Below are 47,501 nucleotides of genomic sequence, written 5' to 3' on the forward strand. Positions count from 1 at the left end.
GCAGCGGTAGTTCAGTTGGTTAGAATACCGGCCTGTCACGCCGGGGGTCGCGGGTTCGAGTCCCGTCCGCTGCGCCATATTTAAAACGAATTTAGACTTTCGAGTTTAAGCAAGTTTCGCCTCAAACATTAGATTGTTTGAGGTTTTTTTGTGTCTAAATATTCTGAACTACTACTTAATTTAAAAATCAGAATCTATTACATTTCATATAGATCTATGTATTAGACATCATTCATTAAGCACCTGCAACTTAGCCCTCCATCGTCTTTCCCACCTCTATTTATCACTATCCTTCCTATCAATCACGTTTAATCTTGTCTCAGACGACACCGTCTTTCGCTATTTATCAGACAGCACAGCTATTTATATACTCATTTTTCCTTACAAAATTAATTTTCTTGACCATTTGGTCAGTTATGTTAATTAAATCAAAAACTTATCCAATATCAAAAACTTAGAATGCCCTGTTATGCCTAATCCTTAAAGGATTTTGTATTGTCAGTGCTTATAAAAAATGCTTAACTGTTTCAGAGTGTTAAAAAATGTTGCAATAAAATCACAGTGATTATAGGAATTTTTGCAACATAGGAGACGCTTATATTTGGCGTATTCATCTTCGTTATGGTTCATTTCTACTAAAAGTTAACTGAGTTTTCTCCTTAGCAAGGTAGATACCTGTTGATAGAAAATCAAAGCTATTTCCTACCTTGATATCTAGCCTGCTAAGACCAACGATTGTATATAAAGGAGTATTATTACTGTGCATCATAAGTTATCTGCAAACCTACCCCTGACGCTTCAAACATCTAAACGTAACTTTAAGAAAAATCTATTCTCTATTAAACCACTGGCTACAGCTTTAATAGCTATTGTCGCTTTGGGTGCGATGAGCAACAGCCATGCAGAGATGCTCTTTACCGATACCAGTCTGTCTGTACTCTATGGTGAGGATTATGAGCTGGTAGAAGATGGTGAATTAACCACCATCACACTGGAGCATGCTTCTAACCACACTTGGGGCGGCGTATTTTTCTTTGTCGATCGACATCAAGGGGCTAGCGATAGTGAAAATAATAAATATAAAGAAACTTATGGTGAGTTCGCGCCTAAATTTAAGCTGCAAATCTTTAATGACAGTTTTATTAAGCAGGTAAACCTAGCAGGTCAGTATGAGTTTGGCTCAAACAGTACAGGCTTTAGCCAAGATAACTATCTAGTCGGTATTGGTGCAGATTTAAATGTGCCTATTCCAGGTATGAAATATGCCTCAGCGTCTTTGTATCATGCCTTCAATGACAATACAGATGACGACCAGCAAATCACGTTGACGTATGGCTGGGAGCAAAATAACATCGTCGTAGATGGATATGTTGATTACTCCTTTAATAACGATGATCTAAAAGACCAATTACATATCAATCCGCAAATAAAATATAACTTACAGGATGTACTAGGCATTGATAATCGCTTAGAAGTAGGTATGGAATACAGCTATTGGAAAAATAAATATGGTAGTGATAAGACCCAAAATGCACCTAGCGCATTGGTTAAACTGCACTTCTAAATAACTGTATGTCTAAAAAATTCTCATGCTAACGTTAAATGTTGCATGGGGATTTTTGGTTTATGGTCAGCTTTTTAAACTCATATATTTTAATACAGCCAGCCATGAATATGATTTACACTTATCACTCATCTCTTTCATTATAAAATGGATAAAATATGGAATATAGTCACATCGCTAGAGAGTCTTTGGGGTTCTTCCCAACACCTTTAGTAGCGCTTAGCAAGTTGAGCAAAAAGCTTGATGGGCCTACCATTTTTATGAAAAGAGACGACAATACTGGGCTCGCATTGGGTGGTAATAAAACGCGTAAGCTTGAGTTTATTATCGGTGATGCACTGGCTAAAGGTGCTGATACGATTATTACTGCGGGTGCTGCGCAATCGAACCATTGCCGCCAGACTGCCGCGGCGGCTGCAAGTTTGGGATTAGAGTGTCATTTAGTATTAGGTGGCAAAGAGCCTGAACAAGCCAGTGGCAATCTATTGCTAGATAAGATATTTAGTTGTCATATCCACTGGGCAGGTGTCAATCGTAAGGGAGAGGACATTCCTGATATTGTCGAACAGTTAATGACTCAAGGCAAAAAACCTTATGTTGTGCCTTATGGCGGCTCAAACGAGCTGGGTGCTTTAGCATTTGTAGAAGCCTATAAGGAGCTAGAGTCGCAACGCAAAAGTATGAATCTATCCTTTACTCATATCATTTTTGCTTCGAGCTCTGGAGGAACACAAGCGGGCTTAATGCTTGGCAAAAAAGTGTTTAACTCACCTTGTCAAATAGTAGGCATCAATATTGATAAGGGTGAGATGGACAAAGTTCCGTTTGATCAATACACCCTTTCCCTCGCCAATCGTACGGCAAAGTTAATCGGTGCAGATTATGAGTTTTCAGAGTCAGATTTAATACTGAATTCTGATTATGTCGGAGAAGGTTATGGTGTGGTTGGTGCATTAGAAAATGAAGCGATTGCCTTGACTGCCCAAACTGAAGGCATACTGTTAGATCCTGTTTATACAGGCAGAGCGATGGGCGGGCTAATAGATATGATTCGCACAGGGGTAATTAAAAAAACTGACAGCGTTTTGTTTTGGCATACAGGCGGCGCACCCGCTCTATTTGCATATTCAAATGATTTGGATATTACTCAGAAGCCTTAACTGCCTCAAAAGTTGCTTGCGCCCTGATACCATTTACAAAAATTAGAGTAGCAAGGAACTAGGGCGTGTCCTCAATTCAATCGATAGTTATCTAAATGGGTTAAAAATGGCTAAATCTTGCCAAACGGTGTCAAATAGCTGACTAATATCTCGATATTATCTGCGCTATTTTCCTTGTTTGTCTGCGATTTATCTCATTTTTATTACCATTTTTAAAATGAGGACACGCCCTAATGAAAAATGAGGGCGCACTAGTTGCTTTCATTTTTATAGTTACTCTTATTTTTATAGTTGCTTTGACTTTTATGAACGCTGGTTCATTCGGCTCAGACTAGCAATCAAGACCACCATGAATACACCGATAATAATAAGGAAGCCTGACATCATGTGTGCTGCCTCATAATTAAGGGCTTCGACTTGCTCATATATCGCAATCGATATCACCTTAGTCTCACCAGAGATACTGCCTCCTATCATCAGCACGACACCGAACTCACCAATCGTATGGGCAAAGCTGATCAAGCTACCTAGCACGATACCAATGCGCGCTTGTGGTAACGCGATGGTTATAAAACGCCTGAGACGGCTCGGCTCTAATAAGCTTGCGACTTCCATTACGCTTTGCGGGATACGCAAGAACTGCGCATAGACAGGTTGGATATAAAAAGGTAATGAGTAAATAATAGAACCAATCACCAAGCCTTCGAAGGTAAATATCAATGGGCTGATATTATGCTCGCTTAACCATTTACCGATACCCACACTAGGGCTAAGCAGCAATAATAAATAAAAACCAATCACAGTAGGCGGTAAAACGAGTGGCATAGCGATAATCCCTATAAGCAAGACTTTAAATCGTGCTATATATTTATTATTGCTAGGCTTTGCAAGCCAATAGGCTACAGGCGTAGCAAATAATAATAAGCATAAGGTAGTGACACCCGCAAGCTTAATACTCACCCACAATGGACTTAGCATATCTGACATAAGCGACTGATCTATCATAATGTCACTGCTCGTCCCTACTGGTCATGAAGATAAAATTGGTGTTGTATGTAATTACTGCACAGACAGATAGCCAGCTTGTAAGAAATGCTGTTGCCCTGCTGTTGAGCGTAAATAGTCAGTGAAATCTACTGCCATAGCTGAGTCACTGATTACGATGCCATCTTGCAATATAGCAGGATAGGTGTCTGAGTTTAGCGTCATAAACTGCTCAGGCTTGGCTTTAATCGCGATGAGCTGAGACTGCGCAACAAAGCCATAATCGACACTAGCAGTATGCGCATACTGAAAGGCTTGGCTGATGTTTTCTGCCTGTATGATTCGTTTTTGCTTACTTAAAGACTCATAGAGATTTTGTGATTCTAAGAACGCTTTAGCTGACGTACCATAAGGGGCAAGCTCAGGATTGGCGATGGTTATTTTAGCGGTTGCATCATTTGTAAAGGCATCAGCCAGTGATTTTATATTGAGCTCACTGAATGATTTAGTCACGCTATATAGCGCCAATTGACCTTGTGCATAAGTAAACGGAGGATGTGTTATCTCGTTTGAATGACTACCCTCTTTCTCTTTCGCAAGCTTAGCAGGAAATTCTTGATTGGCTGATAAAAATATATCATAAGGCGCGCCAGCAATTATTTGCGCATATAGCTTACCTGATGAGCTATACGTGACTTCAATATCAGATTCAGTTAAATTGTTATCTGCTTGATACGCATCAATAATACTAGGTAATACATCAGACAAATTGGCAGCCGCAGCGATACGTAGCGTCTGGGTAGACTCAGATGTGTTGGTAGCAGACTCTATATCAGTACTACTCTCTTGCGTACAGGCGCTTAATAATACTAGCAAACCAGTAGATGCTGATAACGCTAACTTACCCATTATTGCTTAGCCATTTAGATGAGTCATCCTCGTAATACTCTTGCTTCCATACAGGAATATCTGCTTTTACCGTGTCTAATATCCAGCGACAGGCATCAAAAGCGGGGTAACGGTGGGCAGACACGACGCCCACCCATATGGCAACATCACCCACTTCTAGCGCGCCAATACGATGTATCGCAATAGCATGTGTAATCTCAAAACGCTTTTTGGCTTCTTCTATAATGGCTCGGCCCTGATTGATCGCCAAATCCTCATAGCCATAATAGGTCAAACGATCAACGCTAGTGGCATTATTATGGTTACGTACTCGACCTTCAAAACATACAAATGCGCCGCAGCTATCGTCATCAAGCGTTTTTTTGAGTCGGTCTTCATCAATCGCTACATCTAATAAAGCAAAACCATCACGCTCAGCGACTGCATATACTTCATCCACATTACGCTTGATCGTCATCGAATGGCTATGAACATTATCTGTCATGTATTTTCTCTGTTTATTCTACTGTCTGTTAAATACTTATGAACACCTATATGCCTATCTATCCATTTATTTAGCCACCAGCGACTGGCGTGATAAACACCACACTATCACCATCATAAATAGGGTCTGTCCACTTAGCGAAATAATCGTTTATTGCCACTCGCAGCTCTGATTGTGGACGACTGAAGCGATGTGTTTGACTCAACTGTGTATATAAATCAATAAGTGACATTGATGAGTCAATGCTCACCTTTTCCTCATGACAGCCCGCTTCATCAGCTAAACTGGCGAAGTATAGAATATTAATAGTCATCAACGATTCACTGTTTTTTTCTACCTCAACATTATCCATAACATCAGTATTACTCATAAAACCTTCCATTTATTACAAGCTATCGAGCTTCATATTTATTATATCGCTAAGTGTTCAAACAAAATCTGATGATGCTATTTGTGCTGATAATCGGATTTACCACCTGTCTTTTTAACCAAATGAACACCATCAATGACAATGTCATGTGACAGTGCTTTGGTCATGTCATAAATGGTCAAACAAGCTACACTGACTGCTGTTAGCGCTTCCATCTCAACCCCTGTTTTGTGGGTAACTTTGACAGTCGCGCTCACACTAATACTGTGGCTGGCATCGTCATACTCAAAGCTCAAGCCGATCTTATCTAACGGTAATGGATGACACAGTGGAATGAGGTCATGCGTACGCTTGGCCGCCATGATACCTGCGATATGTGCCGTCTGCGTGATACTACCCTTTTTGGTCATGCCATCAGCGGCTTTAATTTGGGTATAAATCTCGCTTGGGAAACGCACTTGCCCAACAGCATGAGCCTCACGTGTCGTGGCGGTCTTACCACTGACATCAACCATAGTGATATCACCGTCACTGTCTAAATGAGACAAAGTCGACTGGTTGTTTTCTTGGCTACTGATATTCATTTATGATTTCTCTCGATAGACTTTTTATAAATTATTTAAAGCCGTACATGCCTGTGCAAAATCTTCAGGCGTATTAAAATTGGTCAAGTGTTGCCAACTCTTTGCAAAGGGTACGGACTGCACCATAGGCTTGATAAACGGCATCACTCGGCGCTGTCCACTATCAATATAGGCTTTTAGATCAGGCTCAATACTCAACTGATAAAGTCCTAATAGTGGGTATAAGTGACTGTCATCTGTTAAGCAAACTATTCTTTTATCAGCGGCTTGAACACTTGCCAGTTGCAATTCATTCCACAAGTCAGTCGCCGGTATCAAACTATCGCAGCTAATGACCATTAGCCATGATGACTGGCTCTTATCTATGGTCACTGAATCAGCCGTTGAACCATTTACCTTCAACAACGTTTGCATGGCAGATTCAATAGCGGCCAATGCACCAGCCGTATCAATCTGCTCAGCACTCTCATTAGAAGTATAATCAGGGATATGAGAAACAGCCGAATGCGGTCGGTTCTGCATTAAATCTGCATCAATGACAAAACCGCGCCCATTGTCTGCAATCATAATAGGCAGATTGGGACCAGCCACATTTAGCTCAAGCGCATGACGGACATGATAGTCGAGCAAGCGTTCCCCTGTCGGCAAAGTAAGCGCCGCTTTGGGCGTACCCATGCGTTTAGATGCCCCGCCCGCCAAAATAACAATGCCTGCCAAGCCAGTTGCCAGATTTGAATTATTCATCGTTGATAATATCAGTCGTGACTTGGGTTTTGTGCCAAAAAATGCGGCACAAAGTTACATGGACGTGTACGACTATCAAACTGATCCTTCAAGATATTTTCCCAACCTGTACGACACGCACCTGATGAACCAGGTAAACAAAAGATACCCGTGCCATTCGCCATGCCAGCCACAGCTCGCGACTGTACCGTTGACATGCCAATCTCATCTTTTGAGATGAGACGGAACATTTCACCAAAGCCATCGATAGACTTATCAAACAAGACTTTTACTGCCTCTGGCATACTGTCTCTAATGAAAAAACCTGTGCCGCCAGTCGTGACCACTGCATGGACTTTCGGATCCGCAATCCAACCACTAATCACAGCTCTAATCTTATAGATATCGTCAGTGATAAGTTGACGGTCTGCCAGATGGTGGCCTGCTTCTTCTATACTATCGGCTAAATACTGCCCTGATGTGTCTTGTGCTAGCGTACGACTGTCCGATACGGTCAAGATAGCAATGTTAAGTGGGATAAATTCCGCAGCAGGCTTGCTCATAAAAATTCCTTTATACATATGATTTTATAGTATGTTCAAAAATGTCGTTGGCACTCTAGCTATTCAATGTCGTCTGTCATGCTTAATGGTTGTACACCTTAACCACCAATGATTGATAGATTGTGCATGATGCCACTGTTAGAGTCGTGCAGATGATGGTGCTCAGGCTTGATCGGCATAAACTCATGTAATGTATTTACCAGTCCTTGCACATTGTTTTGCTGCAGATGCGGACGAATATCATAATTGCCTTCATCGAACAAACATAAATGCACTTTACCCTGACTGCTGACTCGCAGACGGTTACAAGTATCACAAAAATGCGCGGCATAAGGCGCGATCATACCGATACGGCCTACATAGTCAGGATGACTGTACTCTACCGCTGGGCCATCGCTACTCCCACGCTCATGTGGTTGCCAGCCGTGCTCCAATAGATAGTCAGTGATGATATCAGACTGCGCATGCTGGGCAAAAAACAAGTCACTATTATCACTGGTTTGCATAAACTCGATAAAACGATACGTGACTTTTCTGTCTTTTACGTAGCCAATGGCATCCATGAGGTTTTCAAAGGCCGTCTCTGCCATCAAAACACCGTTTATTTTGAGCTTAATATCGGTTGTTTCTAGTAGCGTATCCATATCGATGAGCAGCTGCGGCAAACTATTGAAGCCCGTCATCTTATGAAAGGTCGCGGCATCAAAGCTATCCATACTGATATTAAGCTGATCCAGTCCTGCGGCTTGCCAACTGGCTAAATGCTTGCCGAGCTTATAACCATTACTGGTCATAGCAACCGTTTCAATACCTTTGGTTTGCTTAATTGTTTTTATAATCTCAACAACATCGCGGCGAATAGAAGGCTCACCACCAGTAATTCTGACTTTTTTAGTCCCTACTTGAGCAAAGCCGCGTGTCAATGTGGCAATCTCAGGCACACTCAATTCATCATCAGGACGCTTGCCTTGATAGCCATTTGGTAAACAGTATTCACAGCTAAAATTACAAAAATCAGTGATAGATAGACGCAGATAAGTCAGACGACGTGAAAATCCATCCGTCAGGGGTTCATAGTTTTCCAGTGGCGAGTACTGTTGAGCACTGCCTATGTTACCGTTATTATCACTCATATTTTACTACCATCAGTATTGCTTACTATCTATAAGCATTACTTTATTATTTGCGTTTAGCATACCATTGTAAAAGTCATTATCGGTTGTTTGATACTCACCTTATAGTAAGTTAACACATGGTGAATTAATGATATAACCAAGAAAAAGGCTGTACCGTAACCGTACTATTTGCAGAAACATTGCCGCTATCTTTATCCAATACGATAAAACAATTGGCTTGACTTAGCTGTTTAATTCTATGAGATTGCTGACGTGAGAAACACTCAACCTGATAACGGCCTGTCTCATCTTGTGACAACACACCGCGCTGGAAGTCTTTACGACCTGCTGATTTTCTGATGTCATTGATGAGCGTGGCTTGAATACTCAGCTGCATAGGCTGCTCTAACACGTCCGCGCCTGACATCTGCCACAATGCTGGTATCACAAACTGTAGCGCGCCAACGACTGTGGATAATGGATTACCCGGTAGACCAAAGTACAGCACTGGCTTATCAATATCTTTGTTCAATTCACCAAACACAAAAGGCTTGCCTGGCTTCATCGCCACTTTATAGTGGTTAATCTGTCCAAGCTTCTCAATGACCGTGGTCAAAAAGTCATAATCACCAACAGATACACCTGCCGTTGAGATAATGACATCACAGTCTTGCATGGCATCATGGACAGCAGCGGTCGTCTGCTCTAAGTTATCAGGAACAATGCCATAATCATGAATGGTAATCGGTAAATCTGATAAGAGGCTTTTAAGCGTTGGGGTATTGGAGTTATATATTTGCGCTAAGCTGGTCAGCTCATTGCCAATCGCCACGAGCTCATCGCCAGTGGCTAAAACACCTACCGTCAGTGGCTCAAATATACGGACTTGGCTAATACCTAAGTTTGCTAGCAAGCTAATATCGGCAGGGTTAATACGCTTACCTATTTTCAGCACCGCCTCACCCGATTCAATTTCTTCGCCCTGTTTACGGATATGTTTATCAACCTGAGCCATTTGCGTCAGCGTTATGGCATAAGGTTGTGATTTATCGAGCGTATCTTTTATGTCTAAAAAATCGGTGTTTTCTTGCATGATGACCGTATCGCAACAGTCTGGCACTACTGCACCCGTAAAGATACGGACACCTTGCCCTGCTATCAACTCACCTACATAAGCGCAGCCAGCCTGAGACTCTCCGATAATGTCGATAGTGCTGTCTTTTGATAACTCGCCACCTTTAGCTATCGCATAGCCATCCATCGCAGATAGATTCTGTCTGGGCACATCAAATGTCGAGGTGATGTCTTGCGCCAAGATATGGTTGCGACTGTCTAATAAGTCACACGTCTGCAGATCTCTATTTTGTAGTGGAAAGTCGGTATCGTTGTAGTTATTTATACGCTGCTTTATCGCCGCTTGTAGTTCTTCCATGGTAATCATAAAATCACACTCTTTGAGTTATTCTATTTATTTATTATTTGAAAACTGTTATTCGAAAACTATTATTTGAAAATTATCATTTAAAAACTGCTGTTAAAAAACGTGGTTTGAAAAATCCATTTTCTAGGGCGTTTCCTCATTTTAAAAATGGTGATAAAAATGAGATAAACTGCAATCAAACAAGGAAAATAGCGCAGATAATATCGAGATATTAGTCAGCTATTTGACGCCGTTTGGCAAGATTTAGCCATTTTTGACCCATTTAGATATAGTTGATCCGATTTAGAAGTGGTACAAGGCAACCGAGTGCAGATGTATGTGTAATACTTCAAGCGAGGTTAACGCTGTAACTCTTTTATAGTGGATTGACTATAACTATCGATTGAGTTGAGGACACGCCTTAGAGTCTAGCACTCACAATCGTAATTTTCTTGTATTAACCTTGTCCTGATAAGTTTTGACAAAAGCGCAGTATATTCAGCTTGAGTACTCCATACTTATTGTCTCGATAGCTATCAGCAAAATCACCCATAGACTGAGGCAAAAAAAGCACCTTGGCAAGGTGCTTTTTGTAGAACAAAGTAACGTCATCATTGACACATTAGCGGTCAAAAACAAGGGTGCTTATATTCCGTACCAACAGCAATAGCTTATCTCACCATGATGCCAATGAAGACGCACTACGCTGGGTAATAAAGCCATCTGGAGTCTGACCATTATCTCCCTGCCAGCGTTGGAATGCCATACGAGTATTAGTACCAACGATGCCATCTGCGCCTTTTGTGTCATAACCTGCACTGGTCAAGCGCTGTTGTAAATTGCGTACCTGAGTAGTCGATAACGGACGCTCATAGCGCGGCCATGACTTTTGCAAGCCACCTTGACCCGTGATTGCTTTACCCAATAAGCTCACCCCTAGCGCATAGCTTGATGAGTTGTTATAGACTTTGATTACATCAAAGTTTGGACTTAGCAATAGCACTGGGCCATCCTTGCCAGCTGGTAGCCATAGCTCCATTTCTGTATTAGCATCTAACGACACATCCGCTATTGTATTAATGCCCATTGCAGCCCATCTAGCCGCAGATTGCTTAGTGCCAACGGTTGAATAATCGAATGAGGTCGGAACCGTCGCTTCATAAAACGGTGCCAACCCACGAACCCAACCTGAGTTGCTTAGATAATTGGCTGTAGAAGCCAAAGCATCGCCAGTGGCCCATGGATTGCGATGACCATCACCATCACCATCGACGCCATGTTTAAGCCACGTAGCAGGGATGAATTGAGTCTGACCCATGCCACCAGCCCAAGAGCCTTCAAGCTGTGACCATGACACATCACCACGCTGTAATAGCGTCGCTAATGACAGTAGCTGAGTTTCTGCAAACTCTTGGCGGCGACCGTCATAAGCCAAACTACCTAATGAGCTTGGCAAACTGCTATTACCAGTCACAACGCCATATGAAGACTCCATACCCCAGATAGCAGCGACAGTTTCTGCACTCACTCCATACTGTGATTCTAACTGCGACAGATACGCACGTTGCTCGGCAAACTTACGCTTACCCGTACTCACGCGCCCATCAGATACAGCAGAATCTACGTATTCCCACGGCATTTTAGAGAACTCTGGCTGTCCTGAATCTAGTGAGATCACTTGTTGATTTAAATAAGCTGAGTCAAGCAAACGACGGACGGTTGCCGCATCATTGCCTGATGCAATCGCACGCATGGAGAAGTCCGACTTCCAATCATAGAAGCTGTTATAGCTTGGCTTTGCTACTGGCTGCGGCTTGACTACTGGCTGCGGTGTTGGTTTCACTTGTATTGTTTGGGTCTGAGTAATCTCAACATTGCCTTGTCGCACAGGTTTGTTAGGTTCTTGCATGGTCTGTTGGCTCGTACACCCAACTATTACTAGGGCTGGGAAAAAAGCAATGTACTGTTTTTTTAACATCATAAAAATTCTCAGGTATGAATAAGTAAAGTGACTCAAACAACACAACTTTATTAAAATCAAGTTTATAAAGCAATGTCAGTAGCGCCACTAGATTTGCCAAGCAATTAAAAACACGGTGTCAAACTTAACGTCCCAATACCGCACGTGGGTCGATAGGATTGCCATTTAAACGTACTTGAAACTCCAATCCCACTTGGTTGGTTGTACCACTGTTGCCCATATTTGCAATACGTTGACCCAGCTGTACCGTATCACCTTCTTTGACAAGTAGTTCACTATTGTGTGCATAAGCAGTGATGTAGTTATCACTATGACGAATCATAATAAGGTTGCCATATTCTGTCAGACCATTACCTGAATAAAGCACTGTTCCTGCTTGGCTGGCAAGCACTGGATCACCAACATTACCAGCAAACCACATACCCATCGTGCCAGCTGCTGCATCGAAGTTACGAGTGACTTGATTGCGACTTGGATATTCATAACCTGACGTTGCGTTTGCCGTCACTGCATAGACAGGGTTTTGCGCGTTATTCTGAGGCGCGCTGGTTACAGGAGGTGTATAGGTTTGCTTAGGCTGTGTATACCTGTTATTCGCTGTCGTCTCTTGGCTGCCTTGCCATAGCTTGAGCCACTGACCACTATAAATCGTATACTTACTGTCTAAGTTATTAAGTGCGCCGATTTGACGGTAACTGACACGATAGCGCTCGGCGATTTGACTGACCGTATCACCGCGTTGCACGCGATGATAGTTAGGAATGCCTTGTGCATTGGTGATAATCGTAGGACCAGCTTGGGTAGCTGACTGGTAAGTAGGTTTGGTCGCACAACCCACCATCGTTAAGGTTGCGACTGTTAGAGTGCCAATCAATGCCGCTGTTGCAAAGCGTGATCCAGCAATAAGCTTCTTCATACAAGGTTTCCTATTTTTTACGTTATTCACAAACGTCTTGTGTGACTCACAAGCATGTTGCTAACTTTTATACTACTTAAATTTTCGACAATGACCATTATCCATCATTTGATAATCAATGCATTCTTTTGCCTTTCACCACTTACCTAGCGCCATTCATCGTTTTATACAGCGTATTTATAAGACTAACGCAGATAAACTGTCTAGCGCTGCTGCTGGCGTATGATGGAGTCGCACTGGTGATAGGCTAATATAACCCGCTGCCACTGCTTGGTCATCTGTTAATTGTATGGCAGATGACGGCATATCTTCCATTTTTTCTGGCAACTCATGTTTACATTTGCGTAGCGACAGCCAATAGGCATCTCGCCCGCGTGGATCAACCACATGGTGCACAGGACGGGCAACCTGACGATGCCCCAACGAGGTTATCTTGCGACCTTTAATCTCATCGGCGTGATTAACATCCGGAATATTAACGTTTAATACGTGATAGGGCAAATTTTTGCAGGCATCTAGTAGTGACGTTTCGGCTAATAGCTTAACTATCTCATTTGCCGCCAGCTGATAATCACTGACTTGCTCTTGCACATCCCTTTTGGCACCGCCGCCTACTAAAGAAGTTGCGATAGCTGGCACACCAAAAAGCTGCGCTGTTAAGGCTGCCCCAAAGGTGCCAGAGAACATAACATCCTGCCCTAAATTAGCACCTGAATTAATACCTGTAATCACAAAATCAAAGCGCGTATGACGATACAACTCATGTAATGCTAGATAAATACAATCCGCAGGCGAGCCATTTACAGCGATAAAGCCAGATGGCAGTTCATGAGTATGCAATGGTGTGGTCACACTCAATGCACTCGCGTACCCACTCTGCTCACTATTTGGCGCAACCACCACCACGTCACCAATGGTAGACAATGCCTGATACAGTGCCAACAACCCTGGCGCATAAACCCCATCATCATTACTAATCAAAAATTTCATTGCTACTCAATATATTTATAAATGACCGCCTGTCCACTTATGAACTTTATCGGCATAAAATTGCTATAATTAGAACCGAAAACAGCACAGCCATGAAAAAATTTCACGATATTAGTTCAGTATATCAAGGCTATGGTGCAATCATAATAATGAAAGATTATACCCTACATAGTATCCTGACACGAACCCTGTCTTTGCTTAGAATCTAGCTGATTTGTTATTTTACTAACGACTTTATCCGTATAGTCGCTGAATCGGCAGAGGCAAAAACATTGCTTTCCACGTTACAATAGGCAACAACAGACAACAATATAAACTTATATTTTTATGCTGACGTAACTTACAAGTATATGCTGCTGATATGTTGCTAAGAAATGCCTTTGGCTCACAAGACATCTACACATAAGTCAATATTTTATGTGACTTTTGTTTTTTTAGCCATTAACATATGACCATCAAATAAAGATAAGCGAGTGTAATGCTAAATGAAAAATCAATCGATATTATCTATAGCTTCTGTCATAGCGAAAACTGCACCAAAATTTGGTCTTGCAGGACTAATCACGTCTGCTGCTATGCTATCTCAAGCATCTTTTGCGGCGAATAACCCTGATACAACCATACCTTTAGATATGGCTGGCGTAAACATAACCAAGCATGAAATTGCGGTAATGCAAGTGTTGTCAGAGATATGTCCACCGATGCTGAATGGCAACCAAAAACAGCGTTTTTATAAATCCTATGGTGTACAGCTGCACGAACTGATGCCATCTCTAGAAGATCCAAAAGCGGCTATTCAATATCTATCAACTCAACAAGACTACCGTCAAATCCTACAAGGTATTCGTAGTTGGACAATGGGCTTCTCAAAGCAAGAAAATAAAGCACTATGTGAAGATTTAGCGAATGCTGAATATTAATCGCTAGATGTTAATAACTGGCTTATTAAACTGTCGCTTGATAAAACCCGCTACCATTAACGATAATAAAACAGCGGTATCAACTATATAGAATAGATTATGTCATCTCTATATAGAAATAGACTTAAAAACTGTGTGATTTACTTTGTAAAATTAAAAGCTTGCTGTAGCCCCGCTCAAATAGATGGTGCAGCAGGCTTTTTTGTGGCTATAACCTTCCCTACATATTCTTCTTTGTTTTTAGTCGCGCCTTATTTTTTGTATTTATCGATTCCCCATCGGTTGTCATTTTGCTAAGATAAGGCGTTAATTTTATGTCTATTGCGCAGTCATTCATATTTTCGTCGATACATTATTTTAAACACTGCATTTAAGACATGCTGCTTAAAATAATGTATGAAAATTAGTACAGGATACAAGCAATAGATACATTTGGTTCCATGATGCGGTGTAACGATATATGACAGTAAAGCGTGTAAAAAATCAGCTTGTACAGCTGGTAGTTGGTGTAAGTATCTCAATGAGTGCAGTGATGGCCGGTGCTGCCATACAGCCGCCTGAGATGGACAATACCGCCTATGTATTAATGGACTACAACACTGGTGAAATCTTGGCTCAAAAAAATGCCAACGAGTCACTACCACCAGCATCTCTGACAAAAATGATGACCAGCTATATCATTGAGCAGCGCTTAGCATCGGGTGACCTCAAAGAAGATGATCAAGTGTTGATGAGCCCAAACGCTTGGTGCCGTGGCAGTAGCAGCCAGTCTTGTATGTATGTGCCAGTGAATAAGACAGCCAGCGTGATCGACATGCTACGCGGTATTATCATTCAATCAGGTAACGATGCGTCAAAAGCAATGGCTGAGCACATTGCCGGTAGCGAAGCATCATTTGCTATCTTGATGAATGAGCAAGCAGAAAAAATTGGCATGGAGAACTCTAATTTTGTCAATGCGACTGGTATGCCTGATGAAGGTCACTTAGCATCGGCTTTAGATTTATCTAAACTTGCGCGTGCTATCATTAAAAACAGCGGCGACTACTACGGTATTTATTCAGAAAAAGAGTTTACCTATAATGGTATTACTCAAGGTAACCGTAATGCTTTGCTCATTACTGACCCAACCGTTGATGGCCTAAAAACTGGCCACACTGATGCTGCGGGCTATTGCTTGGTTGCTTCAAGTAATCGCGATGGTATGCGTCTGATTTCTGTCATCATGGGTACCAAGAGCCAACAAGCGCGTGCTGATCAATCACGTGAATTGTTGAACTGGGGCTTTGGCCACTTCACTACCGTTACCAAAGCACCTGCTGGACAATTCGTCAGCAAAGTCCCTGTATGGTTTGGTGAAGCGGATGAGGTTGAGCTAGCCACTGCTGACAACTTACAAATTCTAACCAGCAAAACGCAAAAAAATAAAATCACCACTGTGGTTGATATCCCTGAAAGCATAGAAGCACCTATCAAAAAAGGTCAAGAAATTGGTAAAATGATGGCTGTTATTGATGGTAAAGCCGTAGCCTCAGTGCCTATCATTGCGACTAGTGATATTGAAGAGTCAGGCTTTATGAGCCGTACTTGGCAACGTCTCGCACGTTGGGTACAGAACCTCTTTTAAGCATAATATTAGATATGAACAACATGCCTGATAAGCATGTTGTACAATAAAAAAGACGCCTTGATATAGGGCGTCTTTTTTATTGATTGTGATAAGGGATAAAGGATAAAGGATAAGAGATAAGAGATAAGAGATAAGAGATAAGAGATAAGGGCAGCTTAGCTTATTTCCATATCAACCAACGTTGCAGCAGATCACTCAAAGCCTTACCTTTATAAGTAGTACTACGACAGTAATCGATACCTGCAACCTTCAAACCATGTTCAAAACTGTCTAAATACTGGGTTCGATGCGGTGAGTACCAATACACTAATAATGCACGATGCTCGCTTTCAGATCGACGGATGAGATCAGCTAAGGATTCGGCTTTATTTACCACGATATCCTCTGCAAACATGACCATATTTATTTTTTTGACGCTCATCTCATCCATCACCAACTGTTCATGCTGATGGTAGATGACTGTCGCGCCCAAACGCTCCAACTCATTCCCTAAAAAACCCACTTCATGATAGTAATAATAAATGACCGTCAACCCAGCCAATAGCTGTTGCTGCTGAGACTGATGCTGGTTAGGCATTATGACCGTCAGCGTAAACTCTGTACCTAGTCCTAGCGTACTATCCACTTCGATAGTAGCACCCATAAGCTGCGCTATTTGCTTAACGACAGGCAACCCAACACCTGACCCTTCATACTGCCGAGTTTGTGATGAATCTACCTGAAAAAACGGATTAAAAATATCCTCTATATGATTGCGATCGATACCAATACCGGTATCTTTCACACTGATTTGCCAACGATTACTTTTATCAAAATGGGTTAATTGCGACGTAATAATCACTTGTCCAGCAGGCGTAAACTTGATTGCATTACTAAGTAACATCGATAGAATTTGTTGTATCTTTTCAGCATCGCCCGTAAGACTATAGTCGATATGATGAATACGGCTGGTTAATGCTAGGCCTTTTTTCTGAGCAACTGGTTCAAACTCTGCCAAGATATCTGCAATCAACTGTAATGGATTGAATTCGCTACAATTGATGATCACCTGACCTTTTTGTATTTGATTCAATTGGATAATTTGCTCAAGCGACGACACCAATTTATCACTACCATTACTGATAATTTCAACGGCGTCTTTTTGCTCTCTATTGAGTAAATCATGATCTAATAACTGCAAGCCACCCACGATAGCATTTAGTGAAGTTTTCAGCTCATGGGTTATCATACTTTGAAAGTTATGTAACTGCACATCGAGAGACAAATCTTTGCTATGCAACTGCTGTTCAAAAGTAGCAAGCGATTCGTAATCTAGCCTAACTTTTTGCAAACGATCAAATAAGGCTATAAAGGCCTCTTTAATCAACATCAGCTCTTGAAAATTAAAATGTTGCGGAATAACCGGCAACTGCTCAAGCTCTGTATTCTTCAACACGATGTCACAGGCTTCAGTCAAAGATTCAATATCTCTGACCGGCCATTTGAGTTTACGCAGAATATATAATGCCCAAAGCACTGCCAATATTGTAGTGAAAAGCCACAACAACAAGTTGCTACGATACCAATGGGACCGAAGCGCTTGCACATCTATAGTAATATTAATATAGCCAACCAGTGCGCTGTCTTTATCGACTTTAATGGCCGCTGATGGCTCATGTACATTACCAAGTAAAGTGGCAGCGGATTGCTGATTAGGAGTTAACGCATTTACTTCGTTATCAGTGTCAATGAAATTGCTGGTTACTGGATAATTAAAGCTGATGGTATCTGCAAATAATGCATTCCTCCAATCGTCCCTTGATTGATTAGCATCACCAATTGGTTGGAGTGTTGAATAAAACAAGATACTTTTGATACTTGGTTCATTCTCTAATAAAAACTTTACTTGCTTAGCCACAATATCGGCGCTATCAGCCGTCGATGCACTGGTCGTCAGTAACGTGGCGAGCTGTTGCACATGACGATACTTTTCTTGGTAGTGATATAACAAACCATAAATAAAGGACAATAAGAAGCCTACTAACACAGCCAGTATGATGGCCTGTGCGACCGAGCGCCGGATAAGCATAGAGATGGTTTGCGGTGAACGGCTGTTCATATCACTCAACTAAGTTAAGATAACATTGATTTATACTACAGCTACTAGGAAGGTGTGATAGGTGAAACTGATAGATACTCACTCTTCATGACAGCTAAAGCAACCACAGATACAGTAGCATACAGCTTACTTTATCGTGCTCTATGGCACGATAAAGTAGTAGTGAATGAGTCAACTGTCTTATCTATTTACGAGGTTTTTTATCTTTAGTGGTGAATTTTTGTGCCCGGTTGCGCTCACGTTGACGCAACTGCTGTTCTTTCGCTTTGGTAGGCGTATCGCTCTTGTTCGCATATGGGTTGTCATTTTGTTTAAGAATGACATTAAGCGGCGTACCTTCTAGCTTGAATACCTGACGGAACTGGTTTTCAAGATAGCGCTGATAGCTCTTAGGTAATGAGCTGGTCTGGTTACCATGAATAACAATAACTGGTGGGTTGTGACCACCAATATGTGCATAGCGTAATTTAATGCGACGACCAGACACAGTTGGTGGTGGGTTCGCAGTCACAGCATCCTGCAAAATCTGAGTCAAACGGTTGGTTGATACTTCAAACATAGATGATTTATAAGCGCGTAAGATAGACGGATATAAATTACCCACACCAGTACCATGCAGCGCCGATATCAAATGAATTTTCACATAAGGGATAAAGTTGAAACGACGATCCATCTCAATTTTAATGTAGTCTCTTTGATCTTGAGTCAGACCATCCCATTTATTAATCGCCACTACCAATGCACGACCCGCATCCAGTGCATAGCCAATCATATGCAAATCTTGGTCGACGATACCTTCGTGAGCATCAATAACAATAACGGTCACGTTAGAATCTTCGATTGCTTGCAAGGTTTTGATAACAGAGAATTTCTCTACTTTTTCATCGATTTTACCGCGGCGGCGTACACCAGCTGTGTCAATCAATACGTAATCTTTGCCTTCACGCTTGTAGGGAATATAGATACTGTCACGCGTGGTACCAGGCATATCGAAAACCACGACTCGATCTTCACCTAGCAGACGGTTAACTAGCGTTGATTTACCAACATTTGGACGACCAATAATAGCAAGCTTCAAACCTCTTGGCTCTACAATGTTATCTTGCTCAGGCATATCCGCTGTCAATACTTCAAGCAAATTACCAACACCGCGACCATGACTGGCAGCCATTGGGTACGGCTCGCCCAATCCTAATGCATAGAATTCTGCAGGCGCAGCATCATGGACGCCATCGACTTTGTTGGCGACAACATATACGGGCTTGCCAAGTGTGTGCAAAAACTTACCAATCTCAGCGTCGGCACCAATCATACCAGCACGAGCATCAACGACGAATACAATGATATCGGCTTCGTGAATCGCAGTATGCGACTGTTCAGACATATAATCATCGATGTTACCGCTACCATCATCCGCCTCACCGATACCACCAGTGTCTACAACAATGAAAGACTTGTCTTCATAAGTAGCATCACCGTATTGACGGTCACGAGTCAGTCCTGATAAATCAGCAACCAATGCCTGCCGACTTTTTGTGAACTGATTAAATAAGGTGGATTTACCGACGTTTGGACGACCAATTAAGGCGACCACAGGCTTGATACTCATGGATTACTCTCAGTGAAAGGCAAAATGACGGACAGTACAGTTATTCTGATAACCAAAACATAACAGCGAACTTACCGCACTTGACCGTAAATTAAAATCAATAATAAAACGATAGCAAAAACAATAATCAACTATTTTGCAATTAATGCCTGCTATATAAGGGGGACTACATGTTGTATAAATAATATATAGATAACGCCTACAGCGTATCGGTCGCATAGAGTACGCGAAAGCCTGTGTTTAAACAAGTCATTTACATAAGGCACTAAACGCTGACTAAGCAGCGTTTGTATTTTATAAAATCAAGATCAATCAAATCGCATAATAGTATTATAATCAATCTTCTATAAAAGAGTTACAGCGTTAACCTCACTTGAAGCACAGATATACATCTGCACTCGGTTGCCTTGTCTCTCTTTTAAACTAAATCAACTATATTAAAACATATTATTTAATTTAATGCTTATCAATCAATATCTTAGCGTGCCAACTGCCAGATTGCGACTTGTCCTGAAGTACTTTGAGTCATCAAACGACTGCCTTGTACTTGCAAACTGCTTAACGCACCTTTGGTTTCTACGCGGCTGACGATTTTACCACTAGCAGGGTCAAATAAATGCACCACACCGTCTAAGTCACCAACTGCAATATAGTTGCCAATCATCACAGGATTGGTCAGATGACGATAAGCCAACTCTTCACTTTCCCACAATACTGCACCAGTATTGCGATCGTAAGCCACAACCTTACCATCTAAACCAGTCGCAATGACTTGCTGAGTGTTGACGGCAAGCGCTTTTAAGCTGGCTTGTTCATTGACGAACATCACTTGGCGCGATGCCAAATCAATACCTAATAATTGACCACTATAACTGATGGCGAACATTTGATTTTTATCAACGATAGGCGCGCCATCAACATCACTCATGCGCTCAACTTCACTGCTGCCAGCACCAACGCCAACGCGTCTTGACCACTGTGGCAAGCCATTATCCGCTGTCACTGCATGCAAACGTCCATCAGCTGTGGCCAATAGTGCCGTCTTGCTATCTAATAATGTCGGTGCCGCACTACCACGCACACTGATAGCGGGTACTTGTGTGGCAAACTGCCATACAGACTGTCCAGTTTGTAGTGATAAGCCATGTAAAAAGCCGTTGTTTGCTGATAAAACGACACGATTATTGGTAATGAGCGCTGGTGTCAAGACTGACCCTGATAGCTGTTGCTGCCAGCGTTTTTCACCAGTGGCACTATCAAACGCCATTATCTTACCACTGCGCGTGCTGATAATCGCGGTTTGGCTCAATGCATCTAAAGCGACACCACCGGTGATTTGTTCATCAACATTCACTGACCATAAACGCTCACCAGTATTATTAAAACCAGTCAATTCACCACCGCGTGATGCAGTAACGATTTGTTCATTGGTATAACCAACCTGCAAATCTAGTGGATCTTTTTTACTGGCTTTTTTATTACCGACATCCGTACTAAAAACAGGTTGTAGTACACTAATAGGCTGAGCAATCTGTACTAGCTTTACCGGATCATTGACAACGGGCTTGATACCGCGATTACACCCAATCACCGCAGTGCTCATTACTGCCAGTACGGCCACATGCATAACCGTCGTTTTGATGGTTTTAGCTTTTGAGGTTTTGCTAGAGCGAATAGATTGAGTCATTATAAGTTCTCACTACAAATAAATTATTATTAATAAGCAAATTAGCTATCGATAAATAACTAGTCAACGAATAGTATTAGCAAAGCACGTCAAATCAGCGCCCTGTATCGTAATGTGCTGCTGATTTACTGTGCCATTTAGTATATGGAACTGGTATATGGAACAATGTTAGGTACTGACCATCAGTTAGCTATTATCAAGTGCTAAGTAGAATACAAGTGCCATTATTAGTCAATAATATTTACGACGATACGGCTATTGCGTAACCTCAGCAGTAGGAGCTTCTGCAGAGTCAGCCGCCACTGGTAGTTGGACAGCAGCATTTGCTGTTTGAATAAGACTGGCTTGGTCTTCGATAGGCTCAGGTACCGTGCCCAAACTTTCCATCTTTAACGCCAATACTGCACGCGTTTCCTGACGGCTACGTAACAGCTCCCAAGCATTGTTGTACGATTTAACTGCTGATTCTTTATTGTCTTGTGCTAAGTAGATATCACCTAGTAGTTCTTGCTGACTGGCTTCAAAAGAGCTTGGCATGTCATTTTTAGCTTCTGCCAATGCAGCATCTGTATCACCTGTCGCCAACAACGTCTTTGCATAACGCAAACGAGTAATAGCCTCTAAGCCTGCATCACCCAAGTCGATTGCCAGTGCTTTCTTAAAAGTCTCTGTAGCAGCAGCGAAATCATCGTTATCAACTTCATGACGAGCTTTAATCATCAATGCTTGCCATGCGTAGACTGACTCACCATGCGTACTCACCAACGCATCAATATCGCTGCTCAATTGCGTACGGCTCTGTTCGAGCGCTGCTTGTGCCTCTGCTTCTAAATCAGGGTTTTGTGAGGACAGACTGACCTCTTCATTCAACCGCTGAATATCGGCATAACTATCAGCAGCTACAGTATCTACCCGTGCATGATTGTCCTGCCAGTACGTCCAACCAAAATAGGCTGCCAATGCCAATAAAATCGCAGTGACAATGTAGCTGCCATATTGCTTTAACGCTTGCATTGAGTTGTCTGCATTCGGCGAATTGGGGGTCAGAGCCATATCTATTTACCTGATAAATTTATATTAAATTGCTGATGCTAAAACTAAGGAAACCGAAACCGATCAGTTACGAGAAAAATTGTCTTTATTCGACAACCAATCTGTCGCAACTGTCTGTTGTTCACCCGTCTGCATATCTTTCACACTAATGGTGTTATCGTCCAATTCTTGCTGAGCAATAATAACCGTCAATGCAGCACCTGACTTATCCGCTTTTTTCATTTGCGCTTTTAGACTGGTTGCACTTGCCATTTTGACCCGTACATCTGGACGACTGTAACGCAAGTTTTGTGCATAACCAATACCAGCACTATAGACCTCTGGATGAGCAACTACGAATACATCACAAGCAGGTATATCAGCAATCGGTGCGACCGCTTCCATCAACAACAATAAACGCTCAAGCCCCATTGCAAAGCCTACACCAGGCTCAGATTTTACTGGCTTATTGGCATCGGTACCGATTGACTTCAGCTGTCCGATCAAACCATCATAACGGCCGCCAGCACACACAGTAGCCTGACTACCAAGCTTGTCTGTCACCCATTCAAAAACAGTCTTATTATAATAATCAAGTCCACGTACCAGATGCGGATTAATCTCAAATTTGATACCAAGTGTCGTCAGATACGCTTGTACTTGCTCGAAGTGCGCCATGCTTTCTGCACCCAAAAACTCAGCCAACTTTGGCGCGTCTGCCAATACGGCTTGGGTGCTCGCTTCTTTGCTATCTAGAATGCGTAGCGGATTGGTCGTCAAGCGGCGCTTGCTGTCTTCATCGAGCTGATCTTTTTTATCCGTCAAATAAGCCACGAGTGCTTCGCGATAAGCGTAACGCTCATCCAGCTCCCCTAGACTATTCAGCTGCAAATGCATCTCATCTTTTAGACCCAACTCTTGCCACATTAAATGGGTCATCGCAATCAGTTCCGCATCAGCATCTGGCAATGCGCTACCGAAGCTTTCGACACCTAGCTGATGAAACTGACGATAACGGCCTTTTTGTGGACGCTCATAGCGGAACATTGGACCGATATACCATAATTTGGGTGTATCACCGCGCAGTAGGTTGTGCTCAATCACTGCACGTACTGCACCAGCGGTACCCTCGGGACGTAGCGCCAATGGCGTTGGTGGATCAGACTTATCAGTAAAGCTATACATCTCTTTTTCGACGATGTCTGTTGCACCGCCGATAGCACGTGCAAATAAATCGGTCTGCTCAACGATTGGCAAACGAATGTGCTCATAGCCGTATCTGCCCAAAACGTCAGCCAGTATTGCCTCTAAATGTAACCATTTTGCGGACTGGTCAGGCAAAATATCATTGAACCCTTTGATAGCTTTAATCATGGTACGGTCGTATCCTTAAAATTTTTAACAAGTATATCTATAATTTTTTACTAACAGTGGCGTGTTATTTTACTCGAATGATCTCATTCTCACGTTTTTTGGCCAAATCTTCGGCGTGGGCACGTACCATACTTTCTATTTCGTCAACCAAGTTATTGGTATCGATAAGATGGCTTTTTTCACCCATACGATAGACCAATGACTTACGTGCAGCGCCAACGATACCTATATCAGATTCTTTCGCCTCACCTGGGCCATTCACTTTACAGCCAATCACTGACAAATTCATTGGTTCGCGCACATCTTCTAAGCGTGACTCTAATGCAGTCATCACTCTAATTACATCAAACTCTTGACGTGAGCAGCTTGGACAAGCAATAAAGTTGACACCATTAGAACGAATATTTAACGATTTTAGAATATCAAAACCGATTTTAATTTCTTCTTCAGGCTCTGCTGCTAGAGAGATACGAATGGTGTCACCGATACCGTCTAATAGTAGACCACCTAACGCAATCGCGGACTTCACGGCACCAGTACGATAGACGCCAGCTTCTGTCACGCCAAGATGTAATGGATTGTCGATCTGAGCCGATATAAGGCGATAAGCGTCCAATGTCAAAAACACATTACTGGCTTTGACCGATACTTTATATTGGTCAAAATTTAGACGCTCTAATATATCGATATGGCGCATCGCAGATTCGAGCATGGCAGCGCCAGTTGGCTCAGTATATTTACGCTGAATATCTTTTTCTAAAGAGCCAGCATTCACACCAATGCGAATAGGAATATTATAATGTTTGGCACAAGCGACGACTTCACGTACTTTGGCATCGCTGCCGATGTTACCTGGATTGATACGTAGGCAGTCCGCGCCTGCTTCGGCCACTGCCAATGCAATCTTATGATCAAAATGCACGTCAGCAATCAATGGGACACTGACCAATTTACGAATTTCACCAAATGCTTTGACGGTATCCATCGTGGGCGTCGAGACACGCATCAAGTCAGCGCCTGCTTCAACACAACGCTCGATCTGCGCGACAGTCGCTGCCACATCACAAGTATCAGTGTTTGTCATACTTTGCACACTGATCGGCGCATCACCACCAATCGCGACATCACCGACATATATTTTTTTGGTAAGGCGACGGTTAATAGGCGCTGACGTTGACATAGACAAACCCTTTCATTAGAGCAAAAAATATAGAAAACACATGTTTATAATAACTATGAACAGCTATTTGCTTTAAACATCTGTTAGTTTTGGCAATTAAGGTGCTAGCTCAAAACTGGCTTGCTTATCAGTTGCTGCATAAGTGTCTAGCGCAACTGCTTCTTGGTTTAGCATTAAGCTAACATTATCGACGTTATCAATTTTCACACTGAACGGCGGTGTGCCTGACAACTGATAATCACCTGATGTTTGCGCACCATCCATTAAGCTGCTACCAGAAGCATCAATGATACTAATGACCGCAGTGTTAGTCAGTTTGACTGCTAACGCAGCCGGACCGACTTCAGCGCCACCTAAGTTTAATGCAGAGCCAGACGCACCAACGCCAGTCGTACTATCAATCGCAGCACCTTGAGCTTGTTCTATCTCAGACACGTCGTCTACTGTAGGTACTGGTTCTACATTATTTTCTTTACTGGCATTGCTTACCATACGGAATAAGAAAACTGCCAAAACAATGACGCCAATGACCGCTAAAATCAGTAACGGGTTAAAGCGAATACGGTTGCGGGTATCTCGCTGCAACGTGCCCATTGGACGCAGTGGTGTATCCGTATTATTGACCGATTTAGCTTTAAGCTCACTGGGATAAGCCGCATCAAAACTGCTAGCGACTTTGGCTGAATCTAATCCCAAAAATTTGGCATAGTTTATTGCAAAACCACGAGCAAACGTTACTTGCGGTAAATCAGAAAAATTCTCATTTTCTAGCGCTTGTAGATGACGCTTTAAAATAAATAACTCGGCGGCCGCCTCTTCTAAACTGACTTGCTTAGATTTTCGGGCTTGCTGCAACATGGCACCAAATGATCCCTGAGCGTTAGATTGAGTGTTTAATGATGGGGTAGTCATTTCCATGGTGCCTCTGGATTGTTAAGCCAAGTCTTAAGTTTTTTTGCTTCATCACTTAATGGATAAGCGGATAAAAGTTGCTGTGCTAATCTTTGACGTGTCGGTATATTTTTTTGCGCAGCAGCAAGTTTGATGCCTTGTAATAGTACGCGCGGGCTAACACCTTGTCTTTGTACTATCACCAATGTTTCATCATAGAGCCTTTGGGCTTGCGGAATACGCTGTTGCTCAAGCAACAAATCTACCAATTCGATATGGGCAATAATACTATTACGATTGCCATCAAGCGCACGTAAAAATGCTTTGGAAGCGGCACTGCTGTCACCTAGCTGTAAATAAGTACGTCCTAAGTTCTCTAACGCACCAATACGCCCTTCGTAACCCAATGCTGAACCTGCAATCTGAAACTGCTCAGCCGCTTCACTATAACGCTTCATCTGTGACAGATATACGCCGTAATTATTATTTGCTTGCTCAAAATCTTTATCGAGTGAGATCGCTTTTTTAAAATACTCATCGGCTTTTTTGAGATTGCGTGGACTGCCCTCTTGCTGCAGCAAAACGCCCATCATATCATAGGCTGGCGCGTAACGGCTATCAGCAATAAAGGCTTTTTCGAGTTGGCGTTGGGCAGTGTCGAGGTCTTTTTCGCGAATGTATTGTGCAGCAAGTGAGGTGCGCACACGAGCGACTTCTTGTTGATCCGATTTGCGATTATCGCTAGACCGTGTGGATGTCTGATAAGCCGTATTGTTAATCAACTCATTGGTCGATGTGCTTTGGCAACCAGTCAGCAAAACCCCCGCAAACGCCGTTGCCAGCATCATATGCTTCGACGTCGCCATCTGGGAAGTTGCTGTCATCAACTGCTTACCATCTTTAGAAAATAATGTTTGATATTTGAACTGACAAGAATTTTTAGAAGTCATCATAGCCGCCATCATAAAACTGTGATTCAATGCGTTCGATCAAAGAAACATCAGTTTAATAGATTTAACCCCCATAAGTACAATTTAGTTGTGATTAATTGCTGTACTCATCGATACTGATTGTTATTGCTACATTTTTATTACCATTGCGACAGATAAAAGACAACTTATCTTCTAGGGTCTGTCATCAATTAGATTGTGAGGCTTAAAATGAGGGAAATGGTAGATAAACAAGAAATAAATTGCCGTTAATATGAACGTATTGACAAAATTTCTAACGATGTTTAGCAAGATTTAGTCATTTTAAGGCCACTAAATGTATTAATTGATGACACGCCCTAAAACAACCAAATACTAAACCTACCTGTTTAAGACCATATTAAACATTTTCACGATCTTTGATACTTTGCTGCCATGCAGCTGAGCGTCTAGTACGATCTGCCACTTGTCCAACCAATTGACCACAAGCAGCATCAATATCATCACCACGGGTTTGACGAATGGTACAAACAAAACCTGCTTCGCTCAGTATATTACTAAAGGCATGAATGCGATTGTTGCTTGATTTGTCATAGTTTGCATGTGGGAACGGGTTGAACGGAATCAAGTTAATTTTACTTGGTAACCCTTCTAATAATGCAACCAACTGATGAGCATGCTCATTGCTGTCATTGACGCCATCAAGCATCACATACTCAATCGTGACGTGCTTTTTGTGACGTGGATTGACATCAAACACATAGTTTTTTGCCGCAGCGATCAGCTCTTCTAACGGATATTTCTTGTTAATTGGCACCAGCTCATTGCGTAGCTCATCGTTGGGTGCATGTAATGAAATGGCCAATGCCACATCGATATCTTGCGCGAGCTGATACATCTTAGGTACGACGCCTGAAGTCGATAGTGTGACGCGGCGCTTTGACAACCCATAAGCATGATCGCTGAGCATCAGCTCCATTGAGCCAACCACTGGTTTATAATTCAATAGCGGTTCGCCCATGCCCATCATTACAACATTGGTAACGTTGTTTTCCCATAGGCTATGATCGACGTTTTCTAAGCTGTCATTTTCGTCAGTCATATAAGAGGCATTGGCCACCCATAACTGACCGATAATCTCAGCAGCAGTTAAGTCACGCTCAAACCCTTGCTTGCCGGTACTACAAAAACTACAGTCCAACGCACAGCCCACTTGCGAAGACACACATAATGTCTTACGGCCGTTCAGTTTGCTGTCATCTGCAGGAATAAGCACTGTCTCAACCAATGAACCACCAGTGACCTCAAACACCCATTTACGCGTGCCATCATCGCTATATTGACGATGAATCACTTTTGGCGGCACCACACAAGCATTGAGTGATAATTTATCACGCAGCGATTTGCTCAAATTGGTCATTTGCTCAAAATCCGTCACGCCTTGCTGATATATCCATCTCACCACCTGCGTTGAGCGAAAAGGCTTTTCGCCAATACTCTTAAAATACTCTGCAAGTTGGGCTTGCGTCATTCCTAGCAGATTGGTTTTTGCCTGAGCTTCATCAACTAGCTTAATACTATCAGTAAGTTTGGCAGGTACGTGTTGAGTGGGGGCTTGAATAGTGGACATAATAGATAACCTTTTTGCATAAGCTTAGATAAACGGTGCAATTGTTTATATGAATGTTGTCATACATACATAATATATGAGTGCATGAGCAATCCGTTATGAGCGCATTCGACAAAAACATGCTGATAAGGGATTGATAACGCTACGTAAAATTAATAATGAGGCAAGTAATTAAGAATTTCAATGAATAATATGGTCACAGAACTCTAAAGCGGATACAAGGTAGCCGACTGCAGATTGTACAAGTAGTACATCTAAGGAGGGTAACGCCGTAGCAGTTTAATAATTCTTTGACTATAGGATTATTATAATAGCTAAAACGGCTTATACCCATAAGATATAAGCCGTCTCGCGACACGACTGATTGACAGCTAATTTGCTACGTCAGTCGTATACAGTGAATCAAATATAAAAACCAGTACGAATAAGACGAGTGTAAATCATAACTAGCTAATTATAGCAGTTACAGCAAACAAGTCTAATACCGTCATCGTTTATAGTTGGTCTACTATATTAGCGCGTACGTGCACAAACGTCTTCTTCATTGAAGAAGTAGCTGATTTCACGTGCTGCTGATTCTGCAGAATCTGAACCATGAACGGCATTTTCATCGATGCTGTTAGCGAAATCAGCACGGATAGTACCTTCAGCAGCGTCTTTTGGGTTAGTTGCGCCCATGATTTCACGATGCTTAGCGATAGCATTTTCGCCTTCTAATACTGATACCAATACTGGACCTGACATCATGAAAGATTTTAGGTCGTTGTAAAATGGACGCTCAGCGTGCTCAGCGTAAAAACCGCCTGCTTTTTCATCATCAAGTTGCATCATTTTAGCAGCAACAATTTTTAGACCCGCTTGCTCGAAGCGACTGTAGATAGCACCGATGTGGTTGCCAGCAACTGCGTCAGGTTTGATGATAGATAAAGTACGTTCGTTAGCCATGAAAAGCTCCTAATAAATGATAAATTGGATAAAAGTAAAATGGTAAATGCTTTGTTTTATCTTTGGCCACAATGTTGACTTGGGCAAACTTAAATAACTCATTGTCTATCAATACGATAATATGAGCGCCAACATAGGATTGCTGCCTATTATAATGATTAAGACCATAAATGATAGGGCTAATTTATGACCATACCTTGCATAAAAGTAAATTTATTATTTATTAATGGTTGATAATGCTATGAATTCTCACAAAAGCAAAAACCCCAGTGCTGAGCACTGGGGTTTTATCAATCAATCTAGCTATTAATAGTGAAACAAATATAAAAATGTTACTGCAATTACGCGTCGTATGGGTCACGCAATACGATAGTCTCTTCACGATCAGGACCAGTTGAGATAATATCAACAGGGCAACCAATCAATGCTTCGATACGTTTGATGTATTTTTTCGCATTTTCTGGTAGGTCGTCATAGTTGGTTACACCAACGGTTGACTCACTCCAGCCTTGCATGGTTTCGTACTTAGGCGTAACTGACTCATAGAATTCAGCATCATGTGCGCCTGCACACTCAGTCTCAGGTAGGTTGTAACCCACACCGATTAGCAATTCTTCAAGACCATCTAATACGTCAAGCTTAGTCAAGCAGATACCTGACATAGAGTTCAGTACCACGGCACGGCGTAATGCTTCAGCATCGAACCAACCACAGCGACGCGCACGACCAGTGGTCGCACCAAACTCATGACCGACTTTGGCCAAATGAGCACCAACATCGTCAAACAATTCAGTTGGGAATGGGCCACTGCCAACACGCGTGGTGTAAGCTTTAGTGATACCAAGTACGTAATCTAAATATAATGGACCAATACCAGTACCAGTAGACACGCCACCAGCTGTTACGCTTGAGCTGGTCACAAACGGATAAGTACCATGATCGATATCAAGTAACGTACCTTGAGCACCTTCGAACATTAAGTTTTCGCCAGCAAGACGCAATTGATTTAGGTCTTCAGTTACATCAGTAACCATCCCTTTAATCTCTTCTTTCCACTCTTTGCAAAGCTTAAGCGTCTCATCAAAATCAATCGCTTCAACTTTATAATACTGAGTCAGTTGGAAGTTATGATATTCGATTAAGTTACGTAGTTTTTCTTCTAAGTCTTCACGGAACAGATCAGCAAGCTTGATGGCACGGCGTGCTACTTTATCTTCATACGCAGGACCGATACCACGACCCGTTGTACCGATTTTACCGCTGCCACGCTTGGCTTCACGTGCTTGGTCAAGCGCTACGTGATATGGCATGATTAGTGGGCAATTCGGTGAGATGCGCAGACGTTCACGTACAGGTACGTTGTTGTCTTCTAGCTCTTTCATCTCTTTTAGCAATGCGTCAGGGGCTAACACGACGCCGTTACCGATGAAGCAAGTAACGCCTTCACGTAAGATACCTGATGGGATTAAATGCAGGACGGTGGTTTTGCCATCGACAACTAACGTGTGACCAGCGTTATGGCCGCCTTGAAAGCGAGCGACTGCTGAGGCTTTTTCGGTTAGTAAATCAACGATTTTACCTTTACCTTCATCGCCCCATTGGCTACCCAAAACTACGACATTCTTACCCATGATCAATCCTTACCTTTATGTATTGAGGTGTGTGCAATAACGGTTTAAAACGGTGATATAGTCAATCCTATATAAAAGAGCGACAGCGTTAACCTTGCTTGAAGTATGACATATACCTCTATACTCAGTTGCCTTGCCTCTCTTTTAAACTGAATCAACTATAGCTTTCGTTATCTTGATTTTAAAAACGTTAAAAAATGGTCATACTATTAAAATTAATGCTTAAATACTTAGACGTTTAAATGCTCTGTAACTGCCAATGATTATCGACGAAGCTCAAACGATGCGTCATGCCAACTGGGCAATCTGCTATATCTAATGGCATGGTGACGCGATAGCCTTGCTGGCGTAAACTCTCAACTTGCTGCAACAGCGTCTGCATTTGTTCTTGGCTTGCACTGCTCAATGCTTCATAGTCAACCAATACGATAATTGGCGCTTCAAGCTGAGTGTGCGCTAGCAAACGACTGACATCCATACTAAAGCCAGTGGCTTCACGTGGCTGATTGATTGCTAATTGATTGCCGCTTTGCATACCGTCGAAACGACCGCCACGTACTAGTGGCTGAGTCTCACTATTGATATAGCCGTTGAATACAATACCAGTGTGATAATGATAGCCTGATAATTCCGTCACATCGATACTCACAGGGCACTGCCACTGCTCTTGTAGATGTGTTTTTAGACGTTGTAATTCATTGATAGCAGTTGCGACTTGCGTGTCTTGCTGCGAAGTCTCTGACAACCTTGCCAATAGATTGGTAATATCGTGGCCAAAGCGTGCCAATGCATAAAAATCATCACCCAATGGCAATGACTGACAGACACGCTTGAGCTCTGGCAGGTTTTTATTGGCATATAAATGCATCAATTGCTCAGTGTCATGATCAGACAATTGAGCCAACTCTGCTAAGCGCTTAAATATGGCGACGTGACCCAAGTCTATATGTAGCGCAGCACTCATATTCAGTGTATTCACCATTGTGAATAACACATCTATCAGCTCAATATCCGCAGCAAGTGAGGCACAACCAAAGATTTCAGCACCGAGCTGTAAAGGCGTGCGTGAGCCGAATAGCCCTGATGGCAGGGTATGGATGACATCGCCTGCATAGCAATAACGCGCAATACCTGTACCACCATGATGCGCATCGATACGCAAAATCTGCGGCGTGATATCCGCACGCAAACCCATCAATCGGCCTGTTAGCTGATCGATTATTTTAAAGGTTTGACGCTTTAAATCTTCAGAGGCGCCACTTAACAATGACTCAGTGAACTCAATCATTGGTGGGCTGACCAGCTGATAGCCATGAGATAGGAGCTGTTTGGTCAATTGATGTCTAAGCACTTCTTGCTTATGCGCATCTTCAAACAACACATCGACCACACCGTCAGGCAGTAGCCAGCTGTTGGCAACATCACTAGAAAAATGACTTAGATACGGCGTGCTACTAGATGCAGCAGCATCGTTGGCATGCTGAGTCGCTGCTTGATTGGTAGTATTTGACGGGGCAGGTTTTGCAAAATCAGGACTGACAGACACAATAAATCCTTGTTTGGCGTATCGCTTACCAAAAACGCGGTACTGATGCGGTACTTAAAGGTTATATTTACAATTGCATTGACATCACGCATTTTTATTTTTAACGCACAACATCATTGACCCAATTATTTATAAACAAACTAGGTAACCGCAAAAGGGTGAGTAATAAGTATTATTTAGAATGATAAGACGAGTATCTTTATGCGCTAATAAACGGCGATAAATAATCAAGGCGCTTTACGGTTTTAGTTTAGCATAGCAGTTAAGGTTCGCCTAGTGACAATTGGCCACAATCACCATCTAATTACGCCTTATCAACACTAAAACGATGAAGATTATCTATACCTTACATAAGTAATAGTTTGATTGAGAAACGTCACAATCATTCTATACAATAAAGAGCATCTTGAGCAGAGTTTCAACAACGACCTCAGTATAGACTCATGGTACACTAACGCATACTTTTATCTCGGAAGCCTTATGTCATCTGATTATCACCCAAACCCAGCCATCAACCAAGCCAACGTTTTAGGTACAGCACTTGCCAGCTGTTGCTTCGACCCTATCACTGGCTACTATCGTAATGGTTTTTGTCATACTGGCAATCACGACGTCGGCCAGCATACTGTTTGCGTCAAGATGACCAGCGAGTTTTTAAACTTTTCTGCCAGTCGCGGCAATGACCTTATTACGCCGCTCCCTGAATATAATTTTGCAGGCCTGAAACCTGGTGACTACTGGTGTATCTGTGCCCTACGCTGGGTTGAAGCACTAGACTTCGATATTGCACCGCAAATCAAACTCGAAGCCTGTCATGAGAGTTTATTGAGCTTAGTCGATATTGATACGTTAAAGCGCTATGCCCTTTAGAGCGTGGCATAAGTGCTGACATGAGTTATGACATGAGTTGCGGTATCGATATATTTTTTTATACCATTCACAAAAATTAGAGTAGCAAGGAAAACGAGTGCAAATACTACGCATTGTAGACTAAACAAGTTTGACACAGCTAATCGTATTTTTTGGGATTGGTACTACTTATTAAAGGAGGGTGTATGGAAAAAAATAATGATCCGTTGATTCAAAAAACAGCACGTATTGCACCCGACTCCAATATCAGCCGTCTTTATGCCGATATGAATGACTCACATTTATATTTAGACAATAACGGCAGTTATATCTACGGCGATACTGACGCAACGAATGAGGACACTATCGAGACCATGACGGTCTACGATCCTGATTCTGAGCGCTATGAAGATATTGACTTGTCGAGTGAGGATGAGGTTGTCAATTGCTATGCTTACTCACGTAAGACTGGCGAAAAACTCAATAAAGTCGCCCTGAACGATGTGAGTCGAGCTTTGAGTAACAACGGTCAATTTGTTTGGCTGGGTTTATACGATCCTAGCCTAGAGACCATGGTCAAAGTCAAAGAAGCATTTGGTCTGCATGAACTGGCGATTGAAGATGCTTTCGCTGATCATCAACGCGCCAAAGTCGAGAATTATGACAACGACATGGTCTTCGTCGTATTGCGTACGGCCAAGCTGGAAGACAAAGTTATTCGTTATGGTACGACAGCGATATTTATGGGTAAAAATTACCTAATCACTATTCGTAATGGCCCATCAAACTCCTACGCACCTGTCCGCGAGCATTGTAATCGTCGACCTGAAAAGCTGCGTATGGGACCAATATTTGTGCTGCATGCTATCCTCGATTTTATCGTTGATAACTATATGCCAGTCACCGATCGCTTGGGCCGGTACCTTCGTGAGCAAGAGCGCTATGTCTTTACCTCTGAGTTTGACAAGAGCACGCTAAAAAACCTTTATGAGCTGAAATCGCAACTGGTACATATGCGTGCCATTATTTTGCCAGTACAAGACATCTGTAGCTTTTTTATCAATCATAAAAAAAGCGAGCTGGTCTCTGGCTTTTCTCAAGCGGCCAAGCCCTACTTTCGTGACGTCAATGACCATCTATTACACTCGTTAGATGCGATCAACGGGCTTAATGAGATGCTCAGCGTAGTCATGAACACTTATATGGCCATGGTCAATATGGGACAGAATGAAGTGGTACGTAAGCTTGCCGCTTGGGCTGGTATCTTAGCTGTACCAACGGCCATCGCTGGTATCTATGGCATGAATTTTGACTTTATGCCTGAGCTACACTGGCAGTATTCCTATCTTGTGATCATGCTCATTATTGGTTCGTTATGTGGCTATCTATATTACAACTTTAAGCGACTAAAATGGCTATAGTCAGAGAGCCATTAAACTGCTATGCGATGGTTTATCAATCTTTAAACGAAAAGTCAGCACTGCTAATACTAACTCTAGCTTTTTATTTAGTTATTGATAATATTTCCTATTTGCAATATTATTATTAAACTTGTCTGATGATTGATATAACCTCAATTTCAAAAATGTGATGGTCTACGTTAAAGATGCTATGCCTATTTAACATAGTAATTACGACTCTACCCTCTGCTGTAGTCAGTCCTAAATAAAAGAGATACAAACTACAACTACGCGATACAGAGATACATTTTTCTTGCTTGCTGTGCCTACGCAGACAGAGGCTGCGCAAAATGTAACCTGTATCGCTGTATTTATTTTATAGTGGATCGCCTATATCCTTATGTTTTGACATAATACGACTGGAAATTTATTAAGGTTTTTTATGCGCTTGTCTCATCTTATTCGAACCGTGACTTTTGTGGCCACTGCTTTGGTGCTTGCGGCTTGTGGCGATGACGACTCTAACACGGCTATCGCTATCATTGATGGGACACCGCCTTTATTAACCACCGATAGTAACTTTACGGATGGCTATAGCACGACTACAAATCTATTTGTCTCAGGCCAAGTACAAGACAGCAATGGGGTTAAATCGCTGACTTATACACTCAACGAAGAGTCGGCACACACTGTAGAAGTGGATACGGAAGGATATTTTAACGATCGTATCTTGCTGGCCTCAGGTAGCAATACTATCCTCTTAGAAGCCATAGACAATGCCGGTAATATCATGCGTTCAACCAAAACGATTTATGTCGAAAATAATTATTTAGAAAGTGCCTAGGGCATGTCCTCAATTCAAACGATAGTAATCTAACTGGGCTAAAAACGGCTAAATTTTGTCAAACATCGTCAAATAGCTGGTTAATATCTCGATATTATCTACACTATTTTTCTCGTTTGACGGCAATTTATCTCATTTCTATCTCCATTTTTGAAATGAGGACACACCCTAATTAGTAGGTGCTTATTTAAAAGGCGCTTATGTAAAACGCCCCTATTTAGAAAGCCCTTATTTAGAAGGTGTTTATTTAGAAAGTGCTGTCGCCGAAATAGGAAGAGGATAGCAGTTAGGTACATGATTAAAAGATTGATAAACACACCTAAGTTAACGCTCTTGACCCAAGTGAACATCTAGGGAAGATATTTAAATCGCTAAAAGTAAAGTATAAGATTTGAATAAACAATAAAAAAGGGCTACCCGTTGGTAGCCCTTTTTTGTGTCACATCAGCCAGTCAAAATGTCACTCGCGGCGATGTTTCGTATGACTATCGGGTACTTTTGCGTCATCAGGTAGCAGCGCTTTGACCGTTAGGTTTGCATGCTGCTGATCAAGATTGTCTTCGGGACGCCCGAATGTCCTCGCTGTCCATGTCAGCACAACGATAGAAGCACTTAATACCATAATAGCCACAGAAATCGTCGCCAACAGCCATAAATGGAAGTAATCTGAGACGGCCTGCACATCAACCACCAAGTGACGTGATAAAGCCGTTATCGCAATAAATATCAAAAATTGTACGGGCAGACGATGGGTTTTAAAATAAATACCTATCATGGCCAGTAGCTCAAGATAAATAAATAGCATCAAGATGTCTTTTAAATCTGCCGAACCTTTTTGGACAATACCAACAAACTCTTTACCTGCCGTCCACACGACGACCACACTGATTAGAAATAAGATAACGTAATGACAGATATCGACAAACTCTCTACCGATACTCTGTAGTCGCTCATGAATACCTACGTTTTTTTTAGCCATGTTTAGGTCCTATCAACTAAAATGTGGTTGATTTAGCCTGAGTTGTTATTGCCTCAGGCCCCTTATATGTCCGCAATCAGTATTCCTATCACACTCTTTTTAATCGAACTACAAACCTGCTGACTTTTCAGCGGCATCAACGGTCTGACGAATCAAGGTATTGATGGTCATTGGACCCACTCCACCAGGTACTGGCGTATAAGCACTGGCGATGTTCTCTACACCTGCTAGCTCGATATCACCCACGCCGCCATTATCAGTAGGGTGGAACCCTGCATCGATGACGACCGCGCCCGCTTTGATCCACTCTGCTTTAATCAATTCTGGCACACCTACAGCGCCAACCACGATATCAGCACGCTTAATATGCGACGCTAAATCCTGAGTTCTAGAATGGCAAATGGTCACTGTACAGTTAGCGTTCAATAGCATCATCGCCATTGGTTTACCCAAGATGGCACTACGACCAACGACCACTGCTTCTTTGCCTGAGAGCTCAATATTGTGGTGCTCTAACAAATGCATGATGCCCTGCGGCGTACATGAACCATAGGCTGACTGCTGCATAGCCATACGACCAAAGCCAAGGCAGGTAACACCATCGACGTCTTTTGCCAAATCGATCTGCTCAAAACAAGCACGTTCATCGATATGCGCAGGGACAGGATGCTGTAGCAAAATACCATGTACGTCTGGATTATTATTCAGCTCGTCTATCTTTGCCATGAGCTGCTCAGTAGTGGTCTCACTTGGCATCTCAACTCGTATAGAGTCCATACCCACACGCTTACAGGCATTGCCTTTCATACGTACATAAGTCGCAGAAGCCGGATCTGCACCAACTAATATAGTCGCCAAGCTCGGCGTACGTCCCGTCTTATCCTTGATAGCATCCACGCGCGTGCGCAGTTGCTCTTCTATTTGCTTGGCAAGTGATTTGCCATCTAAAACAGTAGCGGACCCTTGGGCAGTTGACATAGTGACTCCAATAGAGAAAGCGGAAAAAAATAAGGACAGCGCGCGTAAGTATCCTTACATGCCTGTCCTTTGCTTAATAAGCGTTTGATTGATTATAGTATTGTACCTGCCTACGTCTAAAAATCCTAGCCTGTATTGGGGCATGTCCTCAATTCAGTCGGCAGTCATCTAAATGAGTTGTTATATAAAAGAAAAAAGCACTAAGCTTATGACTATCATTAAAAAAAACGGTCTACTAAATTATAGTAGACCGTTTTTTGGTTTCCCAAAATTCTAAACTATTCATCACTCTGTCACTTAGTAGGTCTGAAACTCAACCCCTACACCTGCACCAATATCGCCAGAGCGATGGTCAGCATCGACTGCCCATACTTTGGTCGTCACTTTGGTCAACGGCTGCAATTGATGCTCCCAAGCAACGTCGATACCTGTCAGCTTATCAGTCATTGAAAAAGCCTGATTAATGGCTTCATCCGCCTGATTGACTTTTGCATACTGTACTTTTGCATTAATAAAGTTACGGTTATCGAGCCACAAGCGACCACCAAGCGCGAGACTTTCTGCATCGCCGCCTAGGGCATATCCTAATGGAAAGCCCTGCTGATAATAGCCGTCTGTATAGATACTATGGTCATAAGAGATACCTCTTACCTCACCACTAGTACGGGTGTCTGTATACTCCGCATAAAGCTGATAAGGCTTACTGTAAACAGCAGACGCATAATCAAAACCGGCCAAATACATATTTTTAGCTGGCAAGCCACCTGCTTCATCTTCACCTACATATTGACCATAAACGCTCGCAGGTAAATTAACCAATGGCGCTAAATTCAAACGTGCATCAAAACCACCCAACTGATTGGCAGGATCGTTACCAGTATCACCTACTGAGGTATCATTATCTCTAGTTCCTAGTAATGCATCACCAAATGAGTCAAGGCTCTCTGAACGACCTTCACCGCCCCACATAAAGGTACGTGACGCACCCACTTCCAACCATTCCCATGGGCTAGCAGTCAATCGGGCGCCAAATAACTTAGCATCTGGAATTGCCTCATAATCCTCTAGCTGACCCGCAAATAGCTGGTACTGCCAAGGTCCGACCCATGATAAATATTTCGATGTAGACGCTGTTTGCTGATCACGCTGCATGGTAAAACCTGCAACTGGTAAGCTTGCATCACCTCGAATAAGGCTACCATCATGCCCAGGTCCCCACCATGTTGGAACTTTACCCGCGATTAACCATTGGTTGGCAGCAGTACCTGCAAGGTACGAACCCTCAAAGCTAACATCTGAGCTGTCGTTGATAAGTTTGTCATTTTTTAAATTGGCTTGTAGATTAAATTCCCACTCCGCTTCGCTAAGCGATACCCCAACGCTTGCTTGTTGACCTGCAAGTTGATCGTTATCAAACGTCTGTGGTAGCTGATCTCTGTCGGTTTGGATATGCAGCGCTGCCGATCCTTTTACCACTGAGTCACGGTTCTGATTCAATCGCATTTTTACCGACTGCAGGATCTGCTGCTGTGCTGGCGTATGAGCATTAGCAGTATTTAAAGCACGTTTGATCTCGTTAGCCGTTAGCGGCCAAGTACTAGTGCTAATCTGTGCGACCCCTTGAGTATTCAACCAATCAAGATCTGCCTTAAGCTTTAAATCGTTCATATACAGATTTTGCGCCGATGCTAGCATAGACACTGATGATAAGACACCAAAACCCAATAAAATACTTAGCTTCTTGTACATAATCAAATACTCTTTGGTTATAAAGGGTTTATTGTGAATACTATGGGTCAAATATCAATTTGCATTAACGTAACTAAATTCAAATTAATTCAATAACTGATATATTATTAGTTATGCATGTTAGCAAAAACGCTATCAATAGCTTCTACTGTCTGCGCAATCTCAGCAGTGGTGAGCGTTGGGTGCACCAAAAACATCACACTGGTCTCGCCCATCTGCTTCGCCACTGGTAAGCTTACCTTTGGACGTAGACCGGTACCATCAAAGGCCTTTTCTAAGTACACCTCAGACGCCGTACCAGAGAAACATGGCACGCCTAATGCATTAATCTCTTGAATGATGCGATCACGCGTCCAGCCAGCAGGTAAGCTTTCAGGCTGCACATAGACATAAAGCTTATAGTACGCATGTTTAGAGTCTGAAAACTGCGGTGTGTCTTCTAACGTAGGCAAGATCAGATAGCCCTTCTCTGCCCATTTGGCACAGGTCTCTAATATTGCATGGGCATTAGTAGTACGCTTGGCCGTCCAATCACTCATTCGCTCAAGCTGGATACGACCTATGACAGACTGCATCTCCGTCATGCGCCAATTGGTACCAAAGCTCTCATGCAACCAGCGGTAGCCGGGCGCATGCTCTTTCTCATAAACGGCTGCATAGCTCTTGCCGTGGTCTTTATACGCCCACATCTTGCGCCATAGCTGCTCGTCATTGGTGGTAACCATACCGCCCTCACCGCCCGTGGTCATAACCTTATCTTGGCAAAAGCTCCATGCGCCAATATGACCAATACTGCCCACGCTACGGCCTTTGTAATGCGCCCCATGTGCCTGCGCGCAGTCTTCTATCACATATAAGTCATGCGCATCAGCCAAGGCCATGATGCTGTCCATGTCACACGGCCAGCCTGCCAAATGCACACATATAATGGCACGGGTGTTTTTCGTCAGTACGGCACTGATAGACTCTGCAGTGATATTGCCAGTGGCTTCATCGACATCAGCAAATATAGGTGTTGCCCCAGCGTTAATCACACAAGAGATACTGGCGATAAAGGTGCGCGGCGTGACAATCACTTCATCGCCTGCTTTAATATCGAGCGCCCGCAATGCCAAGTCTAACGCTAGCGTACCATTACCCACAGCGATGGCGTAGCTGCTGTCTGCCCAAGTGGCAAACTCTGTCTCAAATTCACGACTCTCGGTCCCTGTCCAATAGTTTACTTTATTAGATAGGAGCACTTGGCTAACGGCGTCGGCTTCTTGTTGAGTAAAACTTGGCCACGGAGAAAAGGGAGTGTTTAGCATATATGCCTCAAAGGTTATTCGTAATAACGGCTGATAAACAGCGACTAACGGATTATAAAATAACTATGCTTTATGTAGTAGCCTAGCAGGGTTACCCACTACCACGGCTCCAGCAGGAACGTCTTTGGTGACGACTGCGCCCATACCCACAATCGCACCTTTGCCAATAACCAAAGGCTTATCTGGTGTGCCTTGCTTGATAATAGCACCAGCACCAATATACGCATGGTCATGAATATGAACATTGCCATTACAGCCAGCTTGAGGCGCAAAAGTAACATAATCACCGATTGTACAATCATGAGCAATATAGCTATGAATATTAGCGTGAAATTGTTTACCAATTTTGATATTCGACGTCAAATGTGTAAAGTGACATAATATAGCCCCTTCACCAATCTCAACACTATCTAATACCACAGAGTTAGATGCTTTTACAGATAGAATTGTCAAGTTATCTTGATTGCATTTAGTTTCTAAAATTTCACGTACTTTGCTTTCTGCAATTGCGAAAACTACTGATTTATCTGTGTACGGTAACTCTAAATACTCCTTGTAGTTATAAACTAAATAACCATTAAGCTCACTTTCTTGCGAACCATCATCCACAAAACAAAGCTGAGCACCGATATACTGTTCACGAACTAAAGGCAATACTTCTCGACCAAATCCACTTGCACCATAAATACCAATTAATTTTTGCATGCTAATTATTTATTTCCTTTAAATTTACTCATGGTTGCTTCTCCATCCGCACTAATGCCATCTTTGATCAGCACTTTTTTAACGGTTTTAAACAAAATCTTGATATCTAACCATAGCGATTGATTGTCTACATACCATGTATCGAGCTTAAACTTCTCATCCCAACCTATCGCATTACGCCCATTGACTTGGGCATGACCCGTGATACCTGGGCGTGCATCGTGACGTCTAGCTTGCTCATCACTATATAATGGTAAATATTCCATCAATAATGGACGCGGGCCTACCAAACTCATATCACCCTTAACGACGTTCCATAGCTCGGGCAGTTCATCGAGACTACTGTTGCGCAGTTTTTTACCAAATGTAGTAAGACGTTCACTGTCCTCTAAAGGATTACCATCTGCATCTGTCGCATCTTTCATAGAGCGAAACTTGATCATTTCAAACGGCTTGCCATTTAATCCAGGGCGCGTTTGACGAAACAACACTGGCGAGCCTAGGTTTTTACTGACTTTATAAGCAGTGAGAGCATACACAGGAGATAAAATAACCAATGCAGTTGTAGCGGCTGTGATGTCGAATAGGCGTTTTATCATATCCAGTCCTAAGCTTGTCTTATATTTAATTTTTAGAATCGCTGTGTATTATTGGTTTACTTACATCAAAATTTCTTTCAGAGCGTTTGCATGATACTGAGGCGTTAATTCTTGAAGCATATCAGTAGAAACATCAAGCTCAGGTAATGATTTTTTCTCTAACTCATGAAATAAATTTACTAGCGACTCTAGATTAGGTTCGGCAACATAACCGAGTTTATTAGTATCTACCCATTCAGCAACACTAGTATCTTTGCCACAAATAGCCACTATCTGACAACCTGCGAATACATAAGATGAAGATTTACTTGGAAAGGCATACTTGGTGACTTCATCATCAATTGGCATCAATCCAAAGCTATATTGACGTAATAACTCAGAGGCTTCATTTGCCGGTAGAACGCCTAAGTAAGTCACATTCTCAAACCGAGTGGCTAATTGTTCAATTTCGCTGCTATAGACTCCACCACCTGCAAATACAAAAGGTAAACTACCTCCATTATTGATATAACTGCTGATAGCCTCTATTAGTAATGATATTCGCTGTAATCTCCCAGCGTTGCCACAATAAACAAAGCCTTTAATTCTATCGTGAATATCATCAGATGCCAGTGAAGCAGCCTTTACAGAAGGGTTATTGAGTAGTTTTATAGGCAACTGACTACTGGCTCTTTTGTTTAAGTAAGATTTCATTTGTTCAGTTAAGGTAATAATCGTAGAAGCTTTTTTTACCGTTTTATTATCAATTGATGAGATAAGTCGGGTCACAATATTACGTTTGCCAGTGACAATAGAGGTTATCTCTGGATGAATATCTTGTAAATGATAAACATAATCCTTACCAAATAGCTCGCAATACCAGCGTACAGCTAAAGGCGTAAAAACGGGTGGGTTTGTCGCAACGTAAACTTTATCAGGGCGATGATATATCAAACTAGTAAAGGTAAAGCCGGTGAATAGTAGCAACTCTAAGATCCTAAACACCATATTGCTAGATGAATCCGTTAATGCAGGTAAAGTCGAGAATATAACCCCTTGACCTCGCTTTTCTTCTTGAAGTTTGTTTAAGAAGTCCTTACCAACTTGAGTAATCACTAAAGATTGTTTATCGTCGACTAGTATCTCTGACAGCAGTAATAAAGCCTCGCCAATCGCAGGGCTTTCTGGCCAAAAACCACGGCTGACAATCGCTATCTTTTCTTCTTTATTACTCATTAGTATTTTTTCCACACTACACGGTTAATATAGTCGGTATAACTCAAAATAATACGCACTACTTTTTCGCTAACATTGGGCATACTATAATCTTCAACCAAACGTAACGTTCGATCTACTCCGCGTTTCTGAGATTCTAAGATATCAAGGCCTTGTAAAATACGTTCAGCTGTTAGCCCAACCATCATGACAGCTGCTTCTTCCATACCTTCAGGGCGCTCATGTGCTTGGCGCAAATTCAATGCTGGGAAGTTTAAGATAGAGGACTCTTCATTGATAGTGCCACTGTCTGACAATGACGCTTTAGCCGATAATTGCAGCTTATTATAATCACTGAAACCAAGCGGTTTAAGCAGCTGTACTAAAGGATGAAACTCAATATTTAACGCTTCAATACGGTTACGGGTACGAGGGTGTGTAGACACAATCACAGGAAACTGATATTTTTCTGCCACGGTATTAAGCATGTCAACCAAATCTAAAAAGTTCTGATCTGAATTGATATTTTCTTCCCGATGAGCACTGACAATGAAGTACTGATGCTCTGTTAAATCTAAAGTTTCTAGAATATTAGACGCTTCAATCTTAGCCTTATAGTGATTGAGCACCTCGAACATAGGACTGCCTGTTTTGACCACTAAATCAGCGGGTAAACCTTCGGCAAGCAAATAATCACGAGCAATTGTGCTATAGGTCAAGTTCATATCAGCAGTATGATCAACGATACGGCGATTAATCTCCTCAGGTACGCGCATATCAAAGCAGCGATTGCCCGCTTCCATATGAAAAGTCGGTATCTTTCGACGCTTGGCTGGGATAACTGCCATACAGCTATTAGTATCACCAAGTACAAGGAGTGCCTCTGGCTGTACTTCTTCTAAGACTTTATCTACCCCGATGATGACATTACCAATAGTTTCCGCACCTGTCGTACCCGCCGCATTCAAAAAATGATCAGGCTTACGAATACCTAAATCAGTGAAAAATATTTCGTTTAATTCGTAATCGTAATTCTGACCAGTGTGTACGATGATATGATCAAAATACTTATCACAGGCTTGCATAACTCTTGATAGTCTAATAATCTCTGGACGTGTCCCTACGACAGTCATTAGCTTTAACTTATTCATAATAAACTCTTAATCTGTTATTGGCATTGCATAAGTATCAGGGTTTTCACGGTCAAAAATCTCATTTGCCCACAGCATAACAACCAACTCGTCATCCCCAACATTGGTGATATCATGCGTCCAACCAGGTACAGTTTCTACGATTCTTGGCTCGTCACCACAGGTCTGCAACTGATAGAATTCACCAGTTATCACCTCTTTGAATTTAAATAATGCAGTTCCTTTAATCACCAAAAACTTTTCTGTTTTGGTATGGTGATAATGTCCACCACGGGTAATACCTGGATGCGCGGTAAAGTATGAAAACTGACCTGCATTAGGTGTTTTAAGCATTTCAACAAATACGCCACGCTCATCACCATGTTTGGGAATACTATAATCGAATTGTGACGGCTGTAAGAAACTAAGATAAGTAGAGTATAAGGCACGAACTAGTCCTGTACCCACTGGAGCTGTGATCAGGCTATCTCGTGAATCTTTGAATTCATTCAAAGTCTTGGCTAAATCACCCACGCTAATCTGATATTCAGGCGCGATGAAAAACTGTTGCTCAGCGATAAGACTGCCTTGTAGCATGCGCCAAAACGTATGTACCACATCATCTATATAGACTAAGCGAATCATGGCATCCGCGTCATTCATCTGAATAGGCAAATCATTGGCAACGTTATAGCAAAAAGTCGCTACAGCAGAGTTATAGTTAGGTCGTGACCATTTACCAAACACATTGGCTAAGCGACAAATATAAACTGGATTACCTTGAGACTTATTAAGCTCAAGTAATGCTTGCTCACCACCAAGTTTGCTCTGTCCATAAGCATTGTCACGCTCTGCTTGGATAGATGAGGATAGAATAATAGGCGTGGCTTTGTTTGCGTTCTGCAAAATATCAGCAATCTGTTGCGTTAGCGTGATATTGCCATCGATGAACGCTTGCTCATCCAGTGGACGATTGACTCCTGCTAAGTGAACGATCCAATCAGCCGCAATAACGACTTGTTCTAAGTCTCGCACTGTATCGTCTTTATTGTAAGTCAGTATGCTAATATCTGGCTTTTCGGATAAAAACTGAATGAGGTTTTTCGCGATAAACCCATTTGATCCTGTCACTAAAATATTCATGGCTATGCCTCCGGATCAATATGCTGGCCCTGGGTTAAAGCACGAATAAAATTTAACTTTAGCAATAATTTTTTCATACCTTCGATATCTAGGCGTGTCGTATTGTGTGAGTTATAGTCCTCAATCTCAGTAATTTTCAAATCACCTTGTTCAACATACTTTTCATAATTTAAATCCCGCTGATCTGCAGGCACTCTGAAATACTCTCCATGATCGATGGCAACGGCCATTTCTTCACGGCTCAGTAATGCTTCATATACTTTTTCGCCATGTCGCGTTCCCATAATAACAATAGGATGTTGATCAAGATTTAATAGTCCTGTTAATGCTTGTGCCAATACTTCTACAGTCGCGGCTGGTGCTTTTTGTACAAAAATATCACCATTTTTTCCATGTTCAAACGCGTAAAGCACCAAGTCTACTGCATCCTCTAAAGTCATCATGAAGCGTGTCATGTTAGGATCAGTGATCGTAAGCGGTTTGTTCTGATGGATTAAGTCTACAAACAATGGAATAACCGATCCACGAGAGGCCATCACGTTACCATAGCGTGTACCACAAATAACGGTGTCTAAGCCTTCTAAGTTCCGTGACTTAGCAACCATCACTTTTTCCATCATGGCTTTGGATATACCCATCGCATTGATAGGATAAACTGCTTTATCTGTACTCAAGCAAACCACTCGTTTGACTTTGTTCTGAATGGCAGCTTCCAATACATTTTCAGTACCAAGCACATTGGTCTTTACTGCTTCCATTGGATGAAACTCACAGGAAGGCACTTGCTTTAAGGCCGCTGCATGATAGATATAATCAACGCCACGAGTTGCGTTTAGTATACTTTGATAATCTCTAACATCACCAATATAAAACTTAAGCTTAGGGTTGGCGTAGATCTTACGCATGTCATCCTGCTTTTTTTCATCACGACTAAAAATACGTATCTCGGCAATATCGGTATCTAAAAAACGCTTAAGAACAGCATTTCCGAATGAGCCTGTACCGCCTGTGATGAGTAACGTTTTATTTTTGAACATTTAAACTCCTAAATAGAATTAATAAACTTTTTCAGCCTTGATCCTTGAGCTATAATTGATCGAGTATCTACTACAAAATCTCTACCTTCCATACCTTTCTGCCTCAGAACATGACGTTCTTGAGAATCTATAAACCTCAGTTTATTAGTTATACCACGTACTGTCTCATCATCGATGATGTAAACATAGGGTAAATACTCATCTGATAATGAAGGTAGATTGGTTGTTAATAAAGGTATACCAAGTGACATATATTCAAGAACCTTAGACGGGAATGAATAGCGAACAAAATTATGGTTGGAAGGTCTAGGATTAATTAGACAATCTGCAAGTAACAGCATTTCCTGAAGTTGCTCCGGGTGAATAAAGCCTTCATATTTAATATTTTCGTAAGTATGAGAAATTTCAAGTAAGTACTCATGTAAAGGCCCTTTGCCGTATATATATAAATCTATTTCTGGAACATTAGCTGCGGCTTGTGCAAGACTTTTCACTCCATACTCATCATTCAGACCACCTGCATAAGCAAACCTATAACGTTGTTTGCTATCATCATTCATTGTATTAACACTTTTATTAGGGATAAATGGAAGTCTAGCAAATCCATCTACTACCAAATAAGGAGCTTTAAGTGAATGATCTTCAATAAACATTTCGCTTAAAGTTATTATTCCATCCATTTTCTCAAGTAATGAAAAAATAATTTTCTTATCTAATTTTCG

The 47,501-nt window shown here is 42.1% G+C and carries 42 protein-coding genes and 1 tRNA gene; 8 read left to right on the plus strand and 35 right to left on the minus strand.

Annotation, left to right across the window (positions count from 1 at the left end; translation table 11 throughout):
- The 3 genes from ACZW67_RS08790 to ACZW67_RS08800 all read left to right on the plus strand — a co-directional run bounded on the left by ACZW67_RS08790 (window position 1) and on the right by ACZW67_RS08800 (window position 2,724).
- A tRNA-Asp gene (locus tag ACZW67_RS08790) sits at window positions 1–77 on the plus strand.
- A 683-nt stretch (window positions 78–760) separates the two neighbouring features.
- A complete protein-coding gene (locus ACZW67_RS08795; protein WP_465182951.1) occupies window positions 761–1,564 on the plus strand; it encodes a DUF5020 family protein in 804 nt (267 codons plus the stop codon).
- A 158-nt stretch (window positions 1,565–1,722) separates the two neighbouring features.
- A complete protein-coding gene (locus ACZW67_RS08800) occupies window positions 1,723–2,724 on the plus strand; it encodes a D-cysteine desulfhydrase family protein (protein ID WP_465182952.1) in 1,002 nt (333 codons plus the stop codon).
- Between the two features lie 303 nt (window positions 2,725–3,027).
- On the opposite strand, the gene modB is transcribed toward ACZW67_RS08800, so the two are convergent.
- From modB to surE, 12 genes are all read right to left on the minus strand, one after another.
- Window positions 3,028–3,729 carry a molybdate ABC transporter permease subunit gene (modB, locus tag ACZW67_RS08805; RefSeq protein ID WP_465182953.1) on the minus strand — a complete coding sequence of 234 codons (702 nt, stop codon included), beginning with the start codon at window positions 3,727–3,729 and terminating at the stop codon, window positions 3,028–3,030.
- Window positions 3,730–3,783: 54 nt separating this feature from the next.
- Window positions 3,784–4,617, minus strand: a complete 834-nt coding sequence (gene modA / locus ACZW67_RS08810) for a molybdate ABC transporter substrate-binding protein (RefSeq protein ID WP_465182954.1) — start codon at window positions 4,615–4,617, stop codon at window positions 3,784–3,786.
- Entirely contained in the window at window positions 4,610–5,101 is a 492-nt protein-coding gene (locus ACZW67_RS08815; protein ID WP_465182955.1) for a molybdenum cofactor biosynthesis protein MoaE, read from the minus strand. Before ACZW67_RS08815 ends, modA begins: the two co-directional genes overlap by 8 nt.
- A 70-nt stretch (window positions 5,102–5,171) precedes the next feature.
- The gene (locus ACZW67_RS08820; protein WP_465182956.1) at window positions 5,172–5,471 is read right to left on the minus strand and encodes a MoaD/ThiS family protein; all 300 of its coding nucleotides are present in this window, start codon (window positions 5,469–5,471) and stop codon (window positions 5,172–5,174) included.
- A 77-nt stretch (window positions 5,472–5,548) separates the two neighbouring features.
- Entirely contained in the window at window positions 5,549–6,055 is a 507-nt protein-coding gene (gene moaC, locus ACZW67_RS08825) for a cyclic pyranopterin monophosphate synthase MoaC (protein ID WP_197100715.1), read from the minus strand.
- Window positions 6,056–6,079: 24 nt separating this feature from the next.
- Entirely contained in the window at window positions 6,080–6,799 is a 720-nt protein-coding gene (mobA, locus tag ACZW67_RS08830; RefSeq protein WP_465182957.1) for a molybdenum cofactor guanylyltransferase, read from the minus strand.
- Between the two features lie 11 nt (window positions 6,800–6,810).
- Window positions 6,811–7,341, minus strand: coding sequence for a molybdenum cofactor biosynthesis protein B (gene moaB / locus ACZW67_RS08835; protein WP_110922333.1), 531 nt, complete (start codon window positions 7,339–7,341; stop codon window positions 6,811–6,813).
- Window positions 7,342–7,439: 98 nt separating this feature from the next.
- The gene (gene moaA / locus ACZW67_RS08840) at window positions 7,440–8,474 is read right to left on the minus strand and encodes a GTP 3',8-cyclase MoaA (protein WP_465182958.1); all 1,035 of its coding nucleotides are present in this window, start codon (window positions 8,472–8,474) and stop codon (window positions 7,440–7,442) included.
- Window positions 8,475–8,601: 127 nt separating this feature from the next.
- Window positions 8,602–9,897, minus strand: coding sequence for a molybdopterin molybdotransferase MoeA (locus ACZW67_RS08845; RefSeq protein ID WP_465182959.1), 1,296 nt, complete (start codon window positions 9,895–9,897; stop codon window positions 8,602–8,604).
- Between the two features lie 655 nt (window positions 9,898–10,552).
- The gene (locus ACZW67_RS08850) at window positions 10,553–11,857 is read right to left on the minus strand and encodes a lytic murein transglycosylase (protein WP_465182960.1); all 1,305 of its coding nucleotides are present in this window, start codon (window positions 11,855–11,857) and stop codon (window positions 10,553–10,555) included.
- 124 nt (window positions 11,858–11,981) lie between these two features.
- Window positions 11,982–12,773, minus strand: a complete 792-nt coding sequence (locus tag ACZW67_RS08855) for a LysM peptidoglycan-binding domain-containing M23 family metallopeptidase (RefSeq protein WP_465182961.1) — start codon at window positions 12,771–12,773, stop codon at window positions 11,982–11,984.
- Window positions 12,774–12,950: 177 nt separating this feature from the next.
- Complete coding sequence (surE, locus tag ACZW67_RS08860) at window positions 12,951–13,763, minus strand: 5'/3'-nucleotidase SurE (protein ID WP_465182962.1); 813 nt, start codon at window positions 13,761–13,763, stop codon at window positions 12,951–12,953.
- A gap of 485 nt (window positions 13,764–14,248) precedes the next feature.
- On the opposite strand from surE, the gene ACZW67_RS08865 reads away from it, so the two are divergent.
- On the plus strand, window positions 14,249–14,683 hold the full coding sequence (locus tag ACZW67_RS08865; protein ID WP_110922327.1) for an MCR_0457 family protein: 435 nt from the start codon (window positions 14,249–14,251) through the stop codon (window positions 14,681–14,683).
- Window positions 14,684–15,143: 460 nt separating this feature from the next.
- Entirely contained in the window at window positions 15,144–16,310 is a 1,167-nt protein-coding gene (locus ACZW67_RS08870) for a D-alanyl-D-alanine carboxypeptidase family protein (RefSeq protein WP_465182963.1), read from the plus strand.
- A gap of 163 nt (window positions 16,311–16,473) precedes the next feature.
- On the opposite strand, the gene ACZW67_RS08875 is transcribed toward ACZW67_RS08870, so the two are convergent.
- The 12 genes from ACZW67_RS08875 to ACZW67_RS08930 form a co-directional block, all read right to left on the minus strand.
- Window positions 16,474–18,411 (minus strand): sensor histidine kinase, encoded by a 1,938-nt coding sequence (locus ACZW67_RS08875; RefSeq protein ID WP_465182964.1) that lies wholly within the window; start codon window positions 18,409–18,411, stop codon window positions 16,474–16,476.
- Between the two features lie 184 nt (window positions 18,412–18,595).
- Window positions 18,596–20,020 carry a ribosome biogenesis GTPase Der gene (gene der / locus ACZW67_RS08880; protein ID WP_110922324.1) on the minus strand — a complete coding sequence of 475 codons (1,425 nt, stop codon included), beginning with the start codon at window positions 20,018–20,020 and terminating at the stop codon, window positions 18,596–18,598.
- A 478-nt stretch (window positions 20,021–20,498) separates the two neighbouring features.
- Window positions 20,499–21,707: an outer membrane protein assembly factor BamB gene (gene bamB, locus ACZW67_RS08885; protein ID WP_201590067.1), complete on the minus strand. Its 1,209-nt coding sequence runs from the start codon at window positions 21,705–21,707 to the stop codon at window positions 20,499–20,501.
- Between the two features lie 255 nt (window positions 21,708–21,962).
- Window positions 21,963–22,760, minus strand: coding sequence for a YfgM family protein (locus tag ACZW67_RS08890; protein ID WP_465182965.1), 798 nt, complete (start codon window positions 22,758–22,760; stop codon window positions 21,963–21,965).
- Window positions 22,761–22,823: 63 nt separating this feature from the next.
- The gene (gene hisS / locus ACZW67_RS08895) at window positions 22,824–24,113 is read right to left on the minus strand and encodes a histidine--tRNA ligase (protein WP_197218351.1); all 1,290 of its coding nucleotides are present in this window, start codon (window positions 24,111–24,113) and stop codon (window positions 22,824–22,826) included.
- A gap of 64 nt (window positions 24,114–24,177) precedes the next feature.
- Window positions 24,178–25,293 (minus strand): flavodoxin-dependent (E)-4-hydroxy-3-methylbut-2-enyl-diphosphate synthase, encoded by a 1,116-nt coding sequence (gene ispG / locus ACZW67_RS08900; protein ID WP_110922320.1) that lies wholly within the window; start codon window positions 25,291–25,293, stop codon window positions 24,178–24,180.
- A 96-nt stretch (window positions 25,294–25,389) separates the two neighbouring features.
- On the minus strand, window positions 25,390–26,211 hold the full coding sequence (locus ACZW67_RS08905; RefSeq protein ID WP_465182966.1) for a helix-turn-helix domain-containing protein: 822 nt from the start codon (window positions 26,209–26,211) through the stop codon (window positions 25,390–25,392).
- Window positions 26,202–27,137 (minus strand): type IV pilus biogenesis/stability protein PilW, encoded by a 936-nt coding sequence (gene pilW / locus ACZW67_RS08910; RefSeq protein ID WP_465182967.1) that lies wholly within the window; start codon window positions 27,135–27,137, stop codon window positions 26,202–26,204. The genes ACZW67_RS08905 and pilW overlap by 10 nt, the downstream gene beginning before the upstream one ends.
- A gap of 376 nt (window positions 27,138–27,513) precedes the next feature.
- Window positions 27,514–28,743 carry a dual-specificity RNA methyltransferase RlmN gene (gene rlmN, locus ACZW67_RS08915; RefSeq protein WP_465182968.1) on the minus strand — a complete coding sequence of 410 codons (1,230 nt, stop codon included), beginning with the start codon at window positions 28,741–28,743 and terminating at the stop codon, window positions 27,514–27,516.
- A 513-nt stretch (window positions 28,744–29,256) separates the two neighbouring features.
- Window positions 29,257–29,688 carry a nucleoside-diphosphate kinase gene (gene ndk, locus ACZW67_RS08920; RefSeq protein ID WP_110922317.1) on the minus strand — a complete coding sequence of 144 codons (432 nt, stop codon included), beginning with the start codon at window positions 29,686–29,688 and terminating at the stop codon, window positions 29,257–29,259.
- A 341-nt stretch (window positions 29,689–30,029) separates the two neighbouring features.
- Entirely contained in the window at window positions 30,030–31,319 is a 1,290-nt protein-coding gene (locus ACZW67_RS08925) for an adenylosuccinate synthase (protein ID WP_110922316.1), read from the minus strand.
- Between the two features lie 238 nt (window positions 31,320–31,557).
- Window positions 31,558–32,865 (minus strand): ATP phosphoribosyltransferase regulatory subunit, encoded by a 1,308-nt coding sequence (locus ACZW67_RS08930; protein WP_465182969.1) that lies wholly within the window; start codon window positions 32,863–32,865, stop codon window positions 31,558–31,560.
- A gap of 480 nt (window positions 32,866–33,345) precedes the next feature.
- Here ACZW67_RS08930 and ACZW67_RS08935 point away from each other — a divergent pair, with 480 nt between their 5' ends.
- From ACZW67_RS08935 to ACZW67_RS08945, 3 genes are all read left to right on the plus strand, one after another.
- Window positions 33,346–33,735, plus strand: coding sequence for a DUF2237 family protein (locus ACZW67_RS08935; protein ID WP_197218343.1), 390 nt, complete (start codon window positions 33,346–33,348; stop codon window positions 33,733–33,735).
- Window positions 33,736–33,920: 185 nt separating this feature from the next.
- A complete protein-coding gene (gene corA / locus ACZW67_RS08940) occupies window positions 33,921–35,135 on the plus strand; it encodes a magnesium/cobalt transporter CorA (protein WP_465182970.1) in 1,215 nt (404 codons plus the stop codon).
- Window positions 35,136–35,556: 421 nt separating this feature from the next.
- Window positions 35,557–35,958 carry a hypothetical protein gene (locus ACZW67_RS08945; protein WP_465182971.1) on the plus strand — a complete coding sequence of 134 codons (402 nt, stop codon included), beginning with the start codon at window positions 35,557–35,559 and terminating at the stop codon, window positions 35,956–35,958.
- A 460-nt stretch (window positions 35,959–36,418) separates the two neighbouring features.
- Here ACZW67_RS08945 and ACZW67_RS08950 read toward each other — a convergent pair whose 3' ends face one another.
- The 11 genes from ACZW67_RS08950 to ACZW67_RS09000 all read right to left on the minus strand — a co-directional run.
- Window positions 36,419–36,937 (minus strand): phosphate-starvation-inducible protein PsiE, encoded by a 519-nt coding sequence (locus tag ACZW67_RS08950; protein WP_110922311.1) that lies wholly within the window; start codon window positions 36,935–36,937, stop codon window positions 36,419–36,421.
- A 108-nt stretch (window positions 36,938–37,045) separates the two neighbouring features.
- Window positions 37,046–37,915 carry a bifunctional methylenetetrahydrofolate dehydrogenase/methenyltetrahydrofolate cyclohydrolase FolD gene (folD, locus tag ACZW67_RS08955; protein WP_465182972.1) on the minus strand — a complete coding sequence of 290 codons (870 nt, stop codon included), beginning with the start codon at window positions 37,913–37,915 and terminating at the stop codon, window positions 37,046–37,048.
- Between the two features lie 297 nt (window positions 37,916–38,212).
- Window positions 38,213–39,664 carry a capsule assembly Wzi family protein gene (locus ACZW67_RS08960; RefSeq protein ID WP_465182973.1) on the minus strand — a complete coding sequence of 484 codons (1,452 nt, stop codon included), beginning with the start codon at window positions 39,662–39,664 and terminating at the stop codon, window positions 38,213–38,215.
- A 107-nt stretch (window positions 39,665–39,771) separates the two neighbouring features.
- Window positions 39,772–40,971 (minus strand): DegT/DnrJ/EryC1/StrS family aminotransferase, encoded by a 1,200-nt coding sequence (locus ACZW67_RS08965; RefSeq protein ID WP_465182974.1) that lies wholly within the window; start codon window positions 40,969–40,971, stop codon window positions 39,772–39,774.
- A 63-nt stretch (window positions 40,972–41,034) separates the two neighbouring features.
- Window positions 41,035–41,676 carry an acetyltransferase gene (locus ACZW67_RS08970; protein WP_465182975.1) on the minus strand — a complete coding sequence of 214 codons (642 nt, stop codon included), beginning with the start codon at window positions 41,674–41,676 and terminating at the stop codon, window positions 41,035–41,037.
- 5 nt (window positions 41,677–41,681) lie between these two features.
- Entirely contained in the window at window positions 41,682–42,275 is a 594-nt protein-coding gene (locus tag ACZW67_RS08975; RefSeq protein ID WP_465182976.1) for a sugar transferase, read from the minus strand.
- Between the two features lie 60 nt (window positions 42,276–42,335).
- A complete protein-coding gene (locus tag ACZW67_RS08980; protein ID WP_465182977.1) occupies window positions 42,336–43,490 on the minus strand; it encodes a glycosyltransferase family protein in 1,155 nt (384 codons plus the stop codon).
- Window positions 43,490–44,620: a non-hydrolyzing UDP-N-acetylglucosamine 2-epimerase gene (wecB, locus tag ACZW67_RS08985; protein WP_465182978.1), complete on the minus strand. Its 1,131-nt coding sequence runs from the start codon at window positions 44,618–44,620 to the stop codon at window positions 43,490–43,492. Before wecB ends, ACZW67_RS08980 begins: the two co-directional genes overlap by 1 nt.
- A 9-nt stretch (window positions 44,621–44,629) precedes the next feature.
- A complete protein-coding gene (gene wbjC / locus ACZW67_RS08990) occupies window positions 44,630–45,742 on the minus strand; it encodes a UDP-2-acetamido-2,6-beta-L-arabino-hexul-4-ose reductase (protein ID WP_465182979.1) in 1,113 nt (370 codons plus the stop codon).
- Window positions 45,743–45,744: 2 nt separating this feature from the next.
- Window positions 45,745–46,779, minus strand: a complete 1,035-nt coding sequence (locus ACZW67_RS08995) for a polysaccharide biosynthesis protein (protein WP_465182980.1) — start codon at window positions 46,777–46,779, stop codon at window positions 45,745–45,747.
- A gap of 8 nt (window positions 46,780–46,787) precedes the next feature.
- Window positions 46,788–47,501, minus strand: a 714-nt coding sequence (locus ACZW67_RS09000; RefSeq protein ID WP_465182981.1) for a glycosyltransferase, incomplete at its 5' end; no start/stop codon positions are given.

The sequence above is a fragment of the Psychrobacter sp. TPE 89C genome, assembly GCF_055522395.1.

Coding starts and splice junctions, on each gene's coding strand:
- ACZW67_RS08800 (WP_465182952.1), top strand. CDS start 1,723: ATGGAATATAGTCACATCGCTAGAGAGTCTTTGGGGTTCTTCCCAACA.
- modB (WP_465182953.1), bottom strand. CDS start 3,729: ATGATAGATCAGTCGCTTATGTCAGATATGCTAAGTCCATTGTGGGTG.
- modA (WP_465182954.1), bottom strand. CDS start 4,617: ATGGGTAAGTTAGCGTTATCAGCATCTACTGGTTTGCTAGTATTATTA.
- ACZW67_RS08815 (WP_465182955.1), bottom strand. CDS start 5,101: ATGACAGATAATGTTCATAGCCATTCGATGACGATCAAGCGTAATGTG.
- ACZW67_RS08820 (WP_465182956.1), bottom strand. CDS start 5,471: ATGAGTAATACTGATGTTATGGATAATGTTGAGGTAGAAAAAAACAGT.
- moaC (WP_197100715.1), bottom strand. CDS start 6,055: ATGAATATCAGTAGCCAAGAAAACAACCAGTCGACTTTGTCTCATTTA.
- mobA (WP_465182957.1), bottom strand. CDS start 6,799: ATGAATAATTCAAATCTGGCAACTGGCTTGGCAGGCATTGTTATTTTG.
- moaB (WP_110922333.1), bottom strand. CDS start 7,341: ATGAGCAAGCCTGCTGCGGAATTTATCCCACTTAACATTGCTATCTTG.
- moaA (WP_465182958.1), bottom strand. CDS start 8,474: ATGAGTGATAATAACGGTAACATAGGCAGTGCTCAACAGTACTCGCCA.
- ACZW67_RS08845 (WP_465182959.1), bottom strand. CDS start 9,897: ATGATTACCATGGAAGAACTACAAGCGGCGATAAAGCAGCGTATAAAT.
- ACZW67_RS08850 (WP_465182960.1), bottom strand. CDS start 11,857: ATGATGTTAAAAAAACAGTACATTGCTTTTTTCCCAGCCCTAGTAATA.
- ACZW67_RS08855 (WP_465182961.1), bottom strand. CDS start 12,773: ATGAAGAAGCTTATTGCTGGATCACGCTTTGCAACAGCGGCATTGATT.
- surE (WP_465182962.1), bottom strand. CDS start 13,763: ATGAAATTTTTGATTAGTAATGATGATGGGGTTTATGCGCCAGGGTTG.
- ACZW67_RS08865 (WP_110922327.1), top strand. CDS start 14,249: ATGAAAAATCAATCGATATTATCTATAGCTTCTGTCATAGCGAAAACT.
- ACZW67_RS08870 (WP_465182963.1), top strand. CDS start 15,144: ATGACAGTAAAGCGTGTAAAAAATCAGCTTGTACAGCTGGTAGTTGGT.
- ACZW67_RS08875 (WP_465182964.1), bottom strand. CDS start 18,411: ATGAACAGCCGTTCACCGCAAACCATCTCTATGCTTATCCGGCGCTCG.
- der (WP_110922324.1), bottom strand. CDS start 20,020: ATGAGTATCAAGCCTGTGGTCGCCTTAATTGGTCGTCCAAACGTCGGT.
- bamB (WP_201590067.1), bottom strand. CDS start 21,707: ATGACTCAATCTATTCGCTCTAGCAAAACCTCAAAAGCTAAAACCATC.
- ACZW67_RS08890 (WP_465182965.1), bottom strand. CDS start 22,760: ATGGCTCTGACCCCCAATTCGCCGAATGCAGACAACTCAATGCAAGCG.
- hisS (WP_197218351.1), bottom strand. CDS start 24,113: ATGATTAAAGCTATCAAAGGGTTCAATGATATTTTGCCTGACCAGTCC.
- ispG (WP_110922320.1), bottom strand. CDS start 25,293: ATGTCAACGTCAGCGCCTATTAACCGTCGCCTTACCAAAAAAATATAT.
- ACZW67_RS08905 (WP_465182966.1), bottom strand. CDS start 26,211: ATGGAAATGACTACCCCATCATTAAACACTCAATCTAACGCTCAGGGA.
- pilW (WP_465182967.1), bottom strand. CDS start 27,137: ATGATGACTTCTAAAAATTCTTGTCAGTTCAAATATCAAACATTATTT.
- rlmN (WP_465182968.1), bottom strand. CDS start 28,743: ATGTCCACTATTCAAGCCCCCACTCAACACGTACCTGCCAAACTTACT.
- ndk (WP_110922317.1), bottom strand. CDS start 29,688: ATGGCTAACGAACGTACTTTATCTATCATCAAACCTGACGCAGTTGCT.
- ACZW67_RS08925 (WP_110922316.1), bottom strand. CDS start 31,319: ATGGGTAAGAATGTCGTAGTTTTGGGTAGCCAATGGGGCGATGAAGGT.
- ACZW67_RS08935 (WP_197218343.1), top strand. CDS start 33,346: ATGTCATCTGATTATCACCCAAACCCAGCCATCAACCAAGCCAACGTT.
- corA (WP_465182970.1), top strand. CDS start 33,921: ATGGAAAAAAATAATGATCCGTTGATTCAAAAAACAGCACGTATTGCA.
- ACZW67_RS08945 (WP_465182971.1), top strand. CDS start 35,557: ATGCGCTTGTCTCATCTTATTCGAACCGTGACTTTTGTGGCCACTGCT.
- ACZW67_RS08950 (WP_110922311.1), bottom strand. CDS start 36,937: ATGGCTAAAAAAAACGTAGGTATTCATGAGCGACTACAGAGTATCGGT.
- folD (WP_465182972.1), bottom strand. CDS start 37,915: ATGTCAACTGCCCAAGGGTCCGCTACTGTTTTAGATGGCAAATCACTT.
- ACZW67_RS08960 (WP_465182973.1), bottom strand. CDS start 39,664: ATGTACAAGAAGCTAAGTATTTTATTGGGTTTTGGTGTCTTATCATCA.
- ACZW67_RS08965 (WP_465182974.1), bottom strand. CDS start 40,971: ATGCTAAACACTCCCTTTTCTCCGTGGCCAAGTTTTACTCAACAAGAA.
- ACZW67_RS08970 (WP_465182975.1), bottom strand. CDS start 41,676: ATGCAAAAATTAATTGGTATTTATGGTGCAAGTGGATTTGGTCGAGAA.
- ACZW67_RS08975 (WP_465182976.1), bottom strand. CDS start 42,275: ATGATAAAACGCCTATTCGACATCACAGCCGCTACAACTGCATTGGTT.
- ACZW67_RS08980 (WP_465182977.1), bottom strand. CDS start 43,490: ATGAGTAATAAAGAAGAAAAGATAGCGATTGTCAGCCGTGGTTTTTGG.
- wecB (WP_465182978.1), bottom strand. CDS start 44,620: ATGAATAAGTTAAAGCTAATGACTGTCGTAGGGACACGTCCAGAGATT.
- wbjC (WP_465182979.1), bottom strand. CDS start 45,742: ATGAATATTTTAGTGACAGGATCAAATGGGTTTATCGCGAAAAACCTC.
- ACZW67_RS08995 (WP_465182980.1), bottom strand. CDS start 46,779: ATGTTCAAAAATAAAACGTTACTCATCACAGGCGGTACAGGCTCATTC.